The 57,432-nt window shown below is 59.1% G+C and carries 50 protein-coding genes (2 of these 50 only partly in view); 21 read left to right on the forward strand and 29 right to left on the reverse strand.

Annotated elements, in window-relative coordinates:
• The 7 genes from sucC to sdhC form a co-directional block, all read right to left on the reverse strand.
• Nucleotides 1-219: the beginning of an ADP-forming succinate--CoA ligase subunit beta gene (gene sucC / locus AB5Z02_RS19880; RefSeq protein WP_005361097.1), read on the reverse strand. The gene continues 948 nt to the left of window position 1, outside the view; only the first 219 of its 1,167 coding nucleotides appear in the window; its start codon is at nt 217-219; the stop codon falls past the left edge of the window.
• Between the two features lie 171 nt (nt 220-390).
• A complete protein-coding gene (gene odhB, locus AB5Z02_RS19885) occupies nt 391-1,581 on the reverse strand; it encodes a 2-oxoglutarate dehydrogenase complex dihydrolipoyllysine-residue succinyltransferase (RefSeq protein ID WP_005333546.1) in 1,191 nt (396 codons plus the stop codon).
• 35 nt (nt 1,582-1,616) lie between these two features.
• Nucleotides 1,617-4,424 (reverse strand): 2-oxoglutarate dehydrogenase E1 component, encoded by a 2,808-nt coding sequence (gene sucA, locus AB5Z02_RS19890; RefSeq protein ID WP_139732041.1) that lies wholly within the window; start codon nt 4,422-4,424, stop codon nt 1,617-1,619.
• A gap of 115 nt (nt 4,425-4,539) precedes the next feature.
• Nucleotides 4,540-5,256 carry a succinate dehydrogenase iron-sulfur subunit gene (locus tag AB5Z02_RS19895; protein ID WP_005333549.1) on the reverse strand — a complete coding sequence of 239 codons (717 nt, stop codon included), beginning with the start codon at nt 5,254-5,256 and terminating at the stop codon, nt 4,540-4,542.
• A 16-nt stretch (nt 5,257-5,272) separates the two neighbouring features.
• A complete protein-coding gene (gene sdhA, locus AB5Z02_RS19900; RefSeq protein WP_040066317.1) occupies nt 5,273-7,039 on the reverse strand; it encodes a succinate dehydrogenase flavoprotein subunit in 1,767 nt (588 codons plus the stop codon).
• 1 nt (nt 7,040) lies between these two features.
• Nucleotides 7,041-7,385, reverse strand: a complete 345-nt coding sequence (sdhD, locus tag AB5Z02_RS19905) for a succinate dehydrogenase, hydrophobic membrane anchor protein (RefSeq protein ID WP_005333558.1) — start codon at nt 7,383-7,385, stop codon at nt 7,041-7,043.
• On the reverse strand, nt 7,379-7,756 hold the full coding sequence (gene sdhC, locus AB5Z02_RS19910) for a succinate dehydrogenase cytochrome b556 subunit (protein ID WP_021231296.1): 378 nt from the start codon (nt 7,754-7,756) through the stop codon (nt 7,379-7,381). Before sdhC ends, sdhD begins: the two co-directional genes overlap by 7 nt.
• A 442-nt stretch (nt 7,757-8,198) precedes the next feature.
• Between sdhC and AB5Z02_RS19915 the strand changes: the two genes are divergently transcribed.
• Both AB5Z02_RS19915 and AB5Z02_RS19920 read left to right on the forward strand, forming a co-directional pair.
• Nucleotides 8,199-9,485 (forward strand): citrate synthase, encoded by a 1,287-nt coding sequence (locus tag AB5Z02_RS19915; RefSeq protein WP_005333572.1) that lies wholly within the window; start codon nt 8,199-8,201, stop codon nt 9,483-9,485.
• Between the two features lie 92 nt (nt 9,486-9,577).
• The gene (locus tag AB5Z02_RS19920; RefSeq protein WP_368216800.1) at nt 9,578-9,898 is read left to right on the forward strand and encodes a DUF4377 domain-containing protein; all 321 of its coding nucleotides are present in this window, start codon (nt 9,578-9,580) and stop codon (nt 9,896-9,898) included.
• A gap of 78 nt (nt 9,899-9,976) precedes the next feature.
• Here the strand turns inward: AB5Z02_RS19920 and AB5Z02_RS19925 are convergent, their stop codons facing one another.
• A complete protein-coding gene (locus tag AB5Z02_RS19925; RefSeq protein ID WP_159143826.1) occupies nt 9,977-10,417 on the reverse strand; it encodes an acetyltransferase in 441 nt (146 codons plus the stop codon).
• Nucleotides 10,418-10,475: 58 nt separating this feature from the next.
• Nucleotides 10,476-11,321, reverse strand: a complete 846-nt coding sequence (locus AB5Z02_RS19930) for a DUF5718 family protein (protein WP_159143827.1) — start codon at nt 11,319-11,321, stop codon at nt 10,476-10,478.
• A 299-nt stretch (nt 11,322-11,620) separates the two neighbouring features.
• Between AB5Z02_RS19930 and AB5Z02_RS19935 the strand changes: the two genes are divergently transcribed.
• The 3 genes from AB5Z02_RS19935 to AB5Z02_RS19945 all read left to right on the forward strand — a co-directional run bounded on the left by AB5Z02_RS19935 (nt 11,621) and on the right by AB5Z02_RS19945 (nt 14,193).
• Nucleotides 11,621-12,208: a class IV adenylate cyclase gene (locus AB5Z02_RS19935; RefSeq protein ID WP_368216802.1), complete on the forward strand. Its 588-nt coding sequence runs from the start codon at nt 11,621-11,623 to the stop codon at nt 12,206-12,208.
• Nucleotides 12,205-12,597, forward strand: coding sequence for an NUDIX domain-containing protein (locus AB5Z02_RS19940; protein WP_368216803.1), 393 nt, complete (start codon nt 12,205-12,207; stop codon nt 12,595-12,597). The genes AB5Z02_RS19935 and AB5Z02_RS19940 overlap by 4 nt, the downstream gene beginning before the upstream one ends.
• A gap of 477 nt (nt 12,598-13,074) precedes the next feature.
• Nucleotides 13,075-14,193 (forward strand): glycerol dehydrogenase, encoded by a 1,119-nt coding sequence (locus AB5Z02_RS19945; protein ID WP_123172924.1) that lies wholly within the window; start codon nt 13,075-13,077, stop codon nt 14,191-14,193.
• A gap of 107 nt (nt 14,194-14,300) precedes the next feature.
• Here AB5Z02_RS19945 and pdxY read toward each other — a convergent pair whose 3' ends face one another.
• From pdxY to AB5Z02_RS19960, 3 genes are all read right to left on the reverse strand, one after another.
• A complete protein-coding gene (gene pdxY, locus AB5Z02_RS19950; protein WP_103252431.1) occupies nt 14,301-15,164 on the reverse strand; it encodes a pyridoxal kinase PdxY in 864 nt (287 codons plus the stop codon).
• A gap of 174 nt (nt 15,165-15,338) precedes the next feature.
• The gene (locus AB5Z02_RS19955; RefSeq protein WP_231720461.1) at nt 15,339-16,115 is read right to left on the reverse strand and encodes a DUF429 domain-containing protein; all 777 of its coding nucleotides are present in this window, start codon (nt 16,113-16,115) and stop codon (nt 15,339-15,341) included.
• Between the two features lie 84 nt (nt 16,116-16,199).
• Complete coding sequence (locus tag AB5Z02_RS19960; RefSeq protein ID WP_005352548.1) at nt 16,200-16,763, reverse strand: hypothetical protein; 564 nt, start codon at nt 16,761-16,763, stop codon at nt 16,200-16,202.
• Nucleotides 16,764-17,023: 260 nt separating this feature from the next.
• Here AB5Z02_RS19960 and ybcJ point away from each other — a divergent pair, with 260 nt between their 5' ends.
• Nucleotides 17,024-17,257, forward strand: a complete 234-nt coding sequence (ybcJ, locus tag AB5Z02_RS19965; protein WP_005361116.1) for a ribosome-associated protein YbcJ — start codon at nt 17,024-17,026, stop codon at nt 17,255-17,257.
• Nucleotides 17,258-17,290: 33 nt separating this feature from the next.
• On the opposite strand, the gene AB5Z02_RS19970 is transcribed toward ybcJ, so the two are convergent.
• The 4 genes from AB5Z02_RS19970 to AB5Z02_RS19985 all read right to left on the reverse strand — a co-directional run bounded on the left by AB5Z02_RS19970 (nt 17,291) and on the right by AB5Z02_RS19985 (nt 24,387).
• Nucleotides 17,291-17,764 carry a DUF4442 domain-containing protein gene (locus AB5Z02_RS19970; protein WP_019446113.1) on the reverse strand — a complete coding sequence of 158 codons (474 nt, stop codon included), beginning with the start codon at nt 17,762-17,764 and terminating at the stop codon, nt 17,291-17,293.
• A 167-nt stretch (nt 17,765-17,931) separates the two neighbouring features.
• On the reverse strand, nt 17,932-19,683 hold the full coding sequence (locus AB5Z02_RS19975) for an ABC transporter transmembrane domain-containing protein (RefSeq protein WP_368216805.1): 1,752 nt from the start codon (nt 19,681-19,683) through the stop codon (nt 17,932-17,934).
• The gene (locus tag AB5Z02_RS19980; RefSeq protein ID WP_368216807.1) at nt 19,680-21,416 is read right to left on the reverse strand and encodes an ABC transporter transmembrane domain-containing protein; all 1,737 of its coding nucleotides are present in this window, start codon (nt 21,414-21,416) and stop codon (nt 19,680-19,682) included. Before AB5Z02_RS19980 ends, AB5Z02_RS19975 begins: the two co-directional genes overlap by 4 nt.
• Before the next feature lie 166 nt (nt 21,417-21,582).
• Nucleotides 21,583-24,387 carry a response regulator gene (locus AB5Z02_RS19985; protein WP_368216808.1) on the reverse strand — a complete coding sequence of 935 codons (2,805 nt, stop codon included), beginning with the start codon at nt 24,385-24,387 and terminating at the stop codon, nt 21,583-21,585.
• Between the two features lie 187 nt (nt 24,388-24,574).
• On the opposite strand from AB5Z02_RS19985, the gene trxC reads away from it, so the two are divergent.
• The gene (trxC, locus tag AB5Z02_RS19990; RefSeq protein WP_005352560.1) at nt 24,575-25,009 is read left to right on the forward strand and encodes a thioredoxin TrxC; all 435 of its coding nucleotides are present in this window, start codon (nt 24,575-24,577) and stop codon (nt 25,007-25,009) included.
• 161 nt (nt 25,010-25,170) lie between these two features.
• The gene (locus AB5Z02_RS19995) at nt 25,171-26,553 is read left to right on the forward strand and encodes a DASS family sodium-coupled anion symporter (protein ID WP_368216810.1); all 1,383 of its coding nucleotides are present in this window, start codon (nt 25,171-25,173) and stop codon (nt 26,551-26,553) included.
• Nucleotides 26,554-26,616: 63 nt separating this feature from the next.
• Here the strand turns inward: AB5Z02_RS19995 and AB5Z02_RS20000 are convergent, their stop codons facing one another.
• Entirely contained in the window at nt 26,617-29,091 is a 2,475-nt protein-coding gene (locus tag AB5Z02_RS20000) for a glycogen/starch/alpha-glucan phosphorylase (protein WP_368216811.1), read from the reverse strand.
• A gap of 375 nt (nt 29,092-29,466) precedes the next feature.
• A complete protein-coding gene (locus AB5Z02_RS20005; protein WP_005333612.1) occupies nt 29,467-29,664 on the reverse strand; it encodes a DUF4250 domain-containing protein in 198 nt (65 codons plus the stop codon).
• Between the two features lie 230 nt (nt 29,665-29,894).
• Here AB5Z02_RS20005 and AB5Z02_RS20010 point away from each other — a divergent pair, with 230 nt between their 5' ends.
• The 3 genes from AB5Z02_RS20010 (at nt 29,895) to AB5Z02_RS20020 (ending at nt 31,226) form a co-directional block, all read left to right on the forward strand.
• Nucleotides 29,895-30,380, forward strand: a complete 486-nt coding sequence (locus AB5Z02_RS20010; protein WP_058058737.1) for a hypothetical protein — start codon at nt 29,895-29,897, stop codon at nt 30,378-30,380.
• A gap of 130 nt (nt 30,381-30,510) precedes the next feature.
• Nucleotides 30,511-30,687: a hypothetical protein gene (locus tag AB5Z02_RS20015; protein ID WP_160320551.1), complete on the forward strand. Its 177-nt coding sequence runs from the start codon at nt 30,511-30,513 to the stop codon at nt 30,685-30,687.
• A 104-nt stretch (nt 30,688-30,791) separates the two neighbouring features.
• Nucleotides 30,792-31,226, forward strand: a complete 435-nt coding sequence (locus AB5Z02_RS20020; protein ID WP_005352569.1) for a YcgN family cysteine cluster protein — start codon at nt 30,792-30,794, stop codon at nt 31,224-31,226.
• Nucleotides 31,227-31,831: 605 nt separating this feature from the next.
• Here the strand turns inward: AB5Z02_RS20020 and pflB are convergent.
• From pflB to AB5Z02_RS20040, 4 genes are all read right to left on the reverse strand, one after another.
• Entirely contained in the window at nt 31,832-34,114 is a 2,283-nt protein-coding gene (pflB, locus tag AB5Z02_RS20025) for a formate C-acetyltransferase (protein ID WP_005352571.1), read from the reverse strand.
• 46 nt (nt 34,115-34,160) lie between these two features.
• Complete coding sequence (gene focA, locus AB5Z02_RS20030; RefSeq protein ID WP_005333620.1) at nt 34,161-35,009, reverse strand: formate transporter FocA; 849 nt, start codon at nt 35,007-35,009, stop codon at nt 34,161-34,163.
• A 381-nt stretch (nt 35,010-35,390) separates the two neighbouring features.
• Complete coding sequence (ycaO, locus tag AB5Z02_RS20035) at nt 35,391-37,151, reverse strand: 30S ribosomal protein S12 methylthiotransferase accessory factor YcaO (protein ID WP_005352574.1); 1,761 nt, start codon at nt 37,149-37,151, stop codon at nt 35,391-35,393.
• Between the two features lie 193 nt (nt 37,152-37,344).
• A complete protein-coding gene (locus AB5Z02_RS20040) occupies nt 37,345-38,778 on the reverse strand; it encodes a glycoside hydrolase family 1 protein (protein ID WP_368216812.1) in 1,434 nt (477 codons plus the stop codon).
• 167 nt (nt 38,779-38,945) lie between these two features.
• Between AB5Z02_RS20040 and AB5Z02_RS20045 the strand changes: the two genes are divergently transcribed.
• Entirely contained in the window at nt 38,946-39,809 is an 864-nt protein-coding gene (locus AB5Z02_RS20045) for a LysR family transcriptional regulator (RefSeq protein ID WP_021231364.1), read from the forward strand.
• A 46-nt stretch (nt 39,810-39,855) separates the two neighbouring features.
• Here AB5Z02_RS20045 and AB5Z02_RS20050 read toward each other — a convergent pair whose 3' ends face one another.
• Both AB5Z02_RS20050 and metE read right to left on the reverse strand, forming a co-directional pair.
• Nucleotides 39,856-40,605, reverse strand: a complete 750-nt coding sequence (locus AB5Z02_RS20050) for an ABC transporter substrate-binding protein (protein WP_120414108.1) — start codon at nt 40,603-40,605, stop codon at nt 39,856-39,858.
• A 175-nt stretch (nt 40,606-40,780) separates the two neighbouring features.
• Nucleotides 40,781-43,045 carry a 5-methyltetrahydropteroyltriglutamate--homocysteine S-methyltransferase gene (gene metE / locus AB5Z02_RS20055; RefSeq protein ID WP_236353610.1) on the reverse strand — a complete coding sequence of 755 codons (2,265 nt, stop codon included), beginning with the start codon at nt 43,043-43,045 and terminating at the stop codon, nt 40,781-40,783.
• Between the two features lie 276 nt (nt 43,046-43,321).
• Here metE and AB5Z02_RS20060 point away from each other — a divergent pair, with 276 nt between their 5' ends.
• Complete coding sequence (locus AB5Z02_RS20060; RefSeq protein WP_088869376.1) at nt 43,322-44,230, forward strand: LysR substrate-binding domain-containing protein; 909 nt, start codon at nt 43,322-43,324, stop codon at nt 44,228-44,230.
• A 6-nt stretch (nt 44,231-44,236) separates the two neighbouring features.
• Here AB5Z02_RS20060 and AB5Z02_RS20065 read toward each other — a convergent pair whose 3' ends face one another.
• On the reverse strand, nt 44,237-45,172 hold the full coding sequence (locus AB5Z02_RS20065) for a LysR substrate-binding domain-containing protein (RefSeq protein WP_368216813.1): 936 nt from the start codon (nt 45,170-45,172) through the stop codon (nt 44,237-44,239).
• Nucleotides 45,173-45,364: 192 nt separating this feature from the next.
• Between AB5Z02_RS20065 and AB5Z02_RS20070 the strand changes: the two genes are divergently transcribed.
• The 4 genes from AB5Z02_RS20070 (at nt 45,365) to AB5Z02_RS20085 (ending at nt 49,320) form a co-directional block, all read left to right on the forward strand.
• Nucleotides 45,365-46,102: an isochorismatase family protein gene (locus AB5Z02_RS20070; protein ID WP_201913729.1), complete on the forward strand. Its 738-nt coding sequence runs from the start codon at nt 45,365-45,367 to the stop codon at nt 46,100-46,102.
• A gap of 59 nt (nt 46,103-46,161) precedes the next feature.
• A complete protein-coding gene (locus tag AB5Z02_RS20075) occupies nt 46,162-47,061 on the forward strand; it encodes a pirin family protein (protein WP_368216815.1) in 900 nt (299 codons plus the stop codon).
• On the forward strand, nt 47,058-48,317 hold the full coding sequence (locus AB5Z02_RS20080; protein WP_368216817.1) for a CynX/NimT family MFS transporter: 1,260 nt from the start codon (nt 47,058-47,060) through the stop codon (nt 48,315-48,317). Before AB5Z02_RS20075 ends, AB5Z02_RS20080 begins: the two co-directional genes overlap by 4 nt.
• Nucleotides 48,318-48,417: 100 nt before the next feature.
• Nucleotides 48,418-49,320 carry a LysR family transcriptional regulator gene (locus AB5Z02_RS20085; protein WP_005352600.1) on the forward strand — a complete coding sequence of 301 codons (903 nt, stop codon included), beginning with the start codon at nt 48,418-48,420 and terminating at the stop codon, nt 49,318-49,320.
• Between the two features lie 124 nt (nt 49,321-49,444).
• Here the strand turns inward: AB5Z02_RS20085 and AB5Z02_RS20090 are convergent, their stop codons facing one another.
• Nucleotides 49,445-50,335 (reverse strand): LysR family transcriptional regulator, encoded by an 891-nt coding sequence (locus tag AB5Z02_RS20090; protein ID WP_139731009.1) that lies wholly within the window; start codon nt 50,333-50,335, stop codon nt 49,445-49,447.
• A gap of 101 nt (nt 50,336-50,436) precedes the next feature.
• Here AB5Z02_RS20090 and AB5Z02_RS20095 point away from each other — a divergent pair, with 101 nt between their 5' ends.
• The 3 genes from AB5Z02_RS20095 (at nt 50,437) to AB5Z02_RS20105 (ending at nt 53,861) form a co-directional block, all read left to right on the forward strand.
• The gene (locus AB5Z02_RS20095) at nt 50,437-51,075 is read left to right on the forward strand and encodes an NAD(P)-dependent oxidoreductase (protein WP_021231373.1); all 639 of its coding nucleotides are present in this window, start codon (nt 50,437-50,439) and stop codon (nt 51,073-51,075) included.
• Nucleotides 51,076-51,520: 445 nt separating this feature from the next.
• Nucleotides 51,521-52,564 carry an isopenicillin N synthase family dioxygenase gene (locus tag AB5Z02_RS20100; RefSeq protein WP_368216819.1) on the forward strand — a complete coding sequence of 348 codons (1,044 nt, stop codon included), beginning with the start codon at nt 51,521-51,523 and terminating at the stop codon, nt 52,562-52,564.
• Between the two features lie 133 nt (nt 52,565-52,697).
• Nucleotides 52,698-53,861 (forward strand): PLP-dependent aspartate aminotransferase family protein, encoded by a 1,164-nt coding sequence (locus AB5Z02_RS20105; protein ID WP_368216820.1) that lies wholly within the window; start codon nt 52,698-52,700, stop codon nt 53,859-53,861.
• 109 nt (nt 53,862-53,970) lie between these two features.
• Here AB5Z02_RS20105 and AB5Z02_RS20110 read toward each other — a convergent pair whose 3' ends face one another.
• From AB5Z02_RS20110 to AB5Z02_RS20120, 3 genes are all read right to left on the reverse strand, one after another.
• Entirely contained in the window at nt 53,971-55,635 is a 1,665-nt protein-coding gene (locus tag AB5Z02_RS20110; protein ID WP_005333638.1) for an AMP-binding protein, read from the reverse strand.
• A gap of 98 nt (nt 55,636-55,733) precedes the next feature.
• Nucleotides 55,734-56,012, reverse strand: coding sequence for a YfcL family protein (locus AB5Z02_RS20115; protein WP_005333639.1), 279 nt, complete (start codon nt 56,010-56,012; stop codon nt 55,734-55,736).
• 99 nt (nt 56,013-56,111) lie between these two features.
• A complete protein-coding gene (locus tag AB5Z02_RS20120; RefSeq protein WP_368216822.1) occupies nt 56,112-57,227 on the reverse strand; it encodes an ATP-NAD kinase family protein in 1,116 nt (371 codons plus the stop codon).
• Between the two features lie 120 nt (nt 57,228-57,347).
• On the opposite strand from AB5Z02_RS20120, the gene AB5Z02_RS20125 reads away from it, so the two are divergent.
• Nucleotides 57,348-57,432, forward strand: partial view of a TerC family protein gene (locus tag AB5Z02_RS20125; RefSeq protein WP_005333641.1) — the start only. The gene runs 653 nt beyond the window's last position; the window shows 85 of its 738 coding nt (coding positions 1-85); its start codon is at nt 57,348-57,350; its stop codon lies off the right edge, out of view.

The following is a 57,432-nucleotide window of genomic DNA, read 5'->3' on the forward strand; positions in this document are numbered from 1 at the left end:
GGCGAAAGCACGGATCTCGTCCTTGCTCTTGGCCACTTTCACGCCGCCCGCCTTGCCGCGGCCACCGGCGTGTACCTGGCATTTGACGACCCAGGTATTGCCGCCAATCTTGTCGGCCGCTTCGGCCGCTTCTTGTGGGGTAGCACAGGCATAACCTTCGGAGACCGGCAGGCCATACTCGGCAAACAGCTGTTTTGCCTGATATTCATGCAGATTCATAGATGCTCTATCCGTGTTGTAGGTATTTCCGTCCGGGGCTGGTGTTTCTCAATCCCCTGTGAATGGGGGCCTGGGCGGCCCCTCGTTATCTTTCAATCGCTCGGGTATTACTCAAACGTCCAGCGGCACACTCCGCTCGGGGCGCAAACCCCTTGCCCGAGTGCCACAGGCTTAGACGTCCAGCAACAGACGGGTCGGGTCTTCCAGCAGCTCCTTGACGGAGACCAGGAAGCCTACCGATTCGCGTCCGTCGATGAGACGGTGATCGTAGGAGAGCGCCAGATACATCATCGGCAGGATCTCGACCTTGCCGTCAACGGCCATCGGGCGATCCTGGATCTTGTGCATGCCCAGAATAGCGCTCTGGGGCGGGTTGATGATCGGGGTGGACATCAGGGAGCCGAACACGCCACCGTTGGTGATGGTGAAGTTGCCGCCAGTCAGTTCATCCACGGTCAGCTTGCCGTCACGGCCCTTGCCCGCCAGATCCTTGATGGCCTTCTCGATGTCCGCCAGGCTCATGTTGTCGCAGTCGCGCAGCACCGGCGTCACCAGACCACGGGGGGTGGAGACGGCGATGCTGACGTCGAAGTAGTTGTGGTAAACCACGTCATCACCATCGAGCGCCGCGTTCACTTCCGGATAGCGCTTGAGGGACTCAACCACCGCCTTCACGTAGAAGGACATAAAGCCGAGCTTGATGCCGTGCTTCTTCTCGAAGATCTCGCCGTACTGCTTGCGCAGATCCATGATGGGCTTCATGTTGACCTCGTTGAAGGTGGTCAGCATGGCGGTGGTGTTTTTCGCTTCCAGCAGACGCTCGGCAATGCGCTTGCGCAGACGGGTCATCGGTACCCGCTTGTCGGTACGACCACCCAGCGGGGCAACCTTGGCTGCCGGGGCTGCAGTTGCGACCGGTGCGGCTGCCGCAGGCTGGCTCTTGGCCTTGATGAAGGCTTCCACATCATCCTTGGTGATGCGACCGCCTTTGCCGGTACCGGTCAGCTTGGTCACGTCGATGTCGTGCTCGCCAATCAGGCGGCGCACCGAGGGGCTCAAGCCATCGGCACCATCATCGGCCACCGCTTCAGCGGGTTTCTCTTTGGTCTCTTCACCGGCCACCGGAGCGGCGGTGAGGATGGCAATCAGTTGACGGGACAACACGGTTGCCCCTTCCCCTTGCAGAATATCCCCCAGCACACCGGCTTGCGGTGCCGGCACTTCCAGCACCACCTTGTCGGTCTCGATGTCGACCAGCACTTCGTCACGGGCGACCAGATCGCCCGGTTTTTTGTGCCAGGTGGCGATAGTGGCATCGGCCACTGATTCCGGCAGATCCGGTACCTTGATTTCGATAGTCATCCAATCAGTTCCTTTTTACTTCTATGCCAGAGGCTTTACAGGGTAAGGGCATCTTCCACCAAGGCTTTTTGCTGCTTGGCGTGGACAGACATGTAACCGACGGCCGGTGAGGCTGACGCGGGGCGACCGGCATAACGCAGGGTGGCTCCGGCTGGCAGCACGCCATCGTAGTGGTGACGGGTGCAGTACCAGGCGCCCTGGTTCTGCGGCTCTTCCTGACACCAGACAAAGTCGGTGACGTGGCTGTAATCGGCCAGAATGGCGCGCACTTCCTCTTCCGGGAAGGGGTAGAGCTGCTCAATTCGCACCAGTGCCACATCTTGCTGCTCGGCCTTGCGACGGGCATCGAGCAAGTCGTAGTAGACCTTGCCGGAGCAGAAGACCACCCGCTTGACCGCTTTCGGATCCAGCGCATCGATCTCGCCGATGGCGTTCTGGAAGGTGCCTTCCGCCAGCTCTTCGAGCTTGCTCACCGCCAGCGGGTGGCGCAGCAGGGATTTGGGCGTCATGACGATGAGCGGACGGCGCATCGGACGCACTACCTGACGACGCAGCATATGGAACACCTGCGCCGGAGTAGAGGGCACGCACACCTGCATGTTGTGCTGGGCACACATCTGCAGATAACGCTCCAGACGAGCGGAGGAGTGCTCCGGCCCCTGCCCCTCGTAACCGTGCGGCAGCAGCATGGTCAGGCCGCACATCCGGCCCCACTTCTGCTCACCGGAGGAGAGGAACTGATCCACCACTACCTGGGCACAGTTGGCGAAGTCGCCGAACTGGGCTTCCCAGATGGTGAGGCCAGCCGGCTCGGCGCTGGCGTAACCATATTCAAAGGCCAGTACCGCGTTCTCGGTCAGCACAGAGTCATACACCTCGAACGGGCCCTGCTCGTCGTGCAGGTTGCACAGCGGGGTGTAGGTGCTGGCATCGGTCTGGCTGTGCAGCACGGCGTGGCGGTGGAAGAAGGTGCCACGGCCGGAGTCTTCACCGGTAAAGCGGATGCGGGAACCCTTATCCACCAGAGTGGCGTAGGCCAGGGTTTCAGCAAAGCCCCAATCCACCAGCTTCTCGCCGGCGGCCATCAGACGGCGGTCTTCGTAAATCTTCTCGACCTGACGCTGCAGCACGTGAGTCGCCGGATACTGGCTCACCCGCTCGCCGAGGCTCTTGAGGTGATCCATAGGCACGGCACTCTCATAGGCCATGTTCCAGTCGTGGCCCAGATACGGCGTCCAGTCGACGGAGTGCAGCTCCATCGGCCGCCACTCCTTGCTCACCCGCTCGCCGCGATCCAGCGCTTCGCGATACTCGTTGACCAGTTCGGTCGCCCGCTCCTGGGCGAGGCTCCCCTCGGCCACCAGCTGATCGGCGTAGATCTTGCGCGGGGTCGGGTGCTGCTTGATCTTCTGGTACATCAAAGGCTGGGTGGCGCTCGGCTCATCCGCTTCGTTGTGACCGTGACGACGGTAGCAGACTAGCTCGATCACCACATCGCGTTTGAAGGTATTGCGGTAATCCAGTGCAATCTGGGTCACCAGCACCACGGCTTCCGGGTCATCCCCGTTGACGTGCAGCACCGGCGCCTGCACCGCCTTGGCGATGTCGGTGCAATATTCGGTGGAGCGCAGGTCACGGATATAGGAGGTGGTGAAACCAACCTGGTTGTTGATGACGATGCGCACCGTCCCGCCGACACCATAGGCACGGGTCTGGGACATGTTGAAGGTCTCGGCCACCACGCCCTGACCGGCCATGGCCGAGTCACCGTGAATGGTGATGGGCAACACGCTGGAGCCATCCTTGTCACCGCGACGATCCATCCGGGCACGGACCGAGCCGATGACCACAGGGTTGACGATCTCGAGGTGAGAGGGGTTGAACGCCAGCGCAAGGTGGACGTTGCCACCCGGGGTGGCGAAGTCGGAGGAGAAGCCCATGTGGTACTTCACATCACCGGTGCCCCAGGATTCGCCATGCTTGCCGGCAAACTCGTCGAACAGATCCTGAGCGCGCTTGCCCAGCACGTTGATCAGCACGTTGAGGCGACCGCGGTGGGCCATACCGATAACGGCCTCTTTGCAGCCCTGCTCACCGGCGCGACGGATCAGCTCCTTGAGCATGGGGATCATGGCGTCGCCACCTTCCAGCGAGAAGCGCTTGGCTCCCGGGAACTTGGCGCCCAGATATTTCTCCAGCCCTTCGGCGGCAGTAAGGCTCTCGAGGAAACGGGTCTTCTCTTCGAGGGTGTAGCTCCCCTTCCCCTCAATGGATTCGAGACGCTGTTGCAGCCAGCGCTTCTCTTCCGTGGAGGTGAGGTGCATGTAGTCGGCGCCGATGGAGCCGCAATAGGTCTTCTTCAGCGAGGCGTAGAGGTCGGAGAGCACCATGGTCTCACGACCGATGGCGTAGGAGCCCACATTGAAGGTGGCCTCCATATCTGCGCCCTGCAGGTTGTGGAACGCAGGCTCCAGTTCGGCAACGGTTTCACGCTGCCACAGGCCCAGCGGGTCCAGATTGGCATTCTGGTGACCACGGAAACGGAAGGCGTTGATCAGCTGCAATACCCGCACCTGCTTGGCATCCACTTGCGGATCGGAGACGGGGGCACTGTAGCGAGAGGGATCCTTGGCCAGACGACGGAAATAATCGCGGACCTGGGAGTGGGGTTGTTCAACCGCATGGCCATTGACCTGGGGCAGCTCGCTAAACAGGCTGCGCCACTCGTCGGACACGGAGTCAGGATTTTCCAGGAAGGATTCGTACAAATCCTCGATATAGCTTGCATTCGCACCAGCCAGGTGAGATGACTCCAACCAGGCCTTCATCACGCCGTTATGCATTTCTATCCCTTGTACTTCTTGTTACTGCTGCGCAGCTTGTAGGGGTCAAATAGCCATCCTGCCACGGGTGGGATGGCTATCCAGAGGTCGGGCCAGCACCTGGCCGGCCCTGATACTAAACAGCCCGATTGAGCAACATCGACTTGATCTGGCCAATCGCCTTGGTCGGGTTCAAGCCTTTCGGACAGACGTTCACGCAGTTCATGATGCCATGGCAGCGGAACACGCTGAATGCGTCGTCCAGATTCCCCAGTCGTTCGGTGGTCGCGGTGTCGCGGCTGTCAGCCAGCCAGCGGTAGGCGGCGAGCAGCCCGGCCGGACCGATGAACTTGTCGGGATTCCACCAGAAGGAGGGGCACGAAGTGGAGCAGCAGGCACAGAGAATGCACTCGTACAGGCCGTCAAGCTTGGCGCGCTCTTCGGGGGATTGCAGGTGCTCACGCACCGGCGGCAACTTGTCATCATTGATGAGGAAGGGTTTGACCTTCTCCCACTGGGTGTAGAACTGGGTCATGTCGATCACCAGATCACGGATCACCGGCAGGCCGGGCAAGGGGCGGATAACGACGTTATTGCCCTTCTTCAGCAGGTCGGAGAGCGGGGTGATACAGGCAAGACCGTTCTTGCCATTCATGTTGAGACCGTCTGATCCACAGACCCCTTCGCGGCAAGAGCGGCGGAAGGCGAGCGTGGGATCCAGCTCTTTCAACTGGATCAGTGCGTCGAGCACCATCATGTCGGAACCTTCAGGAATATCAAGACGATATTCCTTCATATGGGGGACGTTATCAACATCCGGATTGTATCTGTAGACAGAGAATGTGACGTTCATAGGGCTGGCTCCGCAATCAGTAAGTCCGGACCTTGGGCGGGAACGCCTCACGGGTCTTGGGTGACATGTTGACAGCGCGACGGGTCATGGACTCGGTGTCCGGATGATAGAGGCTGTGGCACAGCCAGTTCTCATCGTCGCGATCCGGGAAGTCGAAGCGGCAGTGAGCACCGCGACTCTCGGTACGGAAGTTGGCGGCAACCGCCGTGGCAAACGCCGTCTCCATCAGGTTGTCCAGCTCCAGGCACTCGATGCGCTGGGTGTTGAACTCTTTGGAGGTGTCATCCAGACGGGCTGACTTGAGGCGTTCGCGGATAACCTTGAGCTCGGCCAACCCTTCTGCCATCGCAGCACCTTCGCGGAATACAGAGAAGTTGTTCTGCATGCAGCGCTGCAGGTCTTTGCGGATCTGCACCGGGTCTTCCCCGTCACGGCAATTTTCCCAGCGGTTGAAGCGGGCCAGTGCGGCATCCAGATCCGACTCGGAAGCATCGCGGCCGTGATCCATCTCGCCCAGGGTGTTGACCAGATGCATGCCGGCCGCGCGGCCGAACACCACCAGATCCAGCAGGGAGTTGCCACCCAGACGGTTGGCGCCGTGCACCGAGACGCAGGCAATCTCGCCCACCGCAAACAGACCGACCACCGGCACGTCGTTGCCATTCTTGTCCTGGGTCAGGCACTGGCCATTCACGTTGGTCGGCACGCCGCCCATCATGTAGTGGCAGGTCGGGATGATCGGGATGGGCTCTTTGACCGGATCCACGTGGGCGAAGGTGCGAGAGAGCTCGCAGATCCCCGGCAGACGGGATTCCAGCACTTCTTTGCCGAGGTGATCCAGCTTGAGCTTGATGTGCGGGCCCCAAGGACCATCGCAGCCACGGCCTTCACGGATCTCGATCATGATGGAGCGGGCCACCACGTCGCGACCGGCCAAGTCCTTGGCGTTTGGCGCGTAACGCTCCATGAAGCGCTCGCCATCTTTATTGAGCAGATAGCCGCCTTCACCACGGCAGCCTTCGGTTACCAGCACCCCTGCCCCGGCGATGCCGGTCGGGTGGAACTGCCACATCTCCATATCCTGCACGCCGACGCCGGCACGCAGCGCCATGCCGACACCGTCACCTGTATTGATGTGGGCGTTGGTGGTGGACTGGTAGATACGACCGGCACCGCCAGTCGCCAGCACGGTGGCCTTGGCCTTGAAGTAGACCACTTCACCGCTCTCCATGTCGATGGCGGTACAACCCACCACGTGGCCATCCTGGTTTTTCACCAGATCCAGCGCATACCACTCGGAGAATACGGTGGTCTTGTTCTTGACGTTCTGTTGGTAAAGGGTGTGCAGCAGGGCGTGACCGGTACGGTCGGCGGCCGCTGCGGTACGAGCAGCCTGCTCGCCACCGAAATTCTTGGACTGACCACCAAACGGACGCTGGTAGACAGACCCGTTATCGAAACGGGAGAAGGGCAGCCCCATGTTCTCCAGCTCATAGATAGCCTCGGGACCGGTTTTGCACATGTACTCGATGGCTTCCTGATCACCGATGTAATCGGAACCTTTTACCGTGTCATACATGTGCCACTGCCAGTTGTCATCGTGGGCATTGCCCAGCGCAACCGTGATCCCGCCCTGGGCGGAGACAGTGTGAGAACGGGTTGGAAAAACCTTGGACAACAGAGCGCAGCTCTTGCCGGACTGGGCAATCTGCAGCGCGGCGCGCATACCGGCACCACCGGCACCAATCACCACCGCATCAAATTCACGAGTTGGAATAGTCACCTTACACACCCCACAGCACGACGAAACCCGTCATCAGATAGACAAACAGCACCACGACCAGGGCAAATTGCAGCGCCCCGCGCAGCCCAACCGGCTTGATATAGTCAGTCAGCACCTGCCACAGACCAATCCAGGCGTGGATCAGTACGCAGAGCAGGGTCAACAGGGTGAATACCTTGGTGAATGTTTTGGCGAAGAAGCCTGCCCACACCTCGTAGGTGATGTCGTTGAACGCGACAAAGCCCACCAGATAGAGGACATAACAGGTCATGATGAGGGCGGTGGCGCGGATCAGGATGTAATCGTGAACGCCGCTGCGCCCGAAGGTTGCAGAATTGGTTACCATACAAGCACTCCCGCCAATACAGCCAGGATCGCGGTGATCACGAAGGCCACGCGGGCGCTCTGATTGCCGGATTCCAGCTCTTCCCAATAGCCCATATCCATGACCAGATGACGCAAGCCGCCCACAATGTGGTATGCCAGCGCAGTCAGGATCCCCCACAGCACGAGTTTGACCAGGAAGTTGTCCATGATGGCAACCACGGTTGCAAACCCTTCGGGAGAGGCGAGTGAAGTACCAAGCATCCACAGCAAGATGCCCAGTGCAACAAAGGTAATGACCCCTGAAACACGGTGCAGGATGGATGCAATGGCAGTGACAGGAAAGCTGATCGTCTGTAGGTCGAGGTTGACCGGTCTCTGTTTGTTTTTCACGCTTGCCCACTCAGCTCCATTGAGCACGTTAGTTATTGTTTTAACTCACACTTGAGGGCACGGAATGGTGATTGTTGGTTTTTTGTTACCAAAACACTCTGAAAAAGCCAAAACGCGAGTTTTCGGTTTCACATCAGGCTTTGCCAAAGCGTTTCAAACACCCGCAGCCATGACCCACGTGGCGCAGTATATCGGCGGCCTTAACCGAAGACAATCAATTAGCTACAAAGAAAACACAAAACCGCAAACTCGATCGCATATTTAATTTAACATTTCATTAATGCCATTAATGGGGTTCCAGCAAAATTGACATTGATAAGGAACTCTGTTTCAAATAAGGCGCTCCAGCCACTTCGGTATGGGTAACAACCTTTGCCAGCGTCATAAAAGTCGTAATAGAGTAGGACTGGAACCAAATTATAAAGAGCAAAGGAGACGTGCTATGGCTGATAAGATAGCCACCCTACACCTGCCCGGAAAAGATCCGGTCGAACTGCCGATCCTCTCCGGCACCATCGGCCCGGATGTCATCGATGTCAGAAAATTGGGATCACAGGGGTATTTCACCTTTGACCCCGGTTTTATGGCGACCGGTTCTTGCAAATCTGCCATTACCTACATTGACGGGGATCAGGGTGTCTTGCTGCACCGTGGTTACCCCATCGCCCAGTTGGCCACCCAGGCCACCTATCTGGAAGTCTGCTATATCCTGCTGTACGGCGAAGCGCCGACCAAGGCGCAATATGCCGAATTCGAACGCCTGGTCACCCGCCACACCATGGTGCACGAGCAGATCGCCTTCTTCTTCCGCGGCTTCCGTCGCGACTCCCACCCCATGGCCATCATGTGCGGTGTAGTCAGCGCCCTCTCCGCCTTCTATCACGATGCCCTCGACATCAATAACGAGCAGCATCGCGAGATCTGTGCCTTCCGTCTGCTCTCCAAGATGCCGACTCTGGCCGCCATGTGTTACAAGTACTCCATCGGCCAGCCGTTCATGCAGCCGCGTAACGCCCTCTCCTATGCCGGTAACTTCCTCCACATGATGTTTGGCGTGCCGACCGAAGAGTACAAGGTCAACCCCATCGTTGAACGTGCCATGGATCGTATCTTTACCCTCCATGCAGATCACGAGCAGAACGCCTCCACCTCCACCGTTCGTCTGGCTGGCTCCTCCGGTGCCAACCCGTTCGCCTGTATCGCCGCGGGGATCGCCTCCCTGTGGGGACCGGCCCACGGTGGTGCCAACGAAGCCTGCCTGCGCATGCTGGAAGAGATCGGCTCGGTGGATCGCATCCCCGAGTACATCGCCAAGGCCAAGGACAAGAATGATCCGTTCCGTCTGATGGGCTTCGGTCACCGTGTCTACAAAAACCACGACCCTCGTGCCACTGTGATGCGTGAAACCTGCCACGAAGTACTGACCGAGCTGCAGATCAAGGATCCGCTGCTGGATGTGGCCATGGAGCTGGAGCGCATTGCGCTCTCCGACCCCTACTTCGTCGAGAAGAAACTCTACCCGAACGTGGACTTCTACTCCGGCATCATCATGAAGGCGATCGGCATCCCGATGAGCATGTTCACCGTGATCTTCGCCATCTCCCGCACCATCGGCTGGATTGCCCACTGGAACGAGTTCCACTCAGACCCGGACAGCAAGATTGGTCGCCCACGCCAGCTCTACGTAGGCCACCCGCTGCGCGAGTTCACTCCACTCGAGCAGCGCTAACCACTGCGCTGATATGGTTTGTTACAAAGGCGGTCATTGACCGCCTTTTTGTTTGCCGCTCTAATGCCCCCTTTCGCGTTAAGGAGTCCATTATGAAACCACTGTTTATCAGCGCAGCCTTGCTGCTGACCGCCTGCCAGAGCACCCCCGCTTCGTCACAGGGGGAGACCCTCTATATCAACAGCCAGTTGGTCGATTGCGTCGGGGTTGGCCCAATGCAGTGCATGCAGGTTCGCAGTGATGAGCAGCGGCCCTGGACGCTGTTCTACCAGAATATTGAAGGTTTCCAGTTCGAGCCTGGCTATCGCTACCAGCTCACTGTCAGCAAGGAGCAGCTCACCGATGTGCCGGCCGATGCCCCCTCCGTGCGCTATCAGCTGATCAAGGTAGTGAACAAGGTCGCCAGCAAGTAACAAACACGATCAAAAAAACGGGGGATGGCTGATGCCATCCCCCGTTGGTTTATGGGTACTGCGCCTCATCAGGCACGATCAGGTCGGCGCCAGCGCCATATGTAGCAGCGGATAGGGCTTGCCCTGACCATCCAGCGGCGAGCGACCCGTCACTGTGAACCCCATCTTCAGATAGAAGCCCACTGCCTGTTCGTTCTGCTCGTTGACGTCAACCTGCGTCGCGCCGCCCTGTTCGATGGCATGCGCCACCAGCAAACGCCCCACGCCACTACCGCGCGCCTCGGGAGCCACAAACAGCATCTCCAGCTTGCCCTCGTGCACTCCGCTAAAACCCGCAACGTTCCCCTCTTCTGTACAGGCACAGTGCAGTGTCACCGCATCGAAGTAGTGCTCCAGAATAAGCGGTTTAAGCGCGAGGATCTTGGCCTCGGGCAGAAAGTGGTGGGTCGCCCGCACCGAGGCCTCCCACAGCTCGATCAGGGCCGGATAATCGGCCCGCGTTGCAGTATCAATCTTCATCAATGACTCTTTGTTGCAGCCCGCAGGATGGCTGTGGCCTCCCCGCTAGCCAACCTGATTAGCGCGCCTGCACCGCTTGCAGCAGCACCGACATATCAGCGCCAAAGTGGCGGCTGCGGATCGCTTCGCGAATATCCGCTTCGCTATAACGGCTGCCCGGGTAGACTACTACGCAGGAGGTGTCGCCCGGTTTGAGGAAGTGGGTCTCGCCAAACGGGGTATAGCGAGTGGCGCCGATACTGATGAGCGCATGGGGAGGATGTCCCGCCTGCGCCAGCAGTCCCTGAATGTGCTCCGCCGGCCCCTCATCCTGCTGATGATTGAACTTGTCGATGGCCCAGTCGAGCAGCTTGCCGTGGAAGTAGCTGTAGTCGATGGCAGCGCTGTCTACCCCGTAAGCGTGCAGCTCGCCATCGCGCTCCAGATAGCAGGCGATGCGATAGTCATCGAGCTCGCAACCGACGGCAAAACCGGAAAGCGACAGCAGATTGGCCGCCAACCCCTTGCTCTCTTCACCCCAGTTCTTCTTCTCGCTGATCTTCTTGGCGTTGGGACGGCGGATGGAGCAGTCGTTATAGGCGCCAAAGGCGCGGGGATGGATCGCCACCACCTGCTTGTCGGCATACTCCAGCTCGCACCAGAGGGCTACTTCCGGCTCGATCTGCACCTTCTCGTCACCACTGACCGCCGCTTCCGGCAGGAAGATCGCCTTGTCGCTTAAGGGGAACACCCCGAGCTGACCCGGATAGCCCGGCACAAAGAAGGGAAAGAGCGCCTTGGGCGCGGTGGTATCGCGCACCACGACAGCCACGAAATCCGACGCTTCACCCGCCTGCTCCAGATGACCGGCGAAATTGCCCGCGACCCCGAGTCCGATAAACTTGCTCTCTGCTGCTATCTGCATCTTGCTCACCTGCATCTTGCCCACGCAAGGTAGCAGGCTCGTCGCCCACTACCGCTAAAGTGGCAAGATTAAACCACAAGGGCCCCGCCTTCGCCCAGTCCGGTCCTATCGTGGTGTGCGCCAGTCCACTTTTTTAGGGACGAGAAAGCTGTGGCGAACCAGCCATTGCGCACTCATTCAGCTACGCAGTCACCGCGCTGGAAACAGTGCGTTTCCGGCCTATCCCCTCTTTCTCCTTGGGACTCAACTTCATCTTTGTTAGGCTGCCTGCCACACAGGCTCACAGAGGGATCTTCTTGATGTCACAGGCGCACTTTCAGGGCCGCTTCGAAGTCGAGTTCAAATATCAGCTGACGGATCGCCCCGCCTTCCTCAAGGCACTGCTCGCCCTCAATCCGGAGATCATGCTGGAGGATAATCTGGAGCAGGATCGCTACTTCGACACCCCGGACGATGCCCTTGCCCAGGCTGGCAAAAGTCTGGCTATCCGCACCATGCAGCCCTCCGGCATCCAGCTCTGGATCGTCAAGGGGCCCGAGACGGATCGCTGCGAGGCGGTCACTATCAATGATGCGGACAAGGCCGTCAGCATGCTCTTGGCCATGAACTACAGGCAGATACTCGTGATCACCAAAAGGCGCAGCATCTACTTCATTGGCCCGTTTCACGTCACCCTGGATCATCTGGCCGAGATCGGGGATTTTGCCGAGCTCGCCATCATGACCGATGACCAGAAACGCCTCCCGGCGTTTCGCCAGCAACTGCTCGCGCTGGCAGATCAGTTGGGACTTTCTCCCGATGCGCAGGAGCCTCGCTCCTACCGAACCCTGTACACCCGGTACATGCAGACAATACACACCACACAACCAGAGGATGCAACTCAATGATCGACAAACTCGCCTGGCTCACCTTTAAAGATCAGCAGCTGCTCTGCGCCCGCTCCCACGGCAAGGACATCTATTACATCCCGGGCGGCAAGCGGGAACCGGGCGAGAGCGACGAGGCGGCACTGATACGCGAGATTGCAGAGGAGCTGGCTGTCACCCTGCAGCCCGATATCCTGCGCTTTGCCTGCGAGTTCAGCGCCCAAGCCGATGGCAAACCGGTAGGAGTCGAGGTGCGACTGCGCTGCTACACCGGCGAAGCGAGCGGCACCCCGATCGCCTCGGCAGAAATTGCCGAGCTGCGCTGGCTCGACAGCTCTCACCTCGATGAGCTCTCCCCCGTCTCCCGCTTGCTGTTTACCTGGCTGGTTGAGCAGGAGCTGATCCGCTGACAAGCCGTACTCGCGGCGAGCATAAGTACCTACCTCATATGAACCAACGGTGGCAATCAGCCACATAACAGCGCAACGACAAGGATGTCAGATGAACATTGTGGAAGTTAAGAGCGCAGCAACCTACCAAAGTGCACGCAACTCAGATGGCACTCTTGCTGCAACCGTCATCTTCTACAAACCGCTCTGACCATCCCCTATCCCTTATCCAAATACAGCAGGGCCACACCAAGCGGCCCTGCTTGTTTCCAGCGTGACTGTTTATGGCTTGCGACGGATTGCCACGATAGAGCCATTGCTCCTGCATGTCTCAACACCGCCAATTGCTCGCCCCAAAATACAACCAAACAAACAGAAAGATTAATTAATGATTAAAACGCCCCCCTTTTCTTCTTCATCTATTGCCTCATCAGGCGTATCGTGAGAGACCCATTTGATAATCGAATCTATGTTGTTCACTGCCTTGAGGAATAATGGATGCCCACTTTGCCCCGTACAGTTACCTCCCCCAAAAAGTTCATCATCGGTCAACACCTTCTCCCGCAACTCCATGAGCACGTTAAAGATTTTGGTGACTATGCGTTGCTCATCAGCGATGAGTTCATTCTGGAGCGGGTACGGGAAGAAGCTTTGGCGGGGCTCCTGCAGGCAGGCCTCAGGGGAGTGGTCGACAAGTTTCGCTATGAATGCACCGAACAGGAGATCCACCGCCTGACCCACCTTGCAGAGCAATATGGTGCGAACGTGATTGTCGGGATCGGCGGCGGCAAGACGCTGGATGTCGCCAAGGCCGTGGCCTTCTATCTGCGCCGTCCGGTTGTGCTGTTCCCGACGATTGCCTCCACGGATGCCCCCTGTACGGCGCTGGCGGTGATCTACAACCAGGCGGGGGAATTTGAGCGCTATCTCTTCCTGCCGCAAAATCCGGACGTGGTGCTGGCTGACACGGCCATCATTGCCGCCGCCCCCCCCCGCTTCTTTTCCGCAGGCGTTGGTGATGCCCTGGCCACCTATTTCGAGGCGCGCGCCTGTTATCGGGCGGACGGGCTCAATCTGGTCGGCAAGCGCCCTTCACGCACTGGCCTTGGTCTGGCAAAGCTCTGTTACGAGCTGCTTGGTGAAAACATCGAGCTGGCCATGGATGCAATACGCCACCATGTCTCGACTCCGGCGCTGGAGCAGGTCATCGAGGCCACCATCTACCTTAGCGGGGTCGGCGCAGAAGCCGGTGGACTGGCCGCCGCTCATGCCGTCAACAATGGCATGTCACTGATCCCGGAGCTCCATCGTGCCCAGCATGGCGAGAAGGTGGTCTTCGGCCTGCTGACCCAACTCGTGCTTGAGCGCGCCCCGCAACATGAGCTTGATGAGGTGTTTCGCATCATCGACTGTGCAGGTCTGCCCATGACGCTGCAAGAGCTGGGGCTCACCCACTTTGATGAAAGCGAGTGGCGCAAGGTGGCGCAGCTGGCCTGCGATCCCCTCGATACCATGGGCAACATGCCGATGACAGTGAGTGAACAGGATGTCTACGCCGCCATGGTAGCGGCCAATGCCATGGCTGAGCGTTATCGCCTCCGCCATCCCCGCGCCTGATTGCTTGCCGCACTAAATAGGCAAACAGTAAAAAGGCTTGCCCATTGGCAAGCCTTTTTCATCTGCATCCCACCCCCTTGTCGGGATAGACGAAAGTCCGCGTTGACTCAGGGCAGTTTCACCGCTCGCACTTCAACCTCTGGCAGGGCGAAGGCATCTTGCGCGGCGATGAGTTGCAGCTCGTAAGCCTGCTGGCGCCAGGTCTCCTGCAGCACCGCATCCACCGAGGCGTTGGTGCGCTCGAACGCGCTGACCGCATCGTGACCGGCCAGCAAATTCGCCAGCATCAGGGCGCTGATAAGATCGCCAACCCCCACCGGCTGGCGGGCAAAGTCATAAAGCGGACGGGCAATCAGGTAATCCCCTTTCGGGGTCGCCAGCAGCATCTCGAAGCGGCTGGAGTCCTGCGCCGCACGACCGAGATGCTTGACCAGCACCAGCTTGACGCCGCGGGCCAGCAGCTGATGGGCAGCCGCGCGGGTCTGATCCAGATCAGCCAGATGGGTATCACAGAGGGTCTCCAGCTCCAGCAGGTTGGGGGCCATCATGTCGGCCACCGGCAACGCCTGCTCGGTCAGAAAACGGGTGACGCCGGGAGCGACGATACACCCCTTCTCCGGGTGACCCATCACGGGGTCGCAGAAGTAGATGGCATCGGGGTTGGCCGCCTTGACGGCGTTGACCACGGTCAGGATCTCGTCCCCCTGCTCGGCGGAGCCAAGGTAGCCACTCAGCACGGCGTCACACTGGCTCAACACCTCGATATTGCCCAATCCTTTCACCAGCGCACTGATATGACCCGCCGGCATCGCCATCCCCTGCCACCCCTGGGCATATTGGGTGTGGTTGGAAAACTGCACCGTGTTGATGGGCCATACATCCATACCGAGGCGGCGCATGGGGAAGACGGCCGCGCTGTTGCCGGCACAACCAAAGACCACGTGGGACTGAATAGAGAGAACGGATTTCATCGGGAATACCACAGCAAAGGATCAGCAAGGTGGGCAATATATAGGATGAAGATAACGATGCGCCACCTTGGCGCGGGATGAACAGGCAATTTCCTGACTAAAGACAGGTTTTTTGCGCCATTTGGCCCGCGTCGACAGGATGAGCGGCGCCATGATGCGCCGCGTCACCGTCCATCACATGCCGTTGTGCTCAACGCCATGACGGGCAAAGTGATAGACCCATCCCTCATCACACGGCATGTCACTGGGTGGCGAAATCAGCTCAGGCAACACAGTCACCTTGCCACCAGCGGCATATTGCAGCGCCATCAGGGCGCAGAGCGCCGCATCGTAGCGATCGGTGCCGACCAGCACGTCCGCAGGCAGCAAGGCCGCCAGCTCGGGCCGTGCCGGGGAGGCCTTGCCGCCCACTTTGGTCAATGCCGGATAGACCTCCAGCACGGCGCGACTGGCCTTCGGGGCAACGGTCGGCACCAGTTGCAGATCAGAGAGCTGCGGCAGCATGGAGAGCGCCAGGGTGGCGTTGTTGCCGAGCCGGTCGAAGGTGGCCGACAGCGGCTTCTTGCCGTACTGCTGATACAACCAGCGTTCGCAGTCGCGATAGGCGTAGGGGTTGTCTATCTCCCGCTCGGGCACGGCGCAGCTGTGTGGCTGGCCGTTGAGCAGATCCCGCAAGGCGCGGGGAAAGGCGAGCGGCGCATCGATACCGAGCGCCAGTTGCGGGCAGGCTTCTACCTGCATCAGGGTCAGCTCGTTTTGCAGGGCCGGACGCAGCAGAGCGGCCAGATCCGGCGCCACCCGCGAGCTCAGACGAAACAGCGGCGACACCCCGAGCCAGTGCAGGCGGTTGGATTCGGCATGCCAGCCCATTACGGCCACCGCCTGGGCACTGCCCTGCCAGCCACGCACATCCCAGCCGATCCCGATTGCACTCATCTGCCCTGCCGTCATCAATTACCTCTGTTCGCCTGTCACAAGTTGCAAGAGGCACAGGGTAATCAGCAGAGGCCCTTAACGCAAAGCGAACTGCCTTGGTCAGAACGATTTCTGGAAGTTCACCAGTGGCAGAATGGGGAACACGCCGTTGGCGGCATAGTTGGCCAGCCCGATCTGCAAGCCGTCGAGGTGCTTGGTCGCATTGATAAAGCCAATCTGGAAAGTGGTACGCTCGGCATAGTTGACGAAGCCGACGTTGGCCAGCGCATTGCCCTTGGCGATATTGACCGCCCCCCAGTTGAGCCCCTGTACATTGTTGGTCAGGTTGACCAGTCCCAGATTGACGCCGGTATCCTGCCCCTCATGCCAGTTGATGGCGTTGATAGCCACCCCGCCAAACTGGTGGCGCACCCGACCAGCACCCAAGAATACCCCGAGCTGCAGGCCGCTGAACTGATCCACATCGGAGAGGGCGAAGATCGGCAGATCAATGCCCTTCACCTGACCGGTCCGGCCATAGAGCAGCGAGGCGCGCGCCCCTTCCACCTGATGGGACGCGGGCAAATTGACCCCGGGCAGCGAGACCTGCACCGGAGTACTGGCCTGCGCGACACCGCACAGAGTCAGGGCGCTGCATGCCAGCAGCAGACGGGAGAGTGTCATGGGAAGTTCCTTGGGCCATTGAGAGTGGCCCGATCCTAACAGTCAGGGGCGAGTGTGGGCACACCAGCAGGGACGAGGTGCGTCACGATACGTCACGGGTGGCCCTCTCACCTCTCCATCAGGACTTGCGAAAGCGCCATCTCAAGGACAATCGGCCACTTTTTCACAGCGAGTGGTTCCTCTTCCTTTCTTTGCCTGAGCGAACTGCCTAAAATAGTCGCCCTGCTGTATCCGGCATTCATCCATCTAGAGGATTTCCCATGGAGACGTTTCTGCTCGAAGGTCACCCCTTCGTTGCCTTGTGTGACCTTATCAAACATCAGGGATGGGCCGATTGTGGCGGCGCCGCCAAAGCCCTCGTTGCCGAAGGGCTGGTCGAAGTGGACGGTCAGGTCGAGACCCGCAAGCGCTGCAAGATCGTGGCCGAACAGGTGGTCAACTTCAACGGCATGAAGGTCGTGGTGAAAGAGGGCGTCAGCCCGGAGATTGGCTAACCCCGTTTCGGGGAGCCACTCTCCGGCAACCCGCTAGCTGGCCTTGATCGACAGGGTCAGCACAAAACGCGCCATCGCCTCATCCCCGTTCAATGACGGACAGGTTGCCACCACCTGGATGGGGCGATTGATGCGCTGACCGCTTGCCAGCGATTCGTCGATCATGGCGTCAATCTCCTCCCCCGCTGCGCAGTCGAACTGCACATCCCCCTCCGGTCGTTTCAAAAACTCCCCCTGCACATCCTTGAAGGCGAAGTGCACCTTCTTGCGCCGCTGCCGCCCCTTCTCCATCACCAGCAGACCGCCCACCAGATCGGCGCCGGTCGCCAGCGCGCCAAAATACATGCTGCCCAGATGGTTGCGGGTACGCCAGCCAAGAGGAATGCGAATGCGCAGCGCCTTGGCGTTCATCTCTTCGATGATCGGGGCACAAAACCCGATGACGGGAATATAGCGCCAGGCAAACAGCCGGAGCGCCAGATTGGCTTTGAAGCGTTGCAAATCCATATGCGAACTGATCCGATGAGTTAATGTAAACAACATGTTGCCTGCATCTGCGCCATTCGACAAGCACAGGGTTCACGGTTACGACCTTTTGCCCAACGCAAAAAAACAGAGGGAACCGTATCGGTTCCCTCTTTTCGTTCATGTCGCTGTTACAGCAAATGTGCCGCTCAGGCGCGCTTCTCTTCCAGCCAGGCCCCCTGACTCTGCATCTCGAACAGCTGGGCATAGTGACCGCCGAGGGCCATCAACTCACCATGGGTACCCCGCTCATTCACCTGACCACGGGAGAGCAGCAGGATCTCGTCCGCATCGACGATGGTCGAGAGGCGGTGGGCGATGGCGATGGTGGTGCGGCCACGACGGGCAGCAGAGATCGCCTGCGACAGCGCCAACTCGGTCTGGGAGTCCACGCTGGCCGTCGCTTCATCCAGAATGAGGATGCGCGGATCTCCCACCAGCGCGCGGGCAAAGGAGAGCAGTTGCCGCTGACCGGCGGAGAGGTTCTTGCCACCCTCCTCCATCAGGGTGTTGATCCCCTGTGGCAAGCTGCGCACAAACTCGGCCAGCTGCACCTCGCTCAGCGCCTGCCAGAGCCGCGCGTCATCTATGCCGGCGCGGCCGAGACGCAGGTTCTCCGCCAGGGTGCCGACGAAGATAAAAGGATCCTGCTGCACCAGCCCGATGCTGCGGCGCACCGCCGCCAGCGACAGGGTATCCAGTGCGTGATCATCGAAGCGGATCTGCCCCTGATCCAGCGGATAGAAGCCCATCAGCAAGCTGATGATGGTGGACTTGCCGCTGCCGGTATGGCCCACCAGCGCCAGCATCTGGCCCGGTTTTGCGGCAAAACTGACCTCCCGCAGCACCTGCTGCTCACCATCGTAGGAGAAGCTCACCCGCTCGAAACTGACCCGCCCTTCCAGCGGGCGCAGCTCGCCCTCGGTGCTCTCGCGGGTTTCATCGAGCAGGGCAAAGACCCGCTCCCCCGCCACCATCGCCTGCTGCAGCTGGTTAAGCTGGTTGGTCATCTCGATGAGCGGCTCGATCATCCGGCCCAGATAGCTGATAAATGCGTAGAGCACACCCACCTGAATGGCACCAGTGCTGCTCAGTCCCTCGTGGGCAAACAGCGCCAACAGACCGATCAGCACCATCATGTAGAAGAGATCGATGAGCGGACGCAGCAAAATGCCGTTGATCTTGAGGCTCTTGATCCGTGCCGACCAGTGCTGCTGATTCACCTCGGCAAAGGCGTTGGCAAAGTGGCGCTCCTGCACCATCGCTTGGATCACCGGCATCCCCTGCAGCGACTCGTTGAGGCGGCTGTTGATGTCGGAGAGCAGGCTGCGGGTCGCTCGCACCACCGGCACACTCAGTTTCTGGTAGAGCCACATCACCCCGCCCACGGCGGGCAGCAACAGGGAGCAGACCAGCATCAGCCGCAGATCCAGCAGCGCCATCGAGATGAGGATGCCGCACAACAGCACCACCTTTTGCACCAGTAAGCCGATCACCTGCACATAGAGGTTCATGATCGCCTCGGTGTCGTTGGTGATGCGGGAAATCAGCGAGCCGGAGCGATGCTTGTCAAAGTAGCGGGCCGGCAAACGGATGGCGGTGGCAAACACCTGCTCGCGCAAGGTTTGCACCACCGCCTGAGCAATGCGATTGAAGCGCAGGGATTGCAAATAGAAACCCGCCGCCGAGAGTACCTGCAAGCCCAGATAGCCCGCTGCAATCAGGGCTATGGTGGGCAGCACGATATTGCGTGGCGCCAGATAGTCATCGATAAAGAGCTTGATCAGCAGCGGCCCGGCCACTTCGGCGCCGGTGGCAAGCAGCAAACAGATCCCCGCCTGAATAAGCCAGCGAGGATACTGGGCGCAGTAGGCGAGCAGTCGTTTAATGGTCGGATTCACAGGCTCTCCTCCACCGCTTCTTCGAGACGCTGATAACGCACCATATCTGCATACCAGCCATTGTGCGCCATCAGGGCACCGTGATGACCCCGTTCGCTAACGGTTCCCTGCTCCAGCACCAGGATCTCGTCGGCCTGCTCCACCGCCGTCATGCGATGGCTGACCAGGATCAGGGTGCGACGATGTGCCTTGAGGGCATGCAGAATTTGCTGCTCGGTGTGGGCATCCACCGCCGAGAGCGCATCATCGAGCACCAGAATGGGCGCATCCAGCAGCAGGGCGCGGGCAATGGCCAGCCGCTGTTTCTGGCCGCCGGAGAGGGTCACCCCTTTCTCCCCCACCTCGGTCTCATAGCCCTTGGGGAAACGCACGATATCATCGTGGACACAGGCAATGCGTGCCACCCGTTCGACCTCCTCGCGGCTCGCATCGGGTTTGCCCAGGGCAATATTGGCAGCGATGGTGGTGGAAAACAGGAATGGCTCCTGCGGCACATAGGCAAACTGGCTGCGCAGTGTGGCGAGCGGCAGCTGGTCAATCGGAACGCCACCCATGACAATCGAACCGTGAGTCGGATTGGCAAGGCGCATCAACAGCTTGAGCAGGGAGCTCTTGCCTGCCCCGGTGCGCCCCACCACCCCGAGCATCCCCCCTTGCTTGAGGGTAACGTCGATATCCGCAAGCAGGGTGCGCTGCTCAAGTTGATAGCTCACCCCTTTGATCTGCAAAGGAAAGGCAGAGGTAAACACGGCCGGCTGGGCGGGCTCTTCGATATCGCTGCGCTCCCCCAGCAGGCTTTCGATACGGGAGTAGGCGGCGCTGCCCCGCTCGATGATGTTGAACAGCCAGGCGATGGCAAACATCGGCCAGATCAGCTGGCCGAGGTACATGGTGAAGCTGGTGAGCTCACCCAGAGTCAGCTCATCGCGCAGCACCAGCACACTGCCCCCCGCCACCGCGAGGAAGTAGGAGCAACCGATACAGAGATAGATGACCGGATCGAACTTGGCATCGATGCGGGCCACCGCCATATTGCGCTCCCCCGCCTGTTTGGTCAGCTCGGCAAAGCCTTCATCTTCCAGCGATTCAACCGCATAGGATTTCAACACCCGCACGCCGGAAAGGGCCTCCTGGGTCTTGTTGTTGAGCCTGGAGAAGGCCCCTTGCGCCGCCTTGAACTGGGTGTAGATCTGGGTGCCGAAGCGGTTCATGAAATAGGCCATCACCGGCAGCGGCAGCAAGGAGACCAGCGTCAACTGCCAGGAGTACTGGCTGCACATGATGGAGAGCACCAATACCCCGACCATGATGGAGTCCACCAGAGTCAGCACCCCTTCGCCAGCGGTCATCTCCACAGCCTGAATGTCATTGGTGGCATGGGCCATCAAATCGCCAGTACGGTGGCGCTGATAAAAATCGGGGCTCATCCGGGTGAAATGACTGAACAGGCGATTGCGCAACACATAGGCCAGACGGTAAGAGGCACCGAACAGCATCACCCGCCAGACGTAGCGCAGCAGATAAATCAGCACACCCAGACCAAACAGCCCCGCCAGATAGCGCATCAGGGTGCCATTGTCGAGACCACCCCTGGTGATGCCATCCACCACCCAGCCCACAACTTTGGGCGGAATAACGGTCAACAGGGCCACCATCAGCAGCAGGGAGATGGCAGCCAGATAACGGGGCCACTGCTCCTTGAAAAACCAGCTCAATCGTAGAAATACGCTCACACCACCAACCTTTAGCGCTCTCTGCCCGTGACCGCTCCAAGGAGCGGCCATCAGAGAAGCCACGCAGAAATAGAAGAATGAAAACAATCGCCTCCGGCTGGAGGCGATTCGAACGAAAGCTCATCATATCCCGAACCGGGATGGTTGAGAATAATTACTATTTAATTCACTGTGACATGCGATCATCCCCTGATGAATAGGGATTATACGAATTTTCATGCTGCTCACCGGTCAACAGGAAGTGTGACACCTCTTCCCGGGTCTGGCTAAAGACCTGTTGCAACTGCTCCAGATCCGTCTCGCTTAGCACCTCGTTTTGCCGCAAGCGCCACTCCAGCTCGCCAGCCACCAATTGCAGACGGGCAGCCGAGATATTGGCAGACACCCCCTTGAGGGTGTGCAGCAGCTTGCTGGCCACCTCGGGCTGCTGACGGCGCAGGGCGGAGCGGATCTCCCACAGATCGTCTTTGTGTTCCGACATGAACAGCTTGAACAGGATCTGCAACGCCTCCTTGTCCTGCTCCAGCCGCTTGAGGGCATCCTGCAGATCGAGGATCCCGATCATATCCGGCGGTTTCACCTCCATGATCCCCGCCTGCTCCACCCCTTGCGGCTTTACCCACTGCAGCAGGTTGTTGTAGAGATCCAGCTTGCTCACCGGCTTGGTGACATAACCATTCATCCCCACCCCCAGACAACGCTCCTTGTCACCGGGCATTGCACTGGCGGTAAGGGCAATGATGGGCACATCGTGTTTGTCGACCATCTTGCGGATCTGGCGGGTGGCATCGAGTCCGTCCAGCACCGGCATCTGCAAATCCATCAGGATCACGTCAAAAGGCTGCTCGGCGACCCGCTCCACCGCCTCCCGACCATTGCTGACCACACACACTACCGCATCGACGCGCCGCAGATATTCGATGATAAGCTGCTGATTAACCCGGTTGTCTTCCGCCAACAGTACTCGGGTGCCCTGCAACAGGGATTTGAAGTGTTGCTGATCCCCCTGTGCCTCGGCCTTGCGCAGGTTGAGCTCGTAAGAGCTGCCGTTGAGCAGCTCGTCCACCTTGGCCAGCAGGGCATTTTCGGTCATCGGTTTGGGCAGAAAATGGGTCAGCCCCATGCTGTCCATCCTGGCGTGTAGCCCCTCTCTGGCCCAGGCACTGATCATCAGGATGGGGATCCGCCGCCACTGGCTGTGCTGATACATCTCCAGCGCCAGATCGAGCCCATCCTCCTGACCCATGCGCCAGTCGAGGATCGCCAACCGCAGATTCGGTCCCTCTTCACGGAGCAGCTGACGGGCGCGGGAAAGGGAGTTAACCGGCAGCACTCGCACTCCCGCCCGAGTCAGAATGTCCCGAGCCAGATCCAGCACCAGTTCGTTGTCATCCATCACCATCACCAGCGGCTGGTTTTCGAAGAAGACTTTCCGTCCAGCCACGCCGTAGACCGCCTGCGCCATCGGAATATCGAACTTGAACAGAGAGCCGACGCCAGGCTTGCTCTCTACGGTGATCCGCCCCCCCATCAGCTCCACCAGCCGCTGGGAGATATTGAGCCCGAGTCCCGAGCCACCATATTTTCGGGTATTACCCGCCTCCAGCTGGGTAAACGCCTGAAACAGTTGGGTCTGCTTCTCTTCGGCAATACCGATGCCGGTATCGCGCACACTGAAGCGGATCCGCATTGGGTGAGGATTGGCCAGCTCGATGCAGACTTCGACTTCACCGCGTTCGGTAAACTTGATGGCGTTGTTCACCAGATTGACCAGCACTTGTCCCAATCGCAAGGGATCCCCACGCAAGAAGACCGGCACTTCCGGTGACTTGCGAATAACCACTTCCACGTGTTTGCGCTCCGCCAGATCGGCAAACATGCCCGCCAGCGAATCGAGCTGCTCGCTGAGATCGAAGTCGATCTCCTCCAACGTCAGCTTGCCTGACTCCACCTTGGTCAAATCAAGGATGTCGTTGATCAGCAGCAGCAGGGTATCGGATGAGGATTTGATCTTGCCCAAATAGTCCCGCTGTTGTTGATCCAGTTCAGTCTGCAGTGCCAGCGAGCTAAAACCTATGATGGCATTCATGGGGGTGCGGATCTCATGGCTCATGTTGGCCAGAAAATCGCTTTTGGCCTGAGCCAGCAAGCCGGTCTGGCGCGACAACTCGCTCAGCTTCTGGTTGCGGCGCCACAGGGTGAAGGCCACCAGCGCAAAGCAGATCAAAGCCCCGCACAGCACCATCAGATAGAAGCGGTTCATCAAAGAGGAGGCGCGCTCCAGCTTGTCGAGTTTCCAGCGCACCAGACTCTCGATCACATGCATGTCGATGAGCTGGTAACGCAAGGTGTGATAAGCAATCACCTGCTGGCTCATCTCCTTGCTCAGGCGGATCAGGGTGGCGATCTCCGGCAAGTTGCCATAACGGGATTGCAACTGCTGTTGCAGCTGGTCCAGCGTAGTCTGTTCACGTTTGTCCCAACTGCGCTGCAGATAGTTGCTCAGTTGCGCCAACTCATCCAGGTCGCGATGGAGAGCACTGTCTGACGGGCTTATCCCCCGCACCTTTTTAATCTGGGCCTGCAGGGGCGCATTGAGGTACTCGATAGCCATCTCAATGGCATGAAGCCTGGCCAGCGCCATCAGATAGGTGTCCATGTCATCAAGCAGAGCCTGGGAAAGGTCGTCTTGCACCAGCTCGGGATCGCTTCTGACTTCCCGTACAAAACCGTCAAGGGTGATGGATAACTGGTTCAGGCGCTGCTGGACATTGCTGTCATTGGCCTGCTCCCGCCCAAGCAGATAGAGGGTATCGGCGTTGATCCTGTTCAGCACCACCTCGGCCGCTTCGTTCAGGTTGTGGGCCTGCTGCTGCTGACTGAGCGACTGCCAGCAGTAGCCCGAAAAGGCAAGCAGCAGGGCAACTATCAGCCCTGGCACAGCACGGTTTTTCCGTGATCCTTTATTCATCCCGTCTCGACTCTCATCTGGTGGTCGCTGAATTATCCGGTCAGGCAATGAACCCAGGGGGAATTATCCACTCCCGCTGGGCACTGTGTTACCGTTATTGCTCTGATATTTCGCTATTGTTTCGCGATTGCTTCATTCTGGCTTTTCATCATATCCCCGGCCAGAGCTGATTTAGAAGGAACCAATTATGTCATTTATCACTACTTATTGTAGCCACTGCTTTACCAGGAACCGCCTGCCCGTTACCCATATCGATACATCTGCCAAATGCGGGCGCTGCAAAGCCCTCCTGTTCAGCCAGACCCCTTGCCTCGGGAATGCGGATAACTTCGATACCCTGATCAACTCAGACATCCCGGTCGTGGTCGATTTCTGGGCCAGCTGGTGCGGCCCCTGCCAGCAGTTTGCTCCGGTATTTCATGAGGTTGCCCATGAACTCGAACCACGGATGCGCTTTGCCAAAGTCGATACCGAGCAACAGAGCACCATTGCCGCCCGTTACGCCATTCGCAGCATCCCCACCCTGATGGTCTTCCAACAGGGCAAACTGGTGAACCAGATAAATGGCTCCTTGCCCAAGAGCATGTTCAAGCAATGGCTGGAACAGTTCATGGATGTTTGATTTATATTTCGCACATGTTTTATTTATGTGTTCATTTCCTCATTTTTATCAATGAGTATGTGAGTAGAGGCTGATTTTCAACATGTGAGCCTGTTTCAAACAAGTGAATGGATGTAACCTCGGCAACACAAAAACAACCATAAATTAACCGAGAGAACATTATGCACACATCAGCTGTACCCTCTGCTCCATCTCGCTGGCTGGACATCAAATCAGGGATCGTCATCCTGGATGTCTTGCTACTTTGTGCCATGTTCGCCTGGCTCCCGTTTGACCCCATGGTCAACAAGGGGCTGGGCATTCTGGTCTTTATCGCCATCCTCTGGCTGACCGAAGCACTGCACGTCACCATCACCGCGCTGCTGGTACCCCTGCTGGCTACCGTGCTCGGGGTGTTTGACATGAGCAAATCCCTCACCGATTTTGCCAACCCGATCCTGTTCCTCTTTTTTGGCGGTTTCGCCCTCGCGGCAGCCCTCTCCAAACAGGGACTGGATACCCTGATGGCAGGCAAGGTGATGCACCTGGCCAATGGTCATCTGGGTTGGGGCGTCATCCTGCTCTTTACCATCACAGCCGCCATGTCGATGTGGATCAGCAACACCGCTACCACCGCCATGATGCTGCCACTGGCGATCGGTATGCTGGCACGCCTCGATAGCAAAAAAGAGCGCGCCACCTTCGTCTTCGTATTGCTGGGGATCGCCTACAGCGCCAGTATCGGTGGCATCGGTACCCTGGTGGGTAGCCCACCCAACGCCATCGCAGCAGCCCAGATGGGGATTGGCTTCACTGACTGGATGAAATTCGGTGTTCCAGTAGTGCTGATCCTGATGCCCTGCGGCATTGCCCTGCTCTATCTGGTAACCCGCCCGCGTCTCAGCCACCGCGTCGAGATCCAGGATGTCACCATCAACTGGACCCGCGAGCGGAAAGTGACGCTGGCAATCTTCCTGACCACTGTTGTGCTCTGGATCGGCTCACAACCCATCTCCAACGCCTTTGGCGGTATTCCGCAACTCGACACCCTGATTGCCATGGGCGCCATCGTAGCCATCGTGGTCAGCCGTGTCGCCAGCTGGGATGACGTCAACCAGAACACCGACTGGGGCGTGCTGATGCTGTTTGGCGGCGGTCTGACTCTGAGCGCCATTCTCAAGGCCACTGGTACCAGCGCATTCCTGGCCAGCCATTTGTCGGCCGTGCTCTCCAACGCCAACATTTTTGTCGTATTGCTTATGCTGGCCGCCTTCGTGGTGTTCCTGACCGAGCTGGTCTCCAACACCGCCACCGCCGCGCTGTTGGTTCCCCTGTTTGCCGGTGTCGCCGAGGCGCTGGGTGTATCACCTGTGGTGATGTCGGTGTTGATCGCTATCGGTGCCTCCTGTGCCTTTATGCTGCCGGTCGCCACGCCGCCCAATGCCATCGTCTTTGCCAGTGGCCACATCCGCCAGAGGGAGATGATGAAAGCCGGTATGGCTCTGAACGTGGTCTTTACCGTGTTGCTCGCCCTGCTGGCCTACTTCGTTGGCGATATCCTCTGATCCAGCTCCCCCCAATAAACAAAAACCCCCGCATTGCGGGGGTTTTCTCATTTATGAATCCGATTAGCCGATGTTGCAGGCCTTCAGATCCCAGATCCGATCCACATAGTCCTGAATAGAGCGGTCGGAGTTGAACTTGCCCATGGTGGCCGAGTTGATGATGGCCTTCTTCGCCCACAGTGCCGGATCGCGATACCAGGTGTCGATCAGCTTGTGCGCATCGGAGTAGGACTGGAAGTCCGCCAGGGTCAGGTAAGGGTCACCCCCTTCCAGCAAGGAGCGCTTGATGGAGGCCAGCTCACCCGGACGACCCGGCGTGAAGTAGTCGGTATCAAACCAGTCCAGCACGGCTTTGAGCTCGGAGTTGGCATAGTAGAAGTCGTACGGGTTGTAACCACGCGCCTTCAGCGACTTCACCTCGTCCACGTTCAGACCGAAGATGGCGCAGTTTTCAGCACCGGCCTCTTCTGCGATCTCGATGTTGGCGCCGTCCAGAGTACCGATGGTGATGGCACCGTTGAGTGCCATCTTCATGTTGCCGGTACCGGATGCTTCATAACCTGCAGTAGAGATCTGCTCGGAGACATCAGCCGCCGGAATCAGCTTCTCGGCCAGGCTCACGCGGTAGTTCGGCATGAACACCACTTTCAACTTGCCCTGAATACGGGCGTCATTGTTGACCCGATCCGCCAACTTGTTGATGGCATAGATGATGTCTTTGGCCAGCTTGTAACCCGGTGCCGCTTTGGAGCCGAAAATGAACACGCGCGGATGCATGTCATAGTCCGGGTTGGCCAGCAGACGACGGTAGAGCGCCATGATGTGGATAAGGTTCAGCTGCTGACGTTTGTACTCGTGCAGACGCTTGATCTGGACATCGAAGATTGCCTCGGCACTGACATCGATACCGGTTTCGTCCTTGATAACCTTGACCAGCTTCTCTTTGTTGTGACGCTTGATGGTCATAAACTGCTTCTGGAACGCTTTGTCGTCGGCAAACTTCACGACACCACGCAGCTTGTCCAGCTGCAGCGGCCACTCCTTGCCCACCACCTCGTTATAGAGTGCAGCCAGTTCCGGGTTGCACGCCAGCAGCCAGCGACGCGGCGTCACACCGTTGGTCACGTTGCACATTTTCTCCGGCCACAGCTCGGCATACTCGGGGAAAAGATCTTCCTTGACCAGCTTGGAGTGGATCTCGGCCACACCGTTCACTTTGGACGAACCGATCACGCACAGGTTGCCCATGCGAACCTTGCGCACATCTCCCTCTTCGATGATGGAGAGCTTGGCTTTGATAGCATCGTTGCCCGGCCACTTGGGCTCCACCAACTCGTTCAGGAAGCGGGCGTTGATCTCGTAAATCACCTCCAGATGGCGAGGCAGTACTTTCTCGAACAGGCTGACCGACCACTTCTCCAGCGCTTCCGGCAGCAGAGTGTGGTTGGTATAAGAGAAGACCTGATAGCAGATAGCCCAAGCGGCATCCCAGTTCAGATCTTCCTCGTCAACCAGCACCCGCATCAGTTCCGGGATGGCGACAGTCGGGTGAGTATCGTTGAGCTGAATAGCAATTTGCGCGGCAAAGTTGCTGAAGTCACTGCCATGGACCCGCTTGTAGCGGCGCATGATGTCCTTGATGGAGCAAGCACAGAAGAAGTACTGCTGGATCAGACGCAGCTCTTTACCTGCATCGGTCTCATCGTTCGGATACAGCACCTTGGAGATGGTCTCGGCCTGGGCTTTCTCAGCCTGGGAGTCGATGTAACCACCGGCGTTGAACACGTCCCAGTCGAAAAACTCGGAGGCGCGGGATTCCCACAAACGCAGGATGTTGACGGTGTGACCGCCAAAACCGACCACCGGAATATCCCAAGGCACCCCTTTAATCTTGCGACCGGCGTGCCATACCTTCTTCAGGCTGCCATTGTCACCAAACACGGTCTCGACGTAGCCATAGAGCGGCACTTCTTGCACCGACTCGGGGCGGCAGATCTCCCAGGGGTTGCCATATTCACGCCAGGAGTCCGGACGCTCGATCTGGCGGCCATCCTGGATTTCCTGACGGAACAGACCGTGTTCGTAGTGGATACCGTAACCAACAGCCGGATAGTTCAGAGTGGCCAGCGAGTCGATAAAGCAGGCAGCCAGACGACCCAGGCCGCCGTTGCCAAGTGCCATGTCCGGCTCTTGTTCGCACAGGTCGGTCAGTTCCAGACCGAGTTCGCCCAGCGCCTCTTCGCAAGTCTTGTAGAGGGAGAGGTTGTGCAGGTTGTTGGAAGTCAATCGTCCCATCAGGAATTCAGCAGAGAGATAGTGAATCGCACGAGTATCTTTCTTGAAATGAGTCTGCTGAGTGCGGGTCAGGCGCTCGTACACCTGTTCATTGACAGCCGCAGCAGTGGCTTTCCACCACGCTTCGGGAGAGGCTTTCTGTTCGCTTGTTCCCAAGGTAGAACGCAGGTGACGCACGATACTCGCCTTGAGCTGATCTTTATCCAGTTGGAGATCCTGGTCTGTCTTCTTCTTGGTAGCCATAAACCATATTCCTTCGTTACAAATAAAATTGTTATCCCGCTTGCGGGACCGGCGCTGTTGTTATCTCAAAATATGTACCGGCGTGAGAATACTAACTAAAGCGGCAGAATTAAAAGTTAACGCAAGTCACACTTTAACCGATAAAAACAGCCTGAAAAGCTTGAAAACCCTTTCCTTTAATTGATCGCACAAAAACAAACATTCCCTTTATTATCATAAGCTTAATGAAACAATAAAAATATTCTGGCATGAATAGGTTTTCAGAGATTGCCAAGCCTTGAAAATCCCTGAAAATAGGCAGCAAGACGGCACATTGAAACCGGTTTCAATGTGCCTGAAAAATTACCGTATAAATATGAAGCAATCATTGCACCCTTAAAGATGTGCTTTGAACTGATTGCTCAATGGATCGTAATGGTACCCAATCTGATCCAGACGTCCTGCCAACTGCTCTTCACTCATATCGTAATAGGCCAGCAGCTCCTCCAACCCGTCACACTCAAGCCTTAGCTTCTCATTGATGATGCCCAGCAAGATGTTGGCATCAAGACGTTGCAAGGTACTGATATCCATGGCGGCACCTCCTGTAAATGACCTGTATAACCATGGGCGGTTACGCAAGGTTTGTCCATAGTACGAAAAACACCCAACCAGCTTTATATTAAATAGTGTTTAAAAACATAACCTTACTAACGACACATGCCAACACCATCACATTTTTCAGCAAAAACACCTTGTCACTGCCACAGGATAGAACTACTGTATACACATACAGCTTGGATATTCATACAGGAACCCCATATATGAACCAGCCCCTGCACTCACTGCCCTTTGCGATGAATCGTGTCATGAGCAAGCCCTGGCCAACCAGAACCGCCTGCAAAGCGGAGTTGGCTCATTATGGTGTGACTATCCAGTCTGATGATCAGTTTCTGAGCGAGCTGACCAAGCTTGGGGAGGCTCATACCGGCTGGATCTTGTTGATCGCCCCGCCGGGACGCCCCACAGTCAGCCGTCTGGAAGAGCGAGGTATAGATCCCAAGAGAGTGCTGGTGGTACATAGCCCCAAAATCAAGAACTGGCAGCAAACCCTGGAGCGCAGTCTGGGCAATGGTCACTGCGCCGCCGTATTTACCTGGCTACCCGAGCAGATCGAGCTGGATCACGTCAAGCTGCAGCGACTGGGACAGCAATCTGGCGTACTCACCCGCTTCTTTGGCACGAAACGGACTAACCTCGGCACACCTCTGCTGGCCTATGCAGAGCAAGATATCTATCTCAATCATTAAGACAAAAAACGAACGCCTACGCAGGCTCTCCCGCGGGTCGCAGTGACAGCAGGGCGCAAACAATATGTGACCAGCGGCTTTATTTGAAAGACAAGCGTGCAACAGCCTGACGGTAGGCATCGGAGATCATTTGACCCTGCTTGCTGCAAGCAGACAAACATCAAAAGATGTAACGGATAAAGAAGCAGAAAAAAAACCTGAACTGGACAATCATGTAGCCCAAGTATTCAAACCTGCGGGACTTCCTGCCCACCAGCGAACCCGTTTGAGCAATATGATGAGGCTGAAAGTCATTGCATTCATTTGAGCTGATCACGACAATTTGCCCACCGGAGTGACCCTCTCCTTGAAATACCGGGTAACAAGGGGTATAACCACGCGTTTTATCAGGTGTAATAAGTGAGCGGTATGATGCAAGCCCCCTTTTGGCAGACCAAGAGTCTGCAGCAGATGACTGAATCCGAATGGGAATCCCTCTGCGATGGTTGCGGAAAATGCTGCCTCAACAAGCTGATCGATGAAGATACCGACGAACTGGTTTTCACCAATGTCGCCTGCAATTTGCTTAACACCAAGACCTGTCAGTGCTCTGATTACGCCAATCGTTTCAAAAAAGAGCCTGACTGTCTGCAGATCACCCATGACAAGATCGCCGAATATGACTGGCTCCCCTCAACCTGCGCATATCGCCTGCTGTCTGAAGGTGACGCTCTTCCAGAGTGGCATCCTCTGCTGACCGGCAGTCGTTCCGCGATGCATCAGGCTGGTCAATCCGTCCGTGGCAAAGTCATTCACGAGGATCAGGCGGGTGAATGGATCGATCACATCATCACCTGGGCCAGCTGACACGCTCAACCCGCTATTATCCAGAGGCAAGGGCTGCACAATGTGCAGCCCTTGTTGTTTCTGCAAGCAGGGTTTGTAGTTTGGTTGGCTTGAGCCACACACATATCTGGCTGGCTAAACCAGACACCTCCCAGCTGCGCATTGAGAGAGATAGAGGCAGAGGCAGAGGCAGAGGCAGAGGCAGAGGCAGAGGCAGAGGCAGAGGCAGAGGCAGAGGCAGAGGCAGAGGCAGAGGCAGAGAATAATTCCATAGTCACAGGCTTACGGGTATTGCTTTATACCCACGATGGAGTCTCTCTTCCCCCCTTAAACCTGATAAGCCTGTTCCACAGGCCATAGCAACATTGATGCAATGGCAGGCAAAGCAATCGCCCTATTCCCTTAGAGCGTGAATAACGCGTTATCGCATTACAGGCTGTGCCAAGTTCAACCCTGATGAACACCTGCGCCATAGCCCTGTTCAAATACCCCATGACAACTGTCAGGTGAATACCATCTCCATACATGTTGTGATTACGATGGAACTGGATGTAAGCCTACTCCCCTGAATCACACGCATAAAAAAACCGGCGCCTTGGCGCCGGTTTTTGCTCACTACGTCTCGATTACAGAGAAGCGGTGAAGGTACGGGTGATGACGTCTTGCTGTTGCTCTTTGGTCAAAGAGTTGAAGCGAACGGCATAACCGGATACGCGGATGGTCAACTGCGGATATTTCTCCGGGTTTTCCATGGCGTCCAGCAGCATTTCACGGTTCATCACGTTAACGTTCAGGTGCTGACCACCCTCTACGTTGGATTCGTGGTGGAAGTAACCGTCCATCAGGCCAGCCAGGTTGGCTTTCTGGGCTTCCATATCTTTACCCAGTGCGTTCGGAACGATGGAGAAGGTATAGGAGATACCATCTTTAGCATAAGCGAACGGCAGCTTGGCTACGGAAGTCAGGGAAGCAACAGCACCTTTCTGGTCACGACCGTGCATCGGGTTTGCACCCGGGCCGAACGGAGCACCAGCACGACGGCCATCCGGGGTGTTACCGGTCTTCTTGCCATATACCACGTTGGAGGTGATGGTCAGAACAGACTGGGTAGCAACAGCACCACGGTAGGTGTTCAGCTTCTGAATCTTCTTCATGAAGCGCTCAACCAGGTCACAGGCGATATCATCGACGCGAGCGTCGTTGTTACCGAACTGCGGGTATTCGCCTTCGATTTCGAAGTCGATGGCAACGCCATCTTCGTCACGAATCGGCTTGACCTTGGCGTACTTGATGGCAGACAGGGAGTCAGCGGCTACGGACAGACCAGCGATACCACACGCCATGGTGCGATATACGTCACGGTCGTGCAGCGCCATCAGAGAGGCTTCGTAGCTGTACTTGTCGTGCATGTAGTGGATGATGTTCAGCGCAGCAACGTATTGCTTGGCCAGCCAATCCATGAAGTGGTCCAGACGATCCATTACGTCGTTGTAGTCGAGGTACTCGGACTTGACCATCTCGGTTTTCGGACCGACCTGGATCTTGAGCTTCTCGTCCATACCACCGTTGATTGCATACAGCATGGTCTTGGCCAGGTTGGCACGAGCACCGAAGAACTGCATCTGCTTACCAACGATCATCGGGGATACACAGCAAGCGATGGCGTAGTCATCGTTGTTGAAATCCGGACGCATCAGATCGTCGTTCTCGTACTGAACGGAAGAGGTCTCGATGGATACCTTGGCACAGTACTTTTTGAAACCGACCGGCAGCTTCTCGGACCACAGGATGGTCAGGTTCGGCTCAGGGGACGGGCCCATGGTGTACAGGGTGTTCAGCATACGGAAGCTGTTCTTGGTGACCAGAGTACGGCCGTCAACGCCCATACCAGCCAGGGTCTCGGTCGCCCACATCGGGTCGCCGGAGAACAGTGAATCGTATTCCGGAGTACGCAGGAAGCGAACCATACGCAGCTTCATGACCATGTGGTCCATCAGCTCCTGGGCTTCTTGCTCGGTGATCAGGCCTTTCTGCAGGTCACGCTCGATGTAGATATCCAGGAAGCTGGAGGTACGACCGAAGGACATGGCTGCACCGTTCTGGGACTTGACTGCCGCCAGGTAGGCGAAGTAGGTCCACTGTACGGCTTCTTTAGCGTTCTTGGCCGGTACGGAGATATCGCAACCGTACTTGGCAGCCATCACCTTCATCTGTGCCAGGGCACGGTGCTGCTCGGAGATCTCTTCGCGCAGACGGATGGTGGCTTCCAGGTTGACGCCGTTTTCCAGGTCGGCTTGCAGGGACTTGAACTGGGCCAGTTTGTCGGCCATCAGGAAGTCAACACCGTACAGAGCAACACGACGGTAGTCACCGATGATACGGCCACGGCCGTAGGCATCCGGCAGACCGGTGATAACACCAGACTTGCGGCAGTTCAGGATGTCTTTGGTGTAAACGTCAAACACGCCCTGGTTGTGAGTCTTGCGGTATTCGGTGAAGATCTTCTCGACCATCGGGTCCAGTTGACGACCGTACACTTCGCAAGAAGTTTTAACCATCTTGATACCGCCGTTGGCGATGATGGCGCGCTTCAGCGGCTTGTCAGTCTGCAGACCAACGATCTGCTCCAGGCTCTGATCGATATAACCGGCATCGTGTGCGGTAATGGTGGAGGGCAGGTCAGTATCAAAATCAACCGGCGCATGAGTGCGGTTCTCGATTTTGATCCCTTCCATGACCTTGTCCCACAGCTTGGTGGTCGCTTCGGTCGCGCCAGCCAGGAAGGACTCGTCACCTTCATACGGGGTGTAGTTCTTCTGGATGAAGTCACGGGTGTTGACAGAGGTCTGCCATTCACCGGCCGCGAAGCCTTCCCATGCTTTTTGGAACTGTTCGTTAAGTTCTGCCATTTTTCATTACCTCACACGGTATTGATGTAGTATCCCGCAATCATCCTTAATGATGACGACGGAAGATAAACCAGTAAGTCAGACCAACCATCACGCCACCACCGATGATATTGCCGATGGTCACGGGGATGAGGTTGTGTAGGACAAAGTTGGATACGGTCAGGTCAGCAAAGGTTGCCGGATCCTGGCCGATGGCCTGCCAAAATTCCGGACTAGCCACGCTGTGGATAGCGATACCAACCGGAATCATAAACATGTTTGCGATGCTGTGCTCGAAACCTGATGCAACGAACATGGCAACCGGCAGCAGCATAACCACTACCTTGTCAGTCGCGCTGCGGGCACCAAAGGCCATCCAGGCAGCAAGACATACCATCAGGTTACAGAGGATACCCAGCGCCACCGCTTCGAAGAAGGTGTGGTGAATTTTGTGTTGGGCCACTTTGAGGGCATTGAGACCCCACTGACCGTCTGCGGCCGTGTACTCGGCAGAAACGATGATCAGCGCCACCATCAGCAGACCGCCAATCAGGTTGCCGAAGTAGACCAGACCCCAGTTCTTGAGCAGCTGAGCCCAGCTGATGCGATTGGCAGCCTTGGCCACCAGCGTCAGGGTGGTGGAGGTGAACAGCTCGGCACCGAGCAGCACACAGAGAATAAGTCCGAGAGAGAAGCAGAGACCGCCCACCAGCTTGGCCATACCCCAAGGCATGGAGCCGGTTCCGGTCGTCACTGTGATGTAGAAGATAAATGCGATGGCGATGAAAGCGCCTGCGGTGATGGCCAGTGGAATGACCTTGTATGCCGGCTTGGTAGCCTTGGCATAGGTGATGTCTTCAGCCAGTGCAGCGATGGCTTCGGGCTTGAGACAATCGAATGGAGATTCAGCTTTCAATTATTTTCTACCTGAATGTTTTGCCTGTTGAAATCATAACAAAGGGCCAAATAGCCAAAATTGACATTGATCAAGTTTATCAGAGTGCGAATGTAATTTTACTACAAATATTTTAGTGCGATGGCTACGCCACTTTACACCAGGTATCAGCTGAAACAGAAATATCACATTTTTAATGCAATGATTTTAAAGAATTTATTTTCGATCATGGAAATATGGTATTGGCAAGATATCTTTGCAGATCGCCAGCACATCCCCTGCCCTGTCATCAACCCCCTTAGGGGTATTTTTTGTTTTTTATTTCATCTTTGAATAACAATCCCGTGCCTTGCCGCACGATAAACAGAAGGGGCCACTCGGCCCCTTCCTTTACAGCAACGATCACGCCCAGTGATGGGCTCGCTTGGCCTTCTGCAGCTTCTCGTAAGCCGCCAGCAGCTTCTGGTGCAGCGGGAACTGGGAGAGCGACAGGTCGGCCGCCTCCAGCCCGTGGAAGCGTGCTTCGCCAGTGGCGTTAGCCCATGCCTGTGCCAGCGTCTCTTCGCCATACATGCGAGTGAAGACGGCGCGATACTGCTCCGGATCCCGCTCCTCGTCGAGGAACAACTCGACGCAGGCACGCAGGGCGCGGTAGTAACTGGCACGCTCGGCAGTGAACACTGACTGGTTGAACTCCATGGTCCAATCGATGAGATCGAGAGCAGTCTCCAGCTCACCGGCGGCCAGCGCCAGCATGGCTTTCAGCTCGCCAACGCGCAGGGTGTGCAGCGCGGTACCCTTGGCAGCGGCGATGCCCAGCAGCTCGCGTACACGGGTACGCTCGTCGTGCCCCTCTTCATCCAGTTGATCAAACAACGCCATGTACTGCTCGGCATCCCAATCCAGTGATGGCAGTGCCAGGATCACTTCGCGCAGGTTGGCGCCCATATTGTTGTTGGCCAGCAGCAGATCTTCGGCCGGATAGATGTCGGACATGCCCGGCACCAGGATGCGGCAGGCGTAGACACCCAGATGCTCGTAGTCGGCGATATAGACCGGCTGCTCCAACTCGTGGAAGATGCCGATCAGGTGATCGAACTCCTCCTGCGAGGTGCCACGAAAATCCCAGTCGGCAAACTCGAAGTCCGCATCCTGCTTGAACAGGTCCCAGCTGATAAGGCCCGAGGAGTCGATGAAGTGGGTCTCGAGGTTGTGGTGATCCGCCACCTGCTCGTTGTCGAATGACGGCGGCACAAACACGTCGAGATCCTTGAGACCGCGGCCCTGCAGCAGCTCGGTGACGGTACGCTCGAAGGCCACTTCGAAGCGCGGGTGGGCACCGAAGGAGGCAAAGCAGGTGCCATTGCTCGGGTTGAGCAGCACCACACAGATGACCGGATAGCGGCCACCCAGAGAGGCATCGAAGCTGTAAATGGGGAAGCCTTCCGCTTCGAGGGCGGCGATGGAGGCGGCAATCCCCGGATAACGGGCAATGACCTCGTCCGGGATCAGCGGCAAGCTGATGGCCTCGGCGATGATCTTGTTCTTCACGTGGCGCTCGAACACCTCGGAGAGCGCCTGGGTGCGCGCTTCGGTCTTGGTGTTGCCGGCGCTCATGCCGTTGGAGACATAGAGGTTGCCGATGATGTTCATCGGGATGTAGACGGTCTCGTGATCGGACTGACGCTCGAACGGCAGGGCGACGATACCGCGCTCTTCGTTGTTTGACTGCAGATCCACCAGCATGTCGGCGGTCACTTCACCATCCGGGTTGTAAAACTTGCGGGTGAAGCTGTCGAGCAGACCGGCCGGGAACTGGTCACCCTCGATGGGGAACCACTTTTCGTTCGGGTAGTGAACGAAATCGCCGTTGGCGACCTGCTCGCCCAGATAGAAGTCGGCGAAGAAGTAGTTGGTGGAGAGACGCTCGAAATATTCGCCAAGGGCAGAAGCGAGGGCCGCCTTCTTGCTGGCACCCTTGCCGTTGGTAAAGCAGAGGGCGCACTCTTTGTCCCGAATATGCACCGACCAGACGTTCGGCACGGGGTTGAGCCAGGAGGCCTCTTCAATATCAAAGCCCAGAGCTTGCAGCTTGGTCTGGAAGCGTTCGATGGAGTCTTCCAGCGCCGCGTCCTTGCCGGGAATAAAAGTGTGGTCAGTCATCACGATATCCTGATTTTTATTGGCTCATGTTCGGCCGCAGATAATAGCAGGGGTCGGCGGCTTTGGCAGGACAAAAATCAGCAAACAGGGATGAGTCGCACGGTGAGAAACCGGCTTGCCCCCTCTCCCCCGCCACAAACAGCACGGGCCCGGGGATTGCCCGGGCCCGCTGGTTACGCGACGCGATAAACCGTCAGAGCTGCTTGCCCTGGCTGGCGATCACCTGGCTGTACCAGTGGAAGCTCGCCTTCTTGATCCGGCGAAGGGAGCCCCCCTGCTCGTCACGCTCCACATAGACGAAGCCGTAGCGCTTCTGGTAGCCGTTGAGCCAGCTCAGGATGTCGGTGAACGACCAGGCGCAGTAGCCGAGCAATTCCACCCCATCCTGCATCGCCTCCTGGCACGCCTTGACGTGGCTGCGCAGGTAATCGATGCGGTACTCATCGTTCACCTTGTCGCCCGCCTCCAGCTTGTCGAACTCGCCAAGGCCGTTCTCGGTGATCATCAGCGGCAGACCATAGCGGGAAGAGAGGCGACGCAACGCGATGCGCATCCCGGTCGGGTCGATGGCCCAGTCCCAGTTGCTGGTCTCAAGGTGCGGATTGGGTGCCGTCTTGTAGAGGCCGGGGATGCCGCTGGACGGGGTAGTGCCCTTCTTGCCGGTGGTGTTGATCCGCTGCAGGGTCTGACCGCCCAAGGGGTTATCTGTGTAGGTCAGGGTGTAGTAGTAGTTGACGCCGATGTAGTCGGGCGTCCCCTCTCGCAGCAACTCCATATCGCCCGGCAGGATCTCCGGCGCCTCGCCGTTTTCCCGCAAGTAAGCGAGCGCCGCCTGCGGATAGCGGCCGAAGCAGTAGGCATCCAGCCACCAGAGGTTGTTGAACTCCTCGGCGTTCTCGTAGGCCAGCATATCTTTCGGATCGCACGACGCCGGATAGGCTGGGGAGTAGGCAAAGCTCGGGCCGATGAGGCCATTTGGCACATGCTGGCGAAACGCCTTGATCACCCGGGCGTTGGCCAGAAACGCGATATGGTTGGCGGCAAAGAAGCGCTTGCGATCCTGCACGGCGGGCGGATGGGTGCCGAGCTGATAGGCGTTGGTCAGGTTGTAGTTCTGCTCGTTAAGCGACACCCAGTACTTCACCTTGCCGGCAAAACGCTGATAGAGGGTCACGCAGTAGCGCTCAAAATCCTCGATAATGCGTCGATCTTCCCAGCCGCCGTACTCATCCTGCAGCGCCTGCGGCAGATCCCAGTGATAAAGGGTCAGCACCGGTTCGATCTGGTGGGCCAAGAGGGTGTCGATCAGCTTCTCGTAGAAGGCCAGACCCGCCACGTTCACCTCACCGCGACCGGTGGGATAGATGCGTGGCCAGCTCACCGAGAAGCGGTAAGCCTTGAGCCCCATCTCGGCCATCAGCGCCACGTCCTCTTCCATGCGGTGGTAGTGATCCACCGCCACATCGCCGTTGCTCCCCTCAAAGGTCTTGCCCGGCAGCTTGGTGAAGAGATCCCACACCGAGGGCCCCTTGCCATCGGCATTCCAGCCCCCCTCCACCTGATAGGCGGCGGAGGCGGCGCCCCACAGAAAATCGCTCGGGAAGTCGTTGAACTTGTGGTGATGCATCTGGTGTTGCTCCTTCTGCGCTGATGGTGTCAGCCATCTCTGATAACTCGGCGCCCCCGTGCCGGGGCACCCGAAATGAATTGGCATAAGCATCCATCACTTCTAAAATTCCGTCCAATGACAAATATGACCACTCAACATTCCCAACAGGAATGAAAGGAGCCCTGATGGAGCTACGGGATCTGAAAGCCTTCGTCACTCTGGGGGAGGTGCTGCACTTCGGCCAGGCGGCGGTACGTCAGCACGTTACCCAGTCGGCCCTGAGCAAACAGATAAGGCGACTGGAGGAGGAGCTGGGCGGCGAGCTGTTCGAGCGCAACGCCAGCACCACTCGCCTCACCGGACTGGGCAGGGCGCTGTATGAAGATGCCCGCGCTGTGGTCATCCAGAGCGAGCAGCTCTCGCGCACCGCCCGCGACGTGCTGGCGGGCAATGTCGGCACCCTGCGCATCGGCTTTGGCGTGGCCACCAAAATCCTGGTGCCCGCCGCCATCGCCCGTTTTCGCGCCGAGCGGCCGCAAGTGACCATAGAGCTCAACGATCTCTCTACCCACCACCAGCTGCTGGCGCTGAGTGAAGGCAAGCTGGATCTCGGTTTTTGCCGCCTGCCCGCCCCCAAGGGGTGGCACGCCCTGCCAGTGGTCGAAGCACACTTTGTCGCCGTGCTGCCCGCCAGCTACCGCGATGTGAGGGAGTTGGCGGATCTGGTGGACAAGCCGCTGGCGATCCTCCGTCGGGACAAGGCCCCGTCGTTTTACGATCACCTGATGAACTATCTGGCCCAGAGCGGGCTGCGTTTTCGCGATATCCAGTACGTCAACGACTTTGCCGCTGGCGTCGCCACCGCGGCAGCAGAGATCGCCTGGACCCTGGTCCCCTCCTCCACCACCATAGAGCACCCGGATGTGCTCACCCTCCCCTTGAGAGACGGGGAAGCCTGTTGGACCATTGGCCTTATCCGTCCGCCCCACAGCAAGGGGCCCTTGATCGATGCCTTCTGGGCAACCATCGCCGATATGACGCCAAGATAGACACGCCCTTGGCAAACCTTGGCAAACCGCAGATGGCGGCAACGCATCAACGATAGCGTTCGACGATACGCGCCAACTCGCCGCTTTGTCGCAGCTGTTGCAGGGCACGGTTGAACTCGGTTATCCGGGTATTGAAGCGGGAGTGCTTGCCGATGCAGAGATTGAACGGGGTAGAGGCAAGCTGCAGCGGCACCTCGACCACCTGCCCGGACAATCCCAGCTGGTTGAGTTTGAAACGTGCCACCAGTGGGTCGGTCACCATCAGGTCCCCCCGACCCGCCGCCAGCATTTTGAAAACATTATCGACATTGATGGTGTGATGAACGGTGAAGCCCGCCAGGTTCTCCTTGCCCCAGCCGTTACCGAAATAGTCGAGAAAGGTAAGTGATTTGAAGTCGCTCAAGCGGCTGGCACGCTGAAAATCGCTCATCCGGGGGTGGCCAAGCCGGGTAAATACCGTCAAAACCGTCGTGGTAACGGGCTCCTCCACCACCAATGTGTAAGAGCGGCGCTCCCGGGTGGCGATGGTGACAAAGCCATCGGCCTGCGCCATCCGCACCAGTTTTTGCGCCCGTTGCCACGGATAACCTTCATGGCGCACCCGCAGCCCCATCTGCGCTGCCACCCGATCCATCACGTCTATCATCAGCCCGCGCATCCTGCCCTGTTCGTCACGCCACGAATATGGGGCAAAGTCGTCAAAGTAGACCATCTTCAACTCGGCCGCTGGCGCCGCCCATGCACTCTGCCACATCAGCAATCCCCACAGGATTGCGCTCCCCAGACTGACTCTCATGGCCGCGACTCCATCCACTTCTGCCAACTCTGAGCCTAGTGCAAAGCGGGCTGCGGCAAGGTTCAGGATCCAGTGGAAAAGTGGCCAACGAAAAAAGAGAGAGGAAGCAATGGCTTCCCCTCTCTCGTTCGTTTGTCAGCACGCCACCTTACCGATGGCGGTCACGGCTAGCCGGTTACGCCAGCTCGGCCCGCAGCGCCTTGGTGGCATCGACCATCACCTTGAGGGCGGCCTCAGTCTCTTCCCAGCCCCGGGTCTTGAGGCCGCAATCCGGGTTGACCCAGAGCCGCTCGGCCGGGATCTGCTTGGCCGCCTTGCGCAGCAACCCCTCAATCCAGCTCTGGCTCGGCACGTTCGGCGAGTGGATGTCGTAGACGCCCGGGCCAATCTCGTTGGGGTAGTTGAAGCGTTCGAACGCTTCGAGCAGCTGCATCTGGCTGCGGCTGGTCTCGATGGTGATCACATCCGCATCCAGCGCCGCCACCGCCTCGATGATGAGGTTGAAGTCGCTGTAGCACATGTGGGTGTGGATCTGGGTGCGGTCCGCCACCGGGCTTGCGCTCAGACGGAAGGCGCGCACCGCCCAGTCGAGATAGGCCTGATGATCCTGCTTGCGCAGGGGCAAGCCTTCGCGGATCGCCGGTTCGTCGATCTGGATGATCTTGATGCCGGCGGCTTCCAGATCTGCCACCTCGTCGCGAATGGCCAGCCCGATTTGCAGGGCGGACTGCTCGCGGCTCACATCTTCCCGCGGGAAGGACCAGCAGAGGATGGTCACAGGGCCAGTCAGCATCCCCTTCACCGGCTTGTCGGTCAGGCTCTGGGCAAATCGGGTCCATTCGAGCGTCATGGGAGTCGGGCGGTCAATATCGCGGGTGATCACCGGCGGCTTGACGCAGCGGGAGCCATAGCTCTGTACCCAACCGAAGCGGGTGATGGCAAAGCCATCCAGCAACTCACCGAAATACTCCACCATGTCGTTGCGCTCAGCCTCACCATGTACCAACACATCCAGCCCGATGGCCTCCTGACGCGCGATGGCATCGCGGATCTCGGCCTTAATGCCAGCCTCGTAGGCACTGTCATCGATGCGACCGGAGCGCCAATCCTGCCGCAACACCCGGATCTGGGAGGTCTGCGGGAAGGAGCCGATGGTGGTGGTGGGCAGCAGCGGCAGCTTGAGATCCGAGCGCTGCAGCTCGGCCCTGACCGGATAGGGGCTGTGGCGATCAAAATCGCTGTTGGTGAGGCTGGCGAGCCGTGACTGCACCGCTTTTTTGTGCACCCGGCTGTCGGATTCCCGATCCACGATGGGCTGGCTGTAGGCGGTGATTTTGTCGAGCTCGCCCCCATCCAGATACTCTCTGAGCAGTCCCAACTCGAAACATTTTTGCAAGGCGAAGGCGAACCAGCTGCGGGTCTGGGGATCCAGCTCCTGCTCCAGAGTCAAATCCACCGGGCTGTGCAGCAATGAGCAGGATGAGGCCACCCAGAGCCGCTCGCCGAGCTTGGCTTTCAGTGCCTTCAGAGTCGGCGCCAGCTTGGCCAGATTGGCACGCCAGACGTTGCGGCCGTTGATCACCCCGGCTGAGATGACCCACTGGGCGGGCAGATGCGGCAACAGGGTCTCCAGCTGCTCGGGGGCGGCCACCAGATCCAGATGCAGGCCATCTACCTTGAGGCTAGTGATGATGTCGCGCTGATGGGCCACCGAGCCGAAATAGGTGGTGAGCAACAGCTTGCAGGGGCCGCTCAAGCGCTCGTAGGCGTTGAGGTAGGCCAGCCGCCACTCGTCCGGCAAGTCCAGCGTCAGCGCAGGTTCATCGATCTGTACCCACTCCACTCCCTGGGCGGCCAACTTGGCCAGGATCTCCTGATAGACGATGAGCAGGCGATCGAGCAGTTCAAGGCGGGAGAAGCCGCTCTCTTTCTCCTTGCCGAGCCACAGATAAGAGACCGGTCCCAGCAGCACCGCCTTGACCGGCAGCCCCAGTGCTTTGGCCTCTTCCACCTCGTCAAACAGCTGGCTCCAGCCCAGCTTGAAACGCTGATCACGGCTGAATTCCGGCACCAGATAGTGATAGTTGGTGTTGAACCATTTGGTCATCTCGGCGGCGGCCGCCGCTGGGCCGGTCGGCGCACGGCCCCGAGCCACCCGGAACAGGGTGTCGAGATCGGTCTCGCCATGGCGGTGACGGGCAGGCACCGCATCCACCAGCAGGCTGGTACCGAGCACCTGATCGTACCAGGCAAAGTCACCCACCGGCAGCAGATTGACCCCGGCTCCGTGCTGGGCCTGCCAGTGGCGCTCACGCAGCGTCTTGCCCACGGCAACGAGTTCGGCCTGAGTGGTCTCGCCACGCCAGTAGGATTCGAGGGCAAATTTCAGCTCGCGCTTGGCGCCGATACGGGGGAAACCTAGGGTGTGTGCTCGTGTCATAGGTTCATTTCCTTATGCTCATTCATCTGATGGGAAACTGGATGATTTAGCCATCCAGATGTTTACACATCCAAAATGACAAGATAAGGTGACGCTGGCTATTGAATCCTCTTCAACTGGCTCTCAAATAATCCTCAACTGACCGCCAATCAGGTTCACCGCGAGGATACAGAGGCCGATTTTTACAGGTGCAAGAGGTGCCGCAGTCAAGAAGCGCAGCAGGCCACCGCCGGCCGCAACCTCAGCGCCATACGCAATCTCACAAGGAGCCATCTTATGGCAGTGCCAAGCAATGCGGGGATAGAGATCAAACACTTGAAAACATTGACCGCGCTGGCCGAGCAGGGCTCGCTGGCCGGTGCGGCGCTGACCCTCAACCTCACCCAGTCCGCCCTCTCCCACCAGCTCAAAGAGCTGGAGACCCGCCTCAATCTGGAGCTTTACCTGCGCAAAAGCCGCCCGCTGGTGCTGACCGCGGCAGGCAGCCAGCTGCTCGCCCTCGCCCGTCAGGTACTGCCCGCCCTGGCCCAGACCGAGAAGCAGTTGCAGGCCTTGCAGAGCGGCGATGCGGGCAGGCTGCATCTGGCGCTCGATTGCCACAGCTGCATCCAGTGGCTGCTGCCGCTATTGCCCGATTTTCGCCGCCAGTGGCCTGGGGTAGATCTGGAGGTGGAGTCGGTGCCGGGCTTTGATGCCATCAATGCCCTGCTAGGCGGCCAGCTCGACCTGCTGCTCACCTCGGACGTGCAGGCCCGCGGCGATCTCCACTTCGAGCCGCTGTTTGCTTTTGATCTGACTCTGGTGATGGCACCGGATCATCCCCTCTGCCACCGGAGCCACATCGAGCCGGGCGATCTGGGGGCGGAGGTGCTGCTGGTCTATCCGGTGGAGCGCAGCCGCATGGATATCTTCAGCCGCTTTTTGCAACCCGCCGGGGTGGAGCCCGCCCGCTGCAAGCCGGTGGACAACACCTCGGTGATGCTGCAGATGGCCGCCGCCGGCCTCGGCGTCGCCGCCTTGCCACGCTGGGCCAGCGACGAGTTTGTCAGACAGGGGATGCTCTGCGCCCGCCCCCTCGGCAGCGGTATCCGTCGCCATATGTACGGCGCGGTGCGGGCCGCCGATCGGGATCAAGCCTGCCTGCAGAGCCTGTTCGAGCGCATTCGCCGCAAGATGGAGGGATAGCCCTCCTCAGCGTGGCCGACCGACCTCTGCCAGCAGTGCAGGCAACTGCACCTTGATAAAGTCGATGAGGGCCCTGACCGCCGGTGACAGACCGCGCCGCGCGGGATAGAGCATCACCAGCTTGCCATCTTTGGGACGCCACTTGGGCAGCAGTTGTTGCAGCCGCCCATCCGCCAGCTCATTCACGCAGGCGTAAAGTGGCAAGCCCACCATCCCGAGCCCCGCCAGCGCCGCCTGCTTGAGAGTTTGCACATTGTCGCTGCGCAGCAGCACATTGACCGCTACCTCCTCACTCTCCCCACTATCGTGCCGTAGCCGCAGCAGGTCAGCCTGACGCTCCAGCGAGCTGAAAAGCAGGACATCTTCTCCCTCCAGCTGGCGCGGATGCATCAGTGCACCGTGGCGGGAGAGCCACGCCGGGGTCGCCAGCACGCCCCACTGCACCGTACAAAGCGGTACCTGCACCAGACTGGAGGGGGGCTGCTCGAAGGCCACCCCGCGGATCACCACATCCAGCCCCTCCTCCAGCAGATCCACCTGCCGATTGCTGGCTTGCACGGCGAGCCTCACCTTGGGGTATTGGGCCATGAAAGCGGGCAACAAGCGGGCGAGCAGCGCATCGGCGATGGTAATGGGCACGCTGATCCGCACCAGACCGCTCGGCTCCTGCTGCCGTTGCCGCACAGCCGCCTCTCCCGCCTGCGCCTCGGCCAGCATCGCCTGACAGTGGCGATAGAGCACCTCACCGGCATCGGTCAGGCTGAGCTGGCGTGAGGTACGTTGCAGCAGCCGGGTATCCAGCCGCTCCTCCAGCAGCCGGATCCGGCGCGAGATCCGCGACTTGGGCACGCCAAGCGCCCGCGCAGCGGCAGTGAATCCCTGTCGCTGCACCACATGGGTGAAGAGATAGAGATCATTCAAATCAAGTTCCAGTGGTGTCATCGGGCAGCCTTGGTCAGGGTGAGGTGCATTCGTATCGTTCCATCAATAGAACAATAAGAACCTATTTCACCAGATTGTCGCCATTTTTGCAGCCATCATAATGGCCCTGTCCCCATCAGACGGTTGCTGCGCGGGCAATCCGCCCCACCAGCAAGGGCCGTTTGACTGTTCCGATATCACAAGGAGTTCACCATGAAACTGCGACAAATCTGCTCTGCCACCCTGCTCGGTCTGGCGACCCTGACCGCCACGCTGGCCACCACAGCGACACCGGCCATGGCCGCCGAGGCTGCCAGCCATCCGACTGTATCACCCAACCGCTATCTGGAGATGCTCTCCCGAGACAATGCGGTACTGCTGCTGGTCGACCATCAGGTCGGCTTGCTGAGCGGCGTGCGCGACACCACGGTGGGCGAGCTCAAACACAACGTGGTGGCGCTGGCCAACGCCGCCCGCGCCCTCGGCGTGCCGGTGATCGTGACCGCTACCATGCCCGATGGCATGTGGGGCCCCACCATGCCCGAACTGACCAGTGCCCTGCCGGATGTGAAGGTGATCAACCGCACCGTCATCAACGCCTGGGACGATCCCGCCGTGCGCGCCGCCATTGAGAAGACCGGCCGCAAACAGCTGCTCATCGCCGGAGTATCGCTCGAGATCTGCGCCAGCTTCCCGGCTCTCTCTGCCAAGGCTGCCGGCTATGATGCCCGGGTGGTGCTCGATGCCTCCGGCACCTTCAACGAAGCCAAGCGCACCACGGGTCTGCAACGCTTGCTGGGGGCCGGTATCCCGGTCACCGACTACGCCTCTGCCGCAGTCGAGATGCTGCGCAGCAACGTCGACCCCAAGGCGCACGATGTCTACAACGCCCTCGACATGCCTTTCGCCACCCTGGTGTGGCAGATGCAAGAGGGTGCCAAGAAGTCGTAACTCGCCCCGCCTTCGGTCAGATGACCGAAGGCTTCTTTTGTCTTCAAGAGGTTATATCGATGACCAGACGCCTGACTCTCTCCGCCCCCGTCAAGGGCCAACCGCTACGCATTGGCAGCGGCTTTGCAGCCAGCCATTTTGGCGAACACTTTTTTAACGGTCTGATAGACCCCGTGGTGATGGTGGATCACTTCCAGATGACCGCCCCCACCTTCGAGCCCCATCCCCATGCCGGGATCTCTGCCGTCACCTATCTGTTCGAGGATTCGACGAGCCCCCACGTCAACTACGACTCCCTCGGCAATCAGGGCCCCATCGAACCGGGCGCGCTCCACTGGCTGGCGGCCGGGCGCGGGGCCGTACATACCGAGCAGCCGGAAGGGGCATCGCCCTATGTCCACGCCCTGCAAATCTTCGTCAACCTGCCTGCCCGTCAGAAGATGGCGTCGCCTTTTGCCGTCCACGCAGCCGCAGCCACCATCCCCGAGTTTCATGGCGAAGGGGTGCGAGTACGGGTGGTCGCAGGCCACAGCAACGGGATAACGGCACCACACTCGGTAGAACTGCCCCAACCCTTTACCCTGCTCGATGGCCATTGCGCGCCTGGCAGCCGCTTCACCCATCTGCTGGCGACAGGCTGGAATGCCATGATCTATCCCCTGACCGGATCGCTGACCCTGCAGGCGGAGGGAGAGCGGCACCTCATCCCGGCAGGTCACGGGATGGGTGTCAGCCTCTCTGTCGATGGCGGCGAGGCGGTGGCTCTGCAGTTTGAGGCCACCGAGCCATGCCACTTCGTGCTGCTCTCAGGCCAGGCGCTCAATGAACCCCTGGTCAAACATGGCCCCTTCGTCATGAACAGCCACGACGCCATTGCAGATCGGCTGCATGCCTATCAGCGCGGCGAATTTGGTCAGCTCAACGATGAGTGGCTGCGCAACGGCCAATATCGGCCATGAGCACGCTCGCTGGCCACCAGCCACAAAGCACGCGCTGGCCTCTGGTCTTCCTCGCCATTTTTGCCGGTGCCAGCGGCGCCCTCTGCCTTGGCAAAGTGCCCGCCGTACTCGGCATACTGCGCAGCGAGCTGGGGCTGACACTGGTCGAAGCCAGCTATCTCGCCTCGGCTTTCAATACGCTGGCGATCCTCTTCAGCCTCTTTCTCGGCCTGCTGCTGACTCGCTGGAGTGGGCGGCAAACCGGGGTTGTCGGGCTACTGGTTATCGTCACAGGCGGGGCGTTGGCACTGCCCGCCACTGGGCTTACCATGATGCTGCTGTCGCGTATTGTCGAGGGGATTGGCTTTTTGCTGGTCTCGGTGGCCATGCCCGCCTTTATCGTGGCGGTGACCCGGGAGGAGGATAAACGGCTGGCCATAAGCCTGTGGGCAGTCAACCTGCCTCTCGGGGCGGCGGCGGGTATGCTGCTCACCCCCTGGCTCACGGCGCAAGGTGGCTGGCGACTGGCCTGGCTGATCCTGATGGCTCTGCAACTCTCTGCCCTGCTGCTTCTGCTCGCCAGTCGCTCAGCAGATAAACTGCGGGTCTGGGCATCCCAAAACTCGATCAACTCGGGCCACCCGCTACGCCAACTGACGGTGCTCCGGCAGAAGGCACTCTGGCGCTACGGGTTGGCGTTCACGCTCTACAGCCTGATGCTCTGGGCGCTCTTTGTCTGGCTGCCAACCATGTTGCAAGGCAGCCCCGGGATTGGCCAAAGCCAGATCGCCCTGCTTTCGGCGCTGGCGGTGGTCGCCAATATTCCCGGCAACCTGATGGGGGCATGGCTGCTGCGCCGGGGCGTGGCACGAGATCGGCTCATCAGCTGGGCACTGGGCCTGATGGCACTGTGCGGCATGCTCGCCTTCTGGCCCGGCCTGTCGCCGTGGTGGGCCTATGGACTCTGCCTCACCCTCTCCCTTTCGGGTGGCATGGCGCCGCCGGCGATCCTCTCGTCTGCGCAGGGAGTGAGTCAGGGGCCGGTGCAACTGGCCATCGTGCAGGGCTTTTTTGTCCAGCTCGCCAACTTCGGTCAGCTGCTGGGCCCCCTGTTGCTGGCGGCCCTGATGACGGACAGCGGCCATTGGGGAAGCGCTCGCTGGCTCTTTCTGGGCGGCTTGCTGCTGGTCGCGCTACTCTATGCCGCGGGCCACCTGCCGGGCTTAAGCATGGCTGTAAAACAGGCTCGATCGCATTCTCGGCAAGATGGAAGATGACGAATAGAGAGGGAAACATCACAGTTATCGCAGGGAATGCTGGCCGGACAAGAGGCTGTTCAGTATGTTAACTGTTTAATTTTGCTTAACGGTAGCCACCATGTCTCAAGTCGATCTCAATCTCTTTCGCGTCCTCGATGCGGTGATCCGCTATGGTGGTGTCACCACGGCCGCCGAGATGATGGAGATGACCCCCTCGGCCATCAGTCAGGCCATCAGCCGCCTGACCACCCTGGTGGGTGAGCCGCTGTTTGTCCGCCAGGGACGCGGCATCACCCCCACGGCGCGAGCGCTCAGTCTGCACCACGAGATCATGGTGCCGCTGCACGACATGGAGCGCAGCCTGCAACGCACCGATCTCTTTGATCCCCAGACCAGTCGGCGCACCTTTCGCATCGCGGGGGTGCCCGATATCGATATCTTCTTCCTGCCGGAGCTCAACAACCTGTTGCAGACCCAAGCCCCCAACTGTCAGCTGGAGTGGAACACCCAGGTGCAGGACGAAGCCCTGCGCCAGAACAGCCTCTATCTGCACAGCGTTGATCTGGTGCTGGCCACCAAGCCGATGGCAGAGCAGGGGATCGAAAACGAGCAGATCATGTCCCAGGCCCTGCGCATCGCCTGCCGCAAGGATCACCCCAGGATCCGCCAAGCCCCCGACATGGCCACCTTCTTCAACGAAAAGCATGTGGTATTGCAAACCAGGCGGCTCGACAGCTTGCTGCTAAACACCCTGACCAAGGCGCCGCTGCCGCCGCGCCAGATTGCCTACGAGAGCGACTCCCTGCTCACCGCCCTTCATCTGGTGAGTCGTACCGACTGGCTCTGCGTCGCCAGCCAGTGGCATATGGAGAAGCTGGGGCAAGCGCTGGATCTGGCCAGCTATCCCCTCCCCTGGCTCTCGGAGGATTGCCCCGTCTACATGAGTTGGCACAAGAGCTCCGGTCAGGATACCGGGCTTAATTGGCTCAAAGACCAGGTGCGGGCCGTCAGTTCTTTTTAAGTATACTTAACAGTCAAGCATGCCCATCTTCTCATGCGGGCTATCGATCTTCTCGACAAACCGCCTTATGGATAATTCCCCTTCAGGATAATCGGGGGCCTTTTCTCAACCATTAAGGCGCAGCTCATGACGACATCGTCGTGCCGAAGTAGCTGCGCAGCGCCTCCACCACCCGTCGCACCTTCTCCGGGATCTCCCGCTGCGGCGTGATGGCGTGGATCTCCATCGGCTGCACCCGAAAACCGGGCAACAGTTCGAGCAGACGCCCCTGCGCCAGATCCTCGCCAATTTCTCCCTCCGGTTGCAGCGAGATCCCCTGCCCCGCCAGCGCAAACTGGCGCAGGGGCAACACGTTATTGCAGAGCACCTTGGCCTTGAACCTCACCCTGTGCTCGCCCCCCTTTTCATCCTGCAGCAGCAAACCGTTGCCCAGCATGTCGCCGCAGAGCCAGTCGTGAGTGGCCAGATCGGCGGGCGTGCGCGGCGTCCCCTTGCGCGCCAGATAGGCGGGCGCAGCGCAGAGCAGCATCCGGGTCTGCCCCAGTTTGCGGGCCACCAGGGTCGAGTCAGGCAAGGTGCCGACCCGCAGCGCCACGTCGATCCGCTCGGCAATCAGATCCCGCTTCTCGTCGTCGGCGATGATCTGGATGGTGAGGCCGGGATGGGCCTGCAACAGCGGCGAGAGGGCCAGAGCCAGCGGCTGGCCCGCCATCCCCACCGGGGCAGTGATCCGCACTTCCCCGAGCAGGGCGTCGCGCACCTCCGAGAGGCGCAGCTCGGTCTCGCTCAGAGTCTGCTGCAACGCCCGGCACCCTTGCCACACCACCTCTCCCGCCTCGGTCAGACTGAGACGACGGGTGGAGCGATGGAGCAGGGGCAGTCCGAGCAGGCTCTCCAGCTGGCTGATATGCTGACTGACGGCGGAGGGGGTCATGCCAAGGGATTTGGCCGCCCCTGTCATGCTGCCCGCTTCCACCACAGCGGCGAAGATGGCGTAACGTCTGAGCTGTTCCATTATTAAATCCAGCTTATAAGTGAATGCATTTTTGAGGTGATTATTAAATCATAAATGGCGGCGTAGGATAGCCCCATTCCAACAGTGAAGGAGAGTTCCCCATGAAGATTGCCCTGATCGGTGCCAGCGGTTTTGTCGGTTCAGCCATCCTGAACGAGGCCATCAGCCGCGGCCATCACGTCACCGCCATCGTCCGCGATGTCAGCAAGGTGGCCGCCCATCCGCAGGTCACCGCCGTGGCGGTGGATGCCCAAAACCCGCAGGCATTGGCCGAGGTGCTCAAGGGGCACGATCGGGTGATCAGCGCCTACAACCCGGGCTGGACCACACCGGATATCTACGACCAGTACCTCAAGGGCGCCAACGCGATCGTCGCAGCAGCCAAAGCGGCCAACAGCTGGCTGCTGGTAGTAGGTGGCGCCGGCAGTCTGGAGGTTGCCCCCGGCGTGCAACTGGTGGATACCCCTGAGTTTCCGGCCGAGTGGAAACAGGGGGCGCTGGCGGCCCGCGACGGTCTCACCGCCCTGCGTCGTGAAACCACCCTCGACTGGCGCTTTGTCTCTCCCCCGGTGTTCCTCGAACCGGGCGAGAAGCGCGGCGGCTATCGGATTGGTGGCGATCAGGTGCTCTTTAGCGGCGAACAGCCTGCCGGGATCACCGCCGGAGATCTGGCCGACGGCGTGCTGAACGAAGTGGAAAAACCGGCTCACCAGCGCCAGCGCTTTACCCTGGGTTACTGAGAGCCAGCAGGCGGTTAAGGCCAGAATGCACGGTCACTCACCTACGCCCCCGGTCAGGTGAACACCCGCTCAACCAGAAGGGAGGCATCCGCCTCCCTTCTGTTTTGGCCATTTTCTGTTTTGGTCATTTTTGCCACTGGCAGCTTGCCTCTGGTTATCACTCTCCCCCTCATCATTGTCCCTTTACCCCACAATGGCTGCGCAAAAAACCTTCAGCCCATCAGACACCGAATTCCATTTCGAATTTTGTATATAACTAAGAATAATTTGTTGTTTCCGTCTTATAACACCGAACAGTAGCATCCCCTTCATTCCAGATGGCGCCACACCGCAGCGCATACCGCCACACTGTCGCGCCATCCCGTTTGCCGCTTATCAGGTCTGCCAACAGCGGAGGCAGTGCAAGAGATGGCGCCAGAGATAACGAAAGAGTGAGGAGGTGCACATGGAACATTCACCACTGCCGATCATCGATCTGGCTGCCCTCAACGGGGCGCCCGAGGTACGTCGCCCTATGCTGGCCAGGCTGGCCGCAGCCGCCCGCGACGTCGGCTTTTTCTATCTGACAGGACATGGCCTGAGTGACGCCGAGCAGCGGGAAACCCTGACGCTGGCAGAGCGCTTCTTTGCTCTGCCGGAGCAGGAGAAACTGGCGGTGCAGATGGTCAACAGCCCCCACTTTCGCGGCTACAACCGGGTCGGTGCCGAGCAGACCCGTCAGCGGCCGGATCTGCGAGAGCAGTTCGATATCATGAACGAAGCGCAAGCCCTGCCTGCGGCGCAGATCCGTGAACCCTGGCAGCGGCTGATCGGCCCCAACCAGTGGCCGACCGCCCTGCCCGAGATGAAAGGCCATCTGCTGGCGTGGCAGGAGCGGCTGAGCGATATCACCCTCACCCTGCTGGCCGCTTTTGCCGAGGTGCTGGAGCAACCGGCCAACGTGTTTGACGACAGTATTCGCGGCGCCCCCTACCAACACATGAAGCTGATTCACTACCCAGGGCAAGAGGCGGGTGGCAGCAGTCAGGGGGTCGGCGCCCACAAAGATCCTGGCTACCTGACGCTGGTGATGCAGGACAATCACTCGGGGCTTGAGGTCGAGACGGCCGACGGCTGGATCTCCGCGCCCCCCCTGCCGGGAGCGCTGGTGGTCAATATCGGCGAGCTGCTGGAGCTAGCCTCCAACGGCTATCTCAAGGCGACCCTGCATCGGGTGGTAAGCCCGCCGCCCGGTGTCTCGCGCCTCTCCTGCGCCTTCTTTATGGCGGCGCGGCTCGATGCCACCGTGCCACTGCTCACCCTCTCCCCCGCGCTGGCAGCGCAGGCGCAAGGGCCGGAGAGTGACCCGGCCAATCCGCTCTTCTATCAGGTGGGGGAGAATGTGCTGAAAGGGCGACTGCGCTCCCACCCGGATGCGGCGGCGCGGCACTATGGGCCGGTGGAACCAACTCGCCTCCCGCGCACTGAAAGCGAAGCGATAACGGCCTAAGCAGCGTAAAGATCCCTAGGCGGGTATATGCATAAGTCACAAGCCGCATGCACATACCCGCGCTGACAAAAACAACAAGCAACGAACAACAAAACAAGTCATGGCCAGAGCCTGGCCATCACGGAGCAACACGATGAAATTCAAGACCATGAGCGTACACAGCGGCCAGCGGATCGACCCACAGACCGGTGCCCTCACCACCCCGCTCTACCAGAGCAGCACCTTCAGCTACTTCAACGCTCAAGCGGGCAAGGATCGTTTCGCAGGTCAGGCCCCTGGCTTTATCTACAGCCGCTTTGGCAACCCCACCACCGCCGAGCTGGAGCAGAAGCTGGCGGCGCTGGAAGGTGCCGATGAAGCGCTGGTGGTGGCGAGCGGCATGGCGGCGGTGAGCTCCATCATGTATGCGCTGGCCGACAGCGGCGATGAGGTGGCCTATATCGGCCCGCTCTACGGCGGCACCGATGCGTTCTTGAAGCAGACTTTCAGCCGTGCCGGCATCAAGGTCACCGCCTACGAGAGCGATCGGGATCTGCTGGCCAACATCCGCCCTGCTACCAAGGTGGTACTGTTCGAAACCCTGACCAACCCCACCCTCAAGGTGGTGGATCCGCGGCTGGTGGTGGAAGCGGCCCGCAAGGTGGGCGCCATTACGGTATGTGACAACACCTTCCTCACCCCCTACCTGCTGCGTCCGCTGGAACTCGGGGTCGATGTAGTGATGCACAGCGGCACCAAATATCTGGGCGGCCACGGCGACATCATCGCCGGGGTGGTGGCGGGCTCTCACGCCCTGATGAAGTCGATCCGCACCGTGGCCCTCAAGCATATCGGCTCCCCCATCGGCCCGCAGGAGGCCTACCTGCTGCAGCGCGGTGTCAAGACCCTGCCGCTGCGGATGGATGCCCACCTGCACAATGCGCAGAAAGTGGCCGAGTTTCTGGCGGCACATCCGGCGGTGAAGAAGGTGATCTACCCGGGGCTTGCCAGCCATCCGGGCCACGATGCCCTCGGCGCCTTCGCCAGCGGCTTTGGCGGCATGGTGAGCATCGAGCTGGAGGGCGGGTTTGAGCGCTGCGCCACCCTGCTCGACAACCTGCAGCTATTCGTGCAGGCGGTGAGTCTGGGGGATCTCGAGAGTCTCGCTTGCCATCCGGCCAGCACCACCCACGCCGCCATGGACGAGGCGAGCCGCCTCGCCGCCGGGGTCAACGACGACCTCATCCGCTTCAGCATCGGGGTGGAAGATGCGGACGATCTGATCGCCGATCTGGCCGCCGCGCTGGCGCAGATCTAACCGGGCGCGCTTTTACTCGCCGACAAAACAGCGGCGAGTGAAATGCCCCAAACACAACAACGGCCCATCAAGGGCCGTTGTTGTTTGGTGCGCGATGGAAAAATGGGATTTACTCCTCCCACACCACCACTTGGGATGAGGGCCAGCGATCCCCGACCTGGGCGTACTTTTGTTCCAGCAGGTGACGCTTGATCTTCATGGTGGGGGTCAGCACACCGTTCTCGATATTCCAGGGGGTTTTCACTACCAGAATGCCGCGGATCTTGGCGTGGGATTCCAGCTGATCGTTGACCCGAACCCGCGCCGCTTCCAGTCTGGCGTTGACCTCCTCCCGATTGCCTTTCATGGCACTCTCGGCCAGCTGCACCAGCGCAATGGGCTGCGGCATGCCGTAACCAATCACGCAGAGCTGTTCGATGATGGGTTCCTGCCCCAGCAGTCCCTCGATGGGCACCGGCGCCACATACTTGCCCTTGGCGGTCTTGAACACATCCTTCATCCGGCCGGTGATGGTGAGATAACCCTCCTTGTCCAGCTTGCCCATGTCACCGGTGTGCAGCCACCCCTCGGCATCGATGGCCTCGGCGCTGTGCTCGGGATCCTTGTAGTAACCCAGCATCATCCCTTCGCAGCGGCAGAGGATCTCCCCCTCGTCAGAGATCTTGATGGTCACTCCGATCCCCGCCTTGCCGACGGTGCCGATCTTGTCGGCGCGGAACGGGTAGTTGATGGTGGAGTAGGCGTGGTTCTCGGTCATGCCCCAAGCTTCAGTCACCTTGAGGCCGATGCTCAGATACCACTCAAGCAGCGCAGGAGAGACAGGCGCGGAGCCGCAGCCGAGTACTCGGGCCTGATCCAGTCCCAACCCCTTTTGCAGCTTGCGTTTGATAAGGCCTGAGATAAGCGGGATCTTGAGCAGCAACGCCAGTTTGTTCTGGGGCAGCTTCTCGTGGATCTTGATGCGGAACATGGCCCACAGCCGCGGCACCGAGATAAAAACGGTGGGACGGCAGCGTTTGACATCTTCAATAAAGGTGTCGAGGGATTCAGGGAAGGCGATGGTAGCACCGCCATAGAGGCTGCCGCCGTAGATGTAGACACGCTCGGTAATATGGGCCAGCGGCAGGTAGGAGAAGCCCCGATCGGCCTGGCTCAGGCTAACCGTCTCCACCAGCTTCTCGCACGACCAGGCGTAACGCTCAACGCTCAGCATGGCCCCTTTCGGCTTGCCGGTACTGCCGGAGGTGTAGACCAGACTCAGCAGGGAGTCAGGGGCCTGCACCGGGCTGTCAGGGATCGGCTCATGCGCCTCCAGCAGATCGTCCCACTGGTGGCTGGCCGGCATGGTGTCATAGGGGAAGGCGATGCGCAGCAGATCGGCGGGTACGCCCGCCTCCTGACTCTTCCAGTCATCCAGCTTGCCGACGAAGATCGCCTTGGCCTCGCTGTGGCGCAGCACATATTCGATGGTGTCGACGTTGGCAGTCGGGTAGATGGGCACGCTCACGTATTGCCCCATCTGCATCGCGAGATCGGCGATAAACCACTGGGCGCAGTTCTTGGAGAGCAGCGCCACCTTGTCACCGGCCACCAAACCGAGGTGACGCAAGGCCGTCACCATCCGCCGCGCTTCATCGGCCACTTCACCCCAGGTGAAATCGACATATTCGCGGTTGATGGTTTGACGCAGGTAGGTTCGATCAGGACACTGCCGCTCCCAGTGATAGAGCATCTCGAGCGGCAGTTTATTGGCAATGCGTGAGGAGGAGGCCATAGTTTAATCCCTGAAACAAAAGGCGAAACTTATTATTAACCTTTCACTAACTTCAGGGGAAGGATAAACTCAAACTTCAGTTTGAATTGTGTATCCGATCAAGCTTCTGCATCTTGTTGCAAACGACTCCACATCGCCTGCACCAGTTTTTCATCCTCTTCAGAAAGCTCACCTTGCAAGATCGCCTCGTTGAGGCTGCGCAGCACATAGCTCTTGACGTCCCGCACCAGGGTCTTGCCTTCCAGCTCGGCCCGGGCAACGGCCAATGAGATATGACCTCGCAGGTAACCCCCCGCAAACAGCTCATCGTCGGTCGCGGTGGCAACCATGCTGTCGATCAGTCCCAACAACTTGTGCTCAAAATCGTGAATCGTCATGTAACGCAGCCTCATTTGCGGCAAAAAATTCGGGGGTATGGAACCGCAATCCGGTTGATTGCAGCTCTCTGGCGCCAGGCCAGCAGCGTCCTTGGCGTCCTATTCCGGGTTGGCCACCGGGTAGATGACCTGATCCTTGTATCCCGTGGTTATTCGCAGATAACCACGCAACGCCCGGTTTAATTGCGGATCATCGGTATCCACCAGCAGCGGCCTGCCCGCAAGGGCGGCAAGCTTGGCTTTGGTTGCCAGCACCTGGATATTCTCCAGCCCGACACACCGAATCACCTCAGGACTCAATTGCTGATTTCCGCGCCCGAACAGATGTCCCTGTCCGCCGATCAGGGTAATGATCAGTCGGCAGCGACGGCCGCGGATCCGGGTCAGGATCTCGGCGGCGCTGAGATCCTGCCCGATAAGTCGGCCATTTTCCACCAGATCCACACCGAGCAAAGTATTTTCCAGACCGAGCTCAGCCATACAGGCTGCTACCGTGCTGCCGGAGCCCATCAGATAGAGGGTATCGGGCTCCATCTGCTCCACCACACCGGCGGCGAGATCCGCCAGCACCAGCTCTTCGGACTCCTTGCCCCCCTGTTTTACCGCCTGTACGTAACGCAGATCGCCGGGCACCTTCAGCTGGCCGTAGTGGCGGGCCCGCACCTTGCCCGCGCGAAACGCCTCCTCGTCGATGTCGCGCACCTCGGCATCGATCAGGCTGAGCAATTCCCCTGCGATCATCCGCGCCACCACCCGCCCGCTGGCGGCGGGGGTCACCCCGTAGACGCCGGAGTGGATCTTGCACCCCGCGGGAATGCCGAGCACATGGCAAGACACCCCCACCGCGGCGCAGATATCCCGCGCCGTGCCATCGCCACCGGCAAACAGCAGCAGATCGACCCCGCCTTCGCGCATCAACTCGGCGGCGTGGCGGGTATCATCGGCCGAGGTGCTCTCCCCGACCGGTTGATAGATGACCCGACAGGGCAACCCCAGCTCGCGGGCCACCGCCTCCCCCATCTCTCCCGCTACCGTCAGCAGTTCGAACGGGACGCTCAGCTCGCACAGTGGCAACAAGGCTTGCCGCGCCCGCTCCTGCGCTTTGGGCACGGCACCACGAGCAAGCGCCTCATCCACCACGCCGTCACTGCCCTTGAGCCCCACTGCACCGCCAATCCCGGCGACCGGATTAATAATGAACCCTAATCGAAACATGCCTGCCTCCCTTGCGATGGCCACCATTTTTATCTTTTCCCCCCTCTGGGACAAGCAGTGGCGCCCCTGCTAGAATGCGCTGCTTCAATTTTCCAACCAATTTTCAACCAAGGTTCAATCATGCTGGAATGGGTTCTTGATCCCTCTGCCTGGGTCGCACTCGCCACCCTTACCCTGCTCGAAATCGTGCTGGGCATCGACAACA

This window comes from Aeromonas sp. R2-3, from assembly GCF_040908375.1.
GTDB lineage: Bacteria > Pseudomonadota > Gammaproteobacteria > Enterobacterales > Aeromonadaceae > Aeromonas > Aeromonas veronii.

What these genes read in the sequence shown, in the direction of transcription:
- odhB (WP_005333546.1), bottom strand. Translation starts at nt 1,581, where the DNA reads ATGACTATCGAAATCAAGGTACCGGATCTGCCGGAATCAGTGGCCGAT.
- sucA (WP_139732041.1), bottom strand. Translation starts at nt 4,424, where the DNA reads ATGCATAACGGCGTGATGAAGGCCTGGTTGGAGTCATCTCACCTGGCT.
- AB5Z02_RS19895 (WP_005333549.1), bottom strand. Translation starts at nt 5,256, where the DNA reads ATGAACGTCACATTCTCTGTCTACAGATACAATCCGGATGTTGATAAC.
- sdhD (WP_005333558.1), bottom strand. Translation starts at nt 7,385, where the DNA reads ATGGTAACCAATTCTGCAACCTTCGGGCGCAGCGGCGTTCACGATTAC.
- AB5Z02_RS19915 (WP_005333572.1), top strand. Translation starts at nt 8,199, where the DNA reads ATGGCTGATAAGATAGCCACCCTACACCTGCCCGGAAAAGATCCGGTC.
- AB5Z02_RS19920 (WP_368216800.1), top strand. Translation starts at nt 9,578, where the DNA reads ATGAAACCACTGTTTATCAGCGCAGCCTTGCTGCTGACCGCCTGCCAG.
- AB5Z02_RS19925 (WP_159143826.1), bottom strand. Translation starts at nt 10,417, where the DNA reads ATGAAGATTGATACTGCAACGCGGGCCGATTATCCGGCCCTGATCGAG.
- AB5Z02_RS19930 (WP_159143827.1), bottom strand. Translation starts at nt 11,321, where the DNA reads ATGCAGATAGCAGCAGAGAGCAAGTTTATCGGACTCGGGGTCGCGGGC.
- AB5Z02_RS19935 (WP_368216802.1), top strand. Translation starts at nt 11,621, where the DNA reads ATGTCACAGGCGCACTTTCAGGGCCGCTTCGAAGTCGAGTTCAAATAT.
- AB5Z02_RS19940 (WP_368216803.1), top strand. Translation starts at nt 12,205, where the DNA reads ATGATCGACAAACTCGCCTGGCTCACCTTTAAAGATCAGCAGCTGCTC.
- AB5Z02_RS19945 (WP_123172924.1), top strand. Translation starts at nt 13,075, where the DNA reads ATGCCCACTTTGCCCCGTACAGTTACCTCCCCCAAAAAGTTCATCATC.
- pdxY (WP_103252431.1), bottom strand. Translation starts at nt 15,164, where the DNA reads ATGAAATCCGTTCTCTCTATTCAGTCCCACGTGGTCTTTGGTTGTGCC.
- AB5Z02_RS19955 (WP_231720461.1), bottom strand. Translation starts at nt 16,115, where the DNA reads ATGACGGCAGGGCAGATGAGTGCAATCGGGATCGGCTGGGATGTGCGT.
- AB5Z02_RS19960 (WP_005352548.1), bottom strand. Translation starts at nt 16,763, where the DNA reads ATGACACTCTCCCGTCTGCTGCTGGCATGCAGCGCCCTGACTCTGTGC.
- ybcJ (WP_005361116.1), top strand. Translation starts at nt 17,024, where the DNA reads ATGGAGACGTTTCTGCTCGAAGGTCACCCCTTCGTTGCCTTGTGTGAC.
- AB5Z02_RS19970 (WP_019446113.1), bottom strand. Translation starts at nt 17,764, where the DNA reads ATGGATTTGCAACGCTTCAAAGCCAATCTGGCGCTCCGGCTGTTTGCC.
- AB5Z02_RS19985 (WP_368216808.1), bottom strand. Translation starts at nt 24,387, where the DNA reads ATGAATAAAGGATCACGGAAAAACCGTGCTGTGCCAGGGCTGATAGTT.
- trxC (WP_005352560.1), top strand. Translation starts at nt 24,575, where the DNA reads ATGTCATTTATCACTACTTATTGTAGCCACTGCTTTACCAGGAACCGC.
- AB5Z02_RS19995 (WP_368216810.1), top strand. Translation starts at nt 25,171, where the DNA reads ATGCACACATCAGCTGTACCCTCTGCTCCATCTCGCTGGCTGGACATC.
- AB5Z02_RS20000 (WP_368216811.1), bottom strand. Translation starts at nt 29,091, where the DNA reads ATGGCTACCAAGAAGAAGACAGACCAGGATCTCCAACTGGATAAAGAT.
- AB5Z02_RS20005 (WP_005333612.1), bottom strand. Translation starts at nt 29,664, where the DNA reads ATGGATATCAGTACCTTGCAACGTCTTGATGCCAACATCTTGCTGGGC.
- AB5Z02_RS20010 (WP_058058737.1), top strand. Translation starts at nt 29,895, where the DNA reads ATGAACCAGCCCCTGCACTCACTGCCCTTTGCGATGAATCGTGTCATG.
- AB5Z02_RS20020 (WP_005352569.1), top strand. Translation starts at nt 30,792, where the DNA reads ATGCAAGCCCCCTTTTGGCAGACCAAGAGTCTGCAGCAGATGACTGAA.
- pflB (WP_005352571.1), bottom strand. Translation starts at nt 34,114, where the DNA reads ATGGCAGAACTTAACGAACAGTTCCAAAAAGCATGGGAAGGCTTCGCG.
- ycaO (WP_005352574.1), bottom strand. Translation starts at nt 37,151, where the DNA reads ATGACTGACCACACTTTTATTCCCGGCAAGGACGCGGCGCTGGAAGAC.
- AB5Z02_RS20040 (WP_368216812.1), bottom strand. Translation starts at nt 38,778, where the DNA reads ATGCATCACCACAAGTTCAACGACTTCCCGAGCGATTTTCTGTGGGGC.
- AB5Z02_RS20045 (WP_021231364.1), top strand. Translation starts at nt 38,946, where the DNA reads ATGGAGCTACGGGATCTGAAAGCCTTCGTCACTCTGGGGGAGGTGCTG.
- AB5Z02_RS20050 (WP_120414108.1), bottom strand. Translation starts at nt 40,605, where the DNA reads ATGAGAGTCAGTCTGGGGAGCGCAATCCTGTGGGGATTGCTGATGTGG.
- metE (WP_236353610.1), bottom strand. Translation starts at nt 43,045, where the DNA reads ATGACACGAGCACACACCCTAGGTTTCCCCCGTATCGGCGCCAAGCGC.
- AB5Z02_RS20060 (WP_088869376.1), top strand. Translation starts at nt 43,322, where the DNA reads ATGGCAGTGCCAAGCAATGCGGGGATAGAGATCAAACACTTGAAAACA.
- AB5Z02_RS20065 (WP_368216813.1), bottom strand. Translation starts at nt 45,172, where the DNA reads ATGACACCACTGGAACTTGATTTGAATGATCTCTATCTCTTCACCCAT.
- AB5Z02_RS20070 (WP_201913729.1), top strand. Translation starts at nt 45,365, where the DNA reads ATGAAACTGCGACAAATCTGCTCTGCCACCCTGCTCGGTCTGGCGACC.
- AB5Z02_RS20075 (WP_368216815.1), top strand. Translation starts at nt 46,162, where the DNA reads ATGACCAGACGCCTGACTCTCTCCGCCCCCGTCAAGGGCCAACCGCTA.
- AB5Z02_RS20080 (WP_368216817.1), top strand. Translation starts at nt 47,058, where the DNA reads ATGAGCACGCTCGCTGGCCACCAGCCACAAAGCACGCGCTGGCCTCTG.
- AB5Z02_RS20085 (WP_005352600.1), top strand. Translation starts at nt 48,418, where the DNA reads ATGTCTCAAGTCGATCTCAATCTCTTTCGCGTCCTCGATGCGGTGATC.
- AB5Z02_RS20090 (WP_139731009.1), bottom strand. Translation starts at nt 50,335, where the DNA reads ATGGAACAGCTCAGACGTTACGCCATCTTCGCCGCTGTGGTGGAAGCG.
- AB5Z02_RS20095 (WP_021231373.1), top strand. Translation starts at nt 50,437, where the DNA reads ATGAAGATTGCCCTGATCGGTGCCAGCGGTTTTGTCGGTTCAGCCATC.
- AB5Z02_RS20100 (WP_368216819.1), top strand. Translation starts at nt 51,521, where the DNA reads ATGGAACATTCACCACTGCCGATCATCGATCTGGCTGCCCTCAACGGG.
- AB5Z02_RS20105 (WP_368216820.1), top strand. Translation starts at nt 52,698, where the DNA reads ATGAAATTCAAGACCATGAGCGTACACAGCGGCCAGCGGATCGACCCA.
- AB5Z02_RS20110 (WP_005333638.1), bottom strand. Translation starts at nt 55,635, where the DNA reads ATGGCCTCCTCCTCACGCATTGCCAATAAACTGCCGCTCGAGATGCTC.
- AB5Z02_RS20115 (WP_005333639.1), bottom strand. Translation starts at nt 56,012, where the DNA reads ATGACGATTCACGATTTTGAGCACAAGTTGTTGGGACTGATCGACAGC.
- AB5Z02_RS20120 (WP_368216822.1), bottom strand. Translation starts at nt 57,227, where the DNA reads ATGTTTCGATTAGGGTTCATTATTAATCCGGTCGCCGGGATTGGCGGT.